This is a genomic window from Luteolibacter ambystomatis (assembly GCF_018137965.1).
GTDB lineage: Bacteria > Verrucomicrobiota > Verrucomicrobiia > Verrucomicrobiales > Akkermansiaceae > Luteolibacter > Luteolibacter ambystomatis.
Window position 1 is genome coordinate 4,720,482 of sequence record NZ_CP073100.1, and the last position, 57,671, is coordinate 4,778,152.

Consider the following 57,671-nt stretch of genomic DNA (forward strand, 5'->3'; position numbering starts at 1 on the left):
GATCCTCCAGGCCTATGCCTCGCCCGATGCCTCAGCCCCGGTAGGGGAGGACTGGGCCTGCAAGGCCTGCGGCGAACAGAATCCCGGAAATTTCGATCTGTGCTGGTCCTGTGAAACCCCGCGTGGCGGAATCCTGGAAGAACCTCCCCTCTAACCATGGCCTTCACCCTGCATCCCCGCCTCGCCGCCGGCTCCTTTGATCTCGGACGCCTCGGTATCTGCCGCCTGCTCCTCAAAAACAACGCGATCTTTCCCTGGTTCCTGCTGGTGCCGGAGGTCGAGGACGGCATTGAGGACCTGCACCAACTCTCTCCGGAGCAACATGCCGAGGTTACCGCGGCCATCCGCACGGTGTCCCAGTTCATGTCGGACCATTTCCAACCGAGGAAGCTCAACGTCGCCTGCATCGGCAACCAGGTCCACCAGATGCACATCCACCTCATCGCCCGCAATGAGGATGATCCGGCCTGGCCGGGGACGGTGTGGGACTATTTCGGCAAGCGCGAGTATGAGGATGCCGAGGTGGAGGAGATCCGGAAGGCCGTGGCGGCAGGGTTGGGATTGAGCTAGAGGGAGTCCACGGAGGGGAGTTGCAAGAATTGCGTGAGATTGAGGTCCGCGACTCCGTAGTTGGGTCTGATGAAAACCCTGACCGCTCTGTTGTTCGTTTCACCGATCGCAATCGCCGAACCCGTTTCCCTCTTCAATGGCAAGGATCTCACCGGCTGGCATGCCGACGTGCCAGCTGCGGACAAGGATCCGAAAATCGCCCCGAGCTTCATCGTCCGCGATGGCATGCTCGTTTCCCTGGGCAAGCCTGGTGGCCATCTCATCACGGACAAGGAGTACTCCAACTACAAGCTAGAAGTGCAATACCGCTTCGCCGCGAAGCCGGGGAACTGCGGCGTGCTCGTCCATGCTTCGAAGCCGCGCGTGCTCTACAACATGTTCCCGCAGTCCATCGAGGTGCAGATGATGTCCGGGGATGCCGGGGATTTCTGGTGCATCGGGGAAAACATCGAGGTGCCGGACATGGAGAAGCGCCGTCCGAAAAAAGACGGCCAGGCCTATGGCGGCGGAGCGAACGATGCCCGCCGCATCCTCAATCTCACCGATGGCTCGGAGAAGCCGGTGGGCGAGTGGAACACCATGGTCATCGAGTGCAAGGGAGACACCGTGAAGGTCTCGGTCAATGGCACGGTGGTGAACGACGGTTCGAAGTGCACCGCCACCAAGGGCCAGATCGCCTTGCAGGCGGAGGGTTCGGAGGTGGAATTCCGCAAGCTGGAGATCACCCAGCAATAGGAGCGTTCCGTGTCGTTTCAAACGCCGCGTCTCGCAACTGCGGCCTGCTAACACATGACAGTTGTGCATCCCATCCGGACGGCTATCTTCCTGCCGTCCGATGAATGCCCTCGCGCCCTCTCCGCTCTCCACGGGTGTCGTGTTCCAGGCGAAGAAATTGCGGAAGGTGTATCACACCGGCGAGCTGGATGTCGTCGCGCTGCATGGCGTGGACATGGAACTGAATGCGGGTGAACTGGTCTGCTTGCTCGGTGCGTCCGGCAGCGGCAAGTCGACCTTGCTGAACATCCTTGGCGGCTTGGATATTCCCACCTCCGGTGAATTGCTTTACAAGGGCTGGCCGTTGGATGGCTCGGATGAAAACACGTTGACCCTCTTCCGCCGGAACTGCGTGGGCTTCGTCTTCCAGTTCTACAACCTCATCCCCAGCCTCACTGCCCGCGAGAATGTGGCGCTCATCACCAGCATCTCGCGGAATCCGATGACGCCGGAGGAGGCGCTGGAAATGGTCGGTCTCGGCAAACGCATGGATCATTTCCCGTCCCAGCTTTCCGGCGGGGAGCAGCAGCGCGTCGCCATCGCCCGCGCCATCGCGAAGCGTCCGGAAGTTCTCCTGTGCGACGAACCCACCGGTGCGCTCGATGTGACCACCGGCATCACCGTGCTGGAGGCCGTGGAGCGCATCAACCGCGAGCTCGGCACGCTCACCGTGGTCATCACCCACAATGCGGCGATGGCGGACATGGCCGATCGAGTCCTGCATCTTTCCGATGGCAGGATTGTCGATTCCCATCGCAACGAAACCCGCATGCCCGCGGCGCAACTGAAATGGTGAACCCGCCGCTGCCCGCATGATTTCACCGCTCGACCGGAAACTGCTGCGCGATCTCGGCCGTATGAAAGGCCAGGTCATCGCCGTCAGTCTGGTGATGGCCTGCGGGCTGGCGATGATGATCATGACCCGCAGCCTGATCCTCACGCTGGAGTCCACGCGGGATGCCTACTACGAACAGTTCGCGCTGGCGGACGTGTTCGCCTCGTTGAAACGCGCGCCTCTTTCCGCCGCGGCGGAGTTGGAAAAACTGCCGGGCGTTTCCGTGGTCGAGCCGCGGGTGGCGGTGGACGTCACGCTTGATCTGCCCGGGCTCGCGGAGCCTGCCACCGGGCATGTCATCTCGCTGCCGGAGGATGGCGGCGCGCCGAAGTTGAACCGGATCTTTCTTCGCACCGGCCGTATGCCGGAGATCGATTCGCGGCGCGAGGTGGTGGTGGGCGAGGCCTTCGCCACCGAGAACGGATTGAAGCCAGGCGACTCGCTGGTGGCGGTGATCAACGGCCATCGTGAAACCCTCCAGATTTGCGGCATCGGGCTTTCACCGGAATTCGTGTTCGAGGCCCGCGCCGGGGAAACGCTGCCGGACCACAAGCGCTTCAGTGTGATTTGGATGAACTATCGCGCGCTGGCGGTGGCGTACAATCTCGATGGCGCGTTTAACGACGTTTGCATCGATCTTGCACCCGGTGCCGTGTCCGAGCCGGTGATGGAGGCGATGGATCGCATCCTGGCGCCCTATGGCGCGGGAGGTGCCTACACGCGGAAGGATCAGGCATCGGCCCAACGTCTCGGCGATGAACTGAAGGTGCTGCATGCCTTGTCCGTGGTCTATCCGCTGGTGTTCCTCAGTGTGGCCGCGTTCATGGTGAATTCCGTGTTATCCCGCATCGTGCGGCTCCAGCGCGAGCAGATCGCGCAGATGAAGGCGCTCGGCTATTCCTCGCGGCAGGTCGGTGTGCATTACCTGAAGTTCGTGGTGGTGATCGGCTTCCTCGGCACGGTCATCGGCGGTTTGGCGGGGCGGTGGATGGGCGGCGGGCTGGTGAACCTCTACACGATGTTTTTCCGCTTCCCGTCGCTGGAGTTCCGCATGGACTACGGAGCCTTGCTGACCGCGTTGCTGGTGAGCGCGGGCGCTTCCGCCGCCGGCGTGATCACGGTGGTGTGGCAGGCGGTGAAGCTGCCTCCGGCCGAGGCGATGCGGCCGGAGCCACCTGCGGATTTCAAGCCGTCGCTGTTCGAACGCATCGGCCTCACGCGGTTCTTCAGCCCGGTATTCCGCATGGCGCTGCGCAACATCGAGCGCCGTCCGTGGCAGGCGGTCTTCACGTCCGCAGGCATCGCGCTGGCCACCGGGTTGATGGTGCTGCCCGGGGCGATGGAGAACAGCATCGATTATCTGCTGACCTTCCAGTGGAACCGCCAGCAGCGCCAGGACGTGGCGGTATTCCTGGTGGAGCCATCGTCGGAGAAAGGCCTGCACGATCTGGAACATCTTCCCGGCGTGACGCTTGCGGAGCCGATCCGCAGCGTGCAGACGCGCCTGCGATACGGGCACCATCATCGGAAGCTCGCCATTACCGGCCTTCCGCCCGGTGCGAACCTCAACCGTCTGCTCGATGAACAAGGCGAGACGATCACCATGCCGGAAGAGGGTCTCATCATGTCGAAGAAGCTTGCGGAGGTGATCGGCGCGAACATTGGAGATGAAGTGCAGGTCGAGGTCATGGAAGGTCGCCGTCCGATCCTGAGCATTCCGATCCGTGGCTTGGTCACGGATTACGCGGGAGTCGCGGCCTACATGGACATCGCCGCGTTGCGTCGGCTCATGCACGAGGGTGATACGGTGAATGGCGCCTACCTCACGCTCGACCACAGCCGCTGGGACGACTTCATGCGCGAGGTGAAAGATACGCCGCGCGCGGCCATTGTGATGGTGAAGCGCGACCAACTCGCGTCGTTCCGCGAAACCACGGCGAAGAGCATCGGGCTGATGCGCACGCTTTACTTCGTGCTCGCGGTCATCGTCGCCTTCGGAGTCGTTTACAACAGCTCGCGCATCGCCCTGTCCGAACGCAGCCGCGAACTGGCGACGCTGCGCGTGGTGGGCTTCAACATGTCCGAGGTCCGTGGCGTGTTATTGGGCGAGCTGTCGCTGCTGGTGCTTTCCGCCATCCCTGTCGGGCTTGCGCTGGGAAAGGGACTGGTGCTGCTCATCATGTCCTCCTTCAGCACGGAAACCGTGCGCATGCCCATCGTGGTGGAGAGCTCCACCTATTCCATCGCCGTGTTGGTGGTGCTTTCCGCCGCAGCATTCTCCTTCACCCTGGTCAGCCGCATGCTCGGCAAACTCGATCTCGTCGGCGTCTTGAAGGCGCGCGATTGAACCTTCATCCTCACCCGCGATTCCCATGTCCGATTCACCCTCCGTCTCTCCCGCCCGCGACAAAGACGATCCCCCGTGGGATCCGAAGGAAGGCCGCACTGCGAAGAAACGTTTCCGGAAGCTGCTGCCATGGCTCGGCCTTGGCGCGCTGGTCGCGTTGATCGCCTTTGGCATGAAGGGCAAGCCGGTCGAGGTGGAGACGGGTGCCGTCACCCGCTCCGCGCTTACCGTGCGGGTGTCGGAGGAAGGCAAGACCCGCATCCGAAATCGCCACATCATCTCCGCACCCGCCGCCGGGAAAATGCGTCGCGTCGCGCTGAAGGCGGGGGATGAAGTGAAAGCCGGGGAAACCGTGATCACTGCCATCGAGCCGGTGGTGTCGCCCTTGCTGGACCCCCGTGCCAAAGCACAAGCGGAAGCCGTGGTAGCCACCCGCGAGGCCGCGATGAAGCAGGCGGAAGGATCGCTCGATGCCGCGAGAGCCTCATCCAATCTCGCCAATGCCGATCGCGACCGCGTGCGGGCGGTGCAGATCCCGGGATCGGTGTCCAAGAGCGACCGCGACCGCGTCGAGGGCGATGCCAACGTAAAGGCCGCGCAACTTCGCTCGGCTGAATTCACGCTCCAGGTCGCCGAGTTCGAACTCGCGCAGGCCCGCACCGCGCTGGAACGACCGAAGCCGGATAGCGCCGGCAACCTCGCTGAGGTGAAGTCACCCGTTTCCGGCCGCGTGCTGAAGGTGATGCAGGAGAGCGAGGCCATTGTTTCTCCCGGGACCCAGATTCTGGAAATTGGCGATCCCGCTGACATCGAGATCGAGGCCGAGATCCTGTCCCGCGATGCCGTCACCATTCACGAAGGCGATACGGTGGAGATCGAGCAATGGGGTGGGGAGCAGGTGCTGAAGGGCCGTGTCCGCCGTGTCGAACCCGCCGGGTTCACCAAGATTTCCGCGTTGGGCGTGGAAGAGCAGCGCGTGATCGTGCTGAGCGATCTGGTTGATCCACCGAAGGAGGCGGCCCGTCTCGGCGACCGTTTCCGGGTGGAGGTGCGCGTGGCGGTGTGGCACCGCGATGATGTGCCCGTGGTTCCCGCCGGGGCGCTGTTTCGCGAAGGCAATGCATGGAAAACCTTCGCATTCCGGAATGGCAAGGCGGCCAAGGTGACGCTTGAGGCCGGGCGCACCGACGGGAGGTTTACGGAAGTCGTTTCCGGGTTGTCCACCGGTGACGAAGTGCTGCTGCACCCGCCGGATACCGTGAAGGACGGCACCGAGGTGAAGAAGCGCGAGGAGGCAAAGTAAGGCTTTCTTCGTACGTAGTTCCTCCTTCAGGAGGGCGTCTGGAATGACATCTCTATTCCAGCTGCCAAACCGGTGCAGCTCGGAAAAGGAAACCCAAAGCAGGTCTGGCAGCTGTATAGAGAAAACGTCGCTGGAAACGCCCTCCTGAAGGAGGAACTACGTACGAAGAAGGCCTCCCACCCGCAGCTTGGCCCTTTTCCAGACAAAATCCCCGGTGGTGCGCGCTGACGGCTTGTCCTCCCGCGGGAGGGGCGCTCTGATTCCGTCTTCACGCCAATGCTCCGCCACGCCTTTTATCTGCTCCCCTGTGTCGCCGGTCTCGTTCCGGTGACCGCGACCGCCAAGACCGATCCCCAGATCGAGGCATCCGTTCAGTCCGTTTATCCGGCGCTGGTGCGCATCCATGTGGTGGCGGAAGAAGGTGGCGCGGGCCGCATGCAGAAAATGCGGGCCAGCGGCTCCGGTACCATCATCCACCCGGACGGCTACATCCTCACCAATCATCACGTGGCAGGCCGGGCGACCCGCATCGTCGTGCGCCTGTCCGACCGGCAGGAAGTGCGCGCCACCCTGGTGGGTACCGATCCACTCGCAGACCTTGCGATTCTCAAGATCGACAAGAAAGATCTCCGTGACCCGAACGCGCCGCTGCCGGTGGCGAAGTTCGGCGACAGCGCCACGCTGGAAGTCGGGGATGTGGTGCTGGCCATGGGCAGTCCCGCGGGTCTTTCCCAGTCCGTCACCCAGGGTATCGTGGCGAATACCGAGATGATCGCTCCCGGCGGTTCGATGCGTCTCGATGGCGAGGCCGTGGGCGAACTGGTGCGCTGGATCGGTCATGATGCGGTCATTTTCCCCGGCAATTCCGGTGGTCCGCTCGTCAACCTGAAGGGTGAGATCATCGGCGTGAACGAAGTCGGCATCGGCAGCCTCGGTGGCGCGATTCCGGCGAATCTCGCGCGCAAGGTGGCGGATGAACTCATCGCCACCGGCAAGGTCCGCCGCAGCTGGGCGGGTCTCATCGCCCAGCCGCTGCTCAAGACCAGCAAGGAAACCGCGGGCATCCTTGTCGGCGGCGTGATCGAAGGTTCTCCGGCGGAGAAAGCGGGCCTGAAGGCCGGTGACATCATCACCGTCTGCAATGGCGCGCCCGTGCCCGCCTCGCGCGCACCGGAAGACATTCCCGTTTTCAACCGCCAGCTTTTGGAATCACCGGTCGGATCCGAGGTAAAGCTGGGCGGCCTCCGTGATGGCAAGGCCATCGAATGGAAACTCATCACCACCGAGCGCGAGCCGGCCGAGCCACGCGAGAAAGAACTGCTTTCCTGGGGCATCACCGCGCGCGATCTCACCCAGCTCATGGCAAAGGGCCTGCTCCGTGCCGATAACAAGGCGGCGGTCGTGCAAAGCGTGCGCGCGGGCGGAGCCGCCGCCGATTCCAAACCGGCGATCGTTCCCGGCGATCTGATCCTCGGCATGGACGACAAGCCGGTCACCAATCTGGCCGACCTCGTGGATGTCAGCGCCGCGATCACCAAGGACAAGACCGAGCCGGTGCCGGTGCTCGTTTCCTATGAGCACGATGGCCGGAACTACCTCACCGTCGTGAAGATCGGCCCCGAGCCGGATCCGGACAAGCCGGGTCTCGTCCGCAAGGCGTGGATCGGCGTCGATACCCAGGTCATCTCCGCCGATCTTGCCAGCGCCCTCGGCATCCAGGGTTCGAAGGGCGTGCGCATCACGCAGATTCATCCCGGCTCGAATGCCGAGAAGGCCGGGCTCAAGACCGGTGATCTGCTGCTCAAGCTGGATGGCACCGTGATCCCGTCGTCGCGGCCGGAGGACTCCGATGTCTTCAATTCGCTGATCCGCCAGTACAAGATCGGATCGGAAATCTCGCTGAATGTCCGCCGAGGCAAGGAGGACATCGTCATCAAGGTGCCGCTCATCGCCAGCCCGGAAGGCACTTCCGAGCTCGCCTCCCATACCTCCGATCCGCTGGAGTTCACCGCGCGGGATCTCGGCCAGGCCGACCGAGTGCGCGAGAAACTGCCGGACGATCTCAAGGGCGTGCTCGTCACCGCCGTGACGCCGTCCGGGTGGGCGGGATTGGCGGGCCTTTCCAACGAGGACATCCTGCTTTCGCTCGATGGCAAGCCGGTGGAGTCCATTGCCACCCTCAAAACGATTCTCGACGATGTGGAGAAAAACAAGCGCACTCCCTTCGTTCTGTTCGTGCGCCGCGGTATCACCACCCGCTACATCGAACTCGAACCGACCTGGTGAACCGCCTTCAGCCCTTTTCAATCACGATCATCCAAACATGAAACTCGCTCCTATCGCCCTGGCCGCGCTGCTCGCGGCCCCATTCGCGTCCGCGGCCACCGGCCCTCTGAAGGACAAGGCCCTCGCGCTCCAGACCGCCAACAAGGACTCGGTGGTTTTCATCAGCGCGGTGGTGGAACTCGAAGTCACCGCGGGTGACAATCCGAGCCGAAAGGAAGAAAAGAAGGTGGAGATCGTCGGTACCGTGATCGGCAAGGACGGCCTGATTGTCGGACCGCTTTCCGCCATCGATGTCGCCTCGGCGGTGGACGGCCGCACCATCAATACCCCGAAAGGTCCGGTGCAGATTTCCGCGAAGTCCAACACCAAGGAAGTGAAGATCATTCTCGCGGATGGCTCGGAAGTGCCGGCCAAGGTCGCGTTCAAGGATACCGATCTCGACCTCGCCTTCATCCGCCCGGAGAAGCCGGAGGAAGCGAAGCTCACGCCGGTGAACATCACCGACTCCGCCAAGCTGTCCTTGCTCGATGACGTGATCGTGCTCGGCCGTATGGGCAAGGACTTCAATCGCGAGCCCGTGGCGATGACCAGCGAGGTCATCTCCATCCTCACCAAGCCGCGGACCTTCGGTCGCATTGGTGCGCCATCGCTGGGCATGCCGGTATTCAACGGCGAAGGAAAGTTCATCGGTATCGGCATCAACCGCTTTCCGCCGAAGGGGGATGAGAGCGGTTCCAGCCAGGCTACGAACGTGATCCTGCCCGCAGCCGATCTGTTGGAGTCCGCGTCGCAGGCGAAGTAAGTTCCGCGAGCTATTTCCAAAGCCGCCTCTCGAATCGAGGAGCGGCTTTTTCCGTTTATAGCTTTCATTGGACCGCGGACTTCAGTCCGCGGTCCCGGTTTGGTTCTCAGAGCTGCGCGCGGTAGCGTGCCACCCGTGCGAGGAAAGCCTGCCACGCCGGATCGGATTCGCCGCCTTTCACGAGGAAATGCGGGCAGGTCTTGTGGCCCAGGTCGCGATGGTCATCGTAGCGGATCATCAGCCAGTGCTGGTGCGGTACGATCCGGGAGAGCGGGATGCCGTATCGCTTCATCAGGAGTGCGGCGAGCTTCGCGGTACGGTCCAACGTGACCTCGCGGGAGTTGCCGCGGTTCTCGCACATTTCGATGCCGATGGACTCGCGGTTGCCCTGGCCCTCGTAGTCGGCGTGCTGGCCCTGCTCGTTGCATGGCTGGGTCTGGTAGATCGAGTGATCGTCCACCGTGTAGTGCCAGATGATGTAGCCGAGCGAATTGTGCTCACCCTTGAGGCTGCCGGTGCGGAGCATTTCCGCATGGGCGCGGGCGGTGCCTCCAGCCGAGAAATTCTCCGTCGCGTGAATGGTGATGTAGCGCGGCGTCATCGGCCGGATGCGATGGCGGCCGTATGTCCCCTTTTGCACCAGCGCGGAAGTCACCCGCATGTTGCCCCAGGACGACGGTGCCTGGAGATTGGCGTCACCGCCGGTGGTGGAGACTCCGCAGGAGGCCAGAAGGCCCGCGATCGGCAGCAGGAGAAGCGCGCGTTTCATCACTCCACGTTCTGCACCTGCTCGCGGATTTTTTCGAGTTCCGTTTTCGCTTCGACGATGGTTTGGGCAATGGAGGCGTCATTGGCCTTCGAGCCGATGGTATTGAACTCGCGGAATAATTCCTGGCAGAGGAAATCGAGCGCGCGGCCCGCGGGCTCCGCCGCGTCCAGATAGTCGCGGAACTTCCGGAAGTGCGAGTCGAGGCGCGTCAGTTCCTCGGTGATGTCACAGCGGTCGGCAAACACGGCCAGCTCCTTGAGCACGCGCTCGTCGTTCGGATCGAGATCGAGCCCCGCTTCGCGGAGGCGCTTGAGAAGCATCTCCTTCTGCCGCTGCGGACGACCCGGAGCCTCCGCGGCGAGACGGTCGGCGAAGCCTTCCAGGAGCGCGAGCCGCTCCAACAGGTCTGCCTTCAGATGGCCGCCCTCCGCGGCACGCATCGCGAGCAACTGGTACATCGCGGCCTCCAGAGCGCGTTCGACCGCCTGCCACGCAAGGTCGGAATCGAGGCCGCTGTCTTCGAATGAGATCACCCCGGGTTGGCGGATGAAGTCCGCGGCCACCGGCATCACGTCGCGGTCCAACAAACGGGAAAGCTCCTTGAATGCCTTCTCCATCGAAAGGGCGAGACCGGCATCGACCCGGGCGGGCTTCGCGCCGCTGGCAGTGGGATCGAGCTTGAGAGTGACCTGGAGTCGTCCCCGCGAGGTGGATTGAGTAACGGCGCGGCGGATGCGTGGCTCGAGATCTGCAAGATCGCGGGTGCCCTGGACCACCACTTCGGATTGCTTGCGGTTCACCGCCGTGATCTCCACGGTGGCGGTGAAATGTTCCGTCGTGGCCGAGCCGCGGCCGAATCCGGTCATCGAATGCATGCCGCGACTGTGCCGGAGTCCGCGGATTTCGCCAAGGGACAAACAGAGGTTCCGTCAACCCAACGCACGCCGCACCTCGTCGACCGCCGCGTCCGCCTTCTCGCCATCCACCCACAGGGCGATGCGTTCGGCTTTCTGTCCGACGATGAGCTCCACCTTCTTCATCGGCTTGCCATTCATCTGTCCGGTCTCGCTGGCGCGGATGTCACGCACCTGTGCGCGGTCGAAGAGCTTCTCTTCCAGCACCAGGCCCTTCTTCATTTTCCTCACGGCGATGTGGCGGGTGGTGCCTTCGATGCGGGTTTCGATGCCGAGCTTGCGCGCGGACATGACGGTGACGATGCAGCCGATCACAAAGAACACGCTGCTCATCGTGATCCAGATCCCACGGAATCCGGCGTCCACGGTTTCGAAGAAACCGGGTGAACTGCCGTGGGAGCCGGACATCATCAAGAGACCGATCCCAACGAATGTTCCGCCGATCAATGCGAACAGGACGCCGAAGATCAGACCTCCCGCAGCCGATCCTGGAAGGGCCACGCTGAATATTCCCTGTGGCTGTCCGGAAGCCTGGCGCGCTCCGGTATTCTGTAAACCGGCTTGGGATTGCGGCCACACCGCTGCCTTGAAGTCCGCCACCAGCCACGCCTTTTCCTCCGGCGTCAGGCCGCTGCCGAAGCGCAGCTTGCCGGAAGATCCCTTCAACTCCACGCCATGGACCGGCTGGTAGTTCCGCGAGTAGAACACGACCTGTGAGATCGATTGCAGGCCCGCCAGCGGCAGTGATTTTTCCTTCTTTCTGCCGCTCCAATCGCGAAGCAGGGTAACGGCGCCGTTGCCGATCGTCACGCGGTGCTTCGCATTCTTCATGCGGTAGCCGAAGTAAAGCATCGCCAATCCGACCGCCCAGAAAATGCTCAGGAACCCGAGCATGGCCAGCGTTCCGCCCGCACCTGAGGCGCCCTTCACCTGCACCTTGGCATCGGGTGTGATTTTGGTGAGCCAGAGCGGAGTGGTTGCGGCGAATGTGAAGATCGCGATGAAAATGGTCCATACCCAGCCGAAGCCCACCAGGCCGCCTCCATTGCCGGAGGGTGGAATGTGCCATGTGGTGAAGCTGCCGGCTTTCTCACGTACGATGCGTGTGCCTGCAGGAGGCTGGTCCGCGCGGCCCACGCGGTTGCCATCGGTATTGCCGCGAGCCCATTCGGAAGCCGAGCCGAAGTGTCCGCACGAGAGGCAGGTGACTATCGCGTCCATCTCAGCAGGGAGCTGATGCATGACCGTGCCACACGCGGGACACGACAGGCCGCCTTTCGCGGCGAGGGATTTCAAGTGGGCCTGCTCCAGCCCGGACACGATCTTTTTGAACATCGGCACGAGGGGGAACTAACAGGAGCCTGCCTGCTTGGCCAGCAAGTGGCGGTTGGAAAACCAAGGCGGATTCCCAACCAAAGTCATCGTGTGACCCTCAACCGCATGAAGCGGTGTGGTGCGGCTTGAATGCCGACCGTATCCCGGACTTCGACCATCCGTTTGTTGGCGAGAGGAGTTTCCGAAACAAAGCCCGGACCGTTGGCAACAGCGCCATACGCACTCCTTGCGATTTCGGACCATGGCCCAGCCGGGCTGTCAGCGCTCTCAACCAGATAGACGATGTCATCACACACGGGATCACGCGGGAAGCGATAGCGCAGGAACGCTCCTCCTTCATAGTGCCCGGTTTCAGCGGGAGGCAGCGTGGCCATGGTGGAGGATGGGGCGATACCGAGTGCGTATTTCAGCAGATTGGGGATTCCGTCGTGGCGCGGGGTCGCATCGTCCGCCGCATCTCCGTCATTGGCGGTGGTGCCGAAATGGATTTTCCGCCAGTTCTCGGCACGAGTGAGGGTGGTGAATCCGGCTGATAAGGAGTAACCGTTGGTGCTGGCGCTCCCCAGAGGAGCCAAATGAGTCTCGATCAACTGAAAGAAATAGGAGGTTCCGGGCTTCAGTCCGGTAAGGGCTGTCGTGGAGGTTACAGTGGAATTGGCGGGGACAATTCCAGGAGCCAATGCGGACGTGAATGTGCTGAATGGATCTTTCAGCTCCTTCACCGTCAGAGCAAGCGTGCTCATGGAAGGCGAGGTGACGGTTACGGAGACGTCGGCGGAGCTGTCTGTGATGTTGGCAGCTTGTGCTGCAGTATAGCTGAATCTCGGATAGTCGGTGATGAAGGTGAGATCCTCGCTGTAGATGGTTGTAAAGGCTTGGTCCTTGGCACTCAGACGATAGTGATAGACGGTGGCGGGTTCGAGAGGATCAAGGAGAAAGTAGCTCGAAGTCTGCGTGATCTTCGTTCCATAGGATGCGGTTTTTCCATATTCTAGGGTGTAGTTCAAGCTTCCCAAGCCCGGCGTGATGACATTTAAGTTCACGTTGGTGGCGTTGATCGAGTTGAAGGAGGCGTAGATCGTGATGGGGGTTAACGATGTGGCGCCTATTCTTGTCCCTCCGTAAGAGGTTCCCGCGACACTTGAAGCAACGACTCGGTAACTATAGTTGCCGTTCGTCAACCCTGTGAGCAGTGTGTTGAAAGTGACTTCCGAATTCGCAGGCACGGTTGCGGGAGTGGCCGCGACCACGGTGTCGAAAGGGCCGAAGCCGTATCGTCCGTATTCAATGAATACATCGGCGGGGAATCCCTGGGTTTTGACCGTGCCACGCACCATCAGACTTGTGGAGGACGCGCCATACGATGAATCCGTAATGGCCACCAGCGTGCCGGGGGCAAGTGTGGTGAAGGTTTGATCGGCTCCGTATGCCGTCCCGAATGGATTCGTTTGAACGGCCCGGTAGTGGTAGAGCGTGCCGGGCACAAGGGTTGTGGGTATTGCGGTCGCGGTGATGGTGCTGCTGGAGGAGGAGAGAGTCGAGGGCGAGGCGGAGATACTGCTGCCGTAGGAGATGTCTGTTCCATATTCGAAAGTGATCGCGCTGGAGGCCGCATTGAGCTTGAAGGTCCCTGCGAATGTGGCTTTCACTGGTGTGATTTCCTGGGCCGGTAGTGTGGTGGTGGTCAGGGAAACGGCCGCAGTTGTGAATTGCATGTCATCGCCATACGCGCTGCCTGTCTCATTCGTGAGCTTCGCCCGATAGTGGTAGGTGGTGTTCGGGAGTAGATTGGAAAGTGCAAAGGATCTTGAAGACGATGGTGTCCGAAACTGAATTTCGGAAGAAGTGAGGCCGTAGCTGGAGGTCAGACCATATTCAATGGAGATCGTGGATAGCACTCCGTTGGTTTGGATCAAGGTTGCTGCGGCATTGGCCGAATCCGCTCGGATGAATGAAGCGCTCCCGGTTGTCACTGAAAACGGGGAGATTGATGGGGCAGTGAATTCCCGGACTTCGCCTCTGTATTCGACACCGGCCTCGTCCTTGCCCGTGAGGCGATAGAAATAGTGGCACCCGGGTATGAGGATGGTGTCGTTTCCTGTGATGGCGGTGTTGGTGGTAGTGGAGAGGGATGAAGGAGTGGTGGTGATTGTAGAGGCAGAGGAAGTATCACCCATCCAATGATGGAACTGGAGCGAAAGCTTGCCTCCCCCGGCATTTGTGCTGCCTTGGAGCGTGGCGGACGTTCCGGTGAGATTTGCGACATCGCCCGTCGTCACGAGGGGGAGCTGCCACGTCGTGAAGATCTTGTCTGCTGTTACCGCCGATCCTGCTGGACTGGTGAAACGTGCCCGGCAGTGGTAGGTGGAGCCCTGCGTCAGCCCTGTAAGGGCGACTGTGGCGTTCTGGGTGGTTCCGGAGGAGAAAGGAGTCGGATAGACCACCTGTGAGCCGTAGGAAGTTGTAAGGCCATATTCAATCACCAGCGTTGCATCCGAGCTGCCGGCGACCAGCGAAGATTGCGTCACGCTGGCTCCGGTGGCGGTGATCTTGGCAAGCGTGGTGGCTCCCGAAATGGTTGGAGCGATCGCGGGTGCCGAGGTTGTGAATGTCTGGTCGGCTCCATAAAAGATGCCGTCCGCATTCGACAGCGCGGCCCGGTAATGGAAGGTCGTGGCTCCGGTCAGTGAGGATGCGCTCTGGTTCTGCATTGTGGCGCTGGAACTGGTGATCGACGCGCCGGAGGTTCTTTTTCCGTAGGAGGATGTGGGGCCGTAGTCGAACCAGAGGGTTGAGGCTACTCCTCGTGAATTCACGGTCGCATTCAAGGTGGCAGCCATATCCGTGACGGAGGTGGCGGCATTGGTCGTTACCGTCGGAAGGTCTGTCGTCGTGAGTACTTGGTCCGGGCCCTCATAGGTGCCATCGGCGCTCGATGCTTTCACCCGGTAGTGGAATGTGGTGGCCGGTGTCAGGTTCGCCAGCGGGAATCGGGCTGTCGAAGCGCTGGTGCTTGCGGCAACGCTGAAGGAAGCGGTGGATTTTCCGTATGCGGAGGTGGAGCCGTATTCAAACCAAACGAACGCCGCTGCGGTTCCCGCCTGCACCGTTGTAGCTTGGAGCACCGTAGTGGTGGCGGTGGTGCTTGCACTTGTCGAGGCGACGCTAGGAGACATGGTCGCGCGGGCGGACATGGAGCCCAGCAAGATGGCAAGCAGCACTGAAGCCGGAGCAAGGCAAGGCCTGCATCGCGGGGCACCGGAGAAGGGGGCGGGGATTCCCATGGCCGGAAACTACGAATTTGGTTCCCGCCCTTCAACCGGAATTGGAGTTAGGGAATGTGAAGGAGACATCTCCGGTTACTTCCTCCGGCAAACCAGCCCGCCGAGCACGAGGCACATCAGGCCGCCAAGCCAGTAGCTGCCGGTGCGTTTCTTTTTCAGGTCGAGATTCAGGGTCATGGTCTTGCCGCCGTCCACCTGCACGCTGCGGCCGAAGGTGAGGACGGTGCCGCGCTGGGGCAGGGTGACATCGAGCGCGACGGGGGCGGGCTCGGCGGCGAGTTGCTGGGTGACGATGCGGTTGGCGATGGCCTTGAGCGCGGAGTTTTCATCCGCGGTGTTGCCGGCCACGTATTGGTCGAACTGCTGCGGGTTGTAGTTGTAGTTGCCCTGCAGCACCGGGTTGTCACTGGCGGCTTGTTCGATCTGGGCGTTCTGGAGTTGGGAGACTTCCGCCTTGTTGTCGAGATAGAGCCGCTGGCGGCGGGTGTTGAGGCCTAGCACCGCCTGTTGTGTCTTGAGCTGGCGGAGTTGGACGCGGGCATCTTCGTTCGAGGCGGCGTCGAGCGTATTGGCCCGGGCGGCCTTGCTGAGTGCCTGGCCGGCCTTGTCCTGTTCACCGCGGGCGAGCCAGTCGTTCGCCTGATCGAGCAGGGCGACGGCGTCCTTGGCGTCGGACGCGCGCTTGCGGCGTACGAAGGATTGGTAGTCTTCGAGGCGGAAGACTCCGGCGGAGGCTTCATCCTTCAGGTCGAAATCGCCGTCGTGTCCCGCGAGTTTCCAACCATCCGGCACCAACACGCGCCAGGTGAGGTTTTCCAGCGGAACATCGCGCCACGTGGAGTTCTCGGTGGGCACTTCCAGAGCGGGGCCTTGCAGTTTCAAGTCCGTGCCGGAACCGGCGGAATAGACGAAGCGCACCGAAGCCGGACGACCGCCTTCCGGAGCGGGGAAGACGTAGAACAACCAGTGGTTGCCTTCGCGTACCAGCGGCGCGCCTTCGTCATTCACAAGCACGTTGAAGAGACTCGCCTTTTCCGGCAGGCGCAGGCGCAGCGTCCCCTTTTCTACGACCTCCATTTTCAGATCGACCGCGGTCAACGCGTCGCCTCGGGGGGAAAGCAAGGTGGTGAGTTGTCCGGAGGCGACGCGCAGCTTCAGCGAGCCTGCGAGGTCGTGACGTTCCACCACCACCGGCAGCGGACCTTCTGCTTCCGCCACTCGGTAGGACAATCCGGGTGCGGCGGCACCGGCGGCCTGGGGCAGGGCGTTGCGGACCACGGCCCAGTCCGTCCGCTCCCAACCGCGGGGAGCGGATGGGGCTTTCAATTCGAGACGTCCGCCCGCGCGGATGGCCACGAAATACGAGAGTTGGCGTACTTGTTCCAAGATCACCGGTGCGACCGATTCCGATCCGCCTCCCTTCGATTGGCTTTGGTATTCCAGTTCAATGGCCGCATCTCCTGCCACGCCTCGCTGGAAGCGGATTTCCCAGGTGCCCGGCGTTCCGGCCACGGGCACAAGATCGCCGACGCCGGGGCCGGTGGCGCGGACCGTGCCCACTGCTGCGGCATCGAGTCCGGGGATGGTGACGCGCAGGGATTTCACCGCGGCGTTCTCGATCTTATAGCGCAGCGAGAGGTGATGAAGCATCTGCCCTTCGCGCAAGGTGACCTCATGCAGGACCTGCGCGGTCACCCAGGGATCGAGGCGCTCGACGGCCATCGCGAGCTTCCAATCGGATTGCAGCAGACGGAAGGCGAGTGCTCCGGGGCGCATGGCATCACGTGCCTGCGGATTGTCGCCCAGTTCGCGCGGATCGAGTTGCGAGACCTTGTCGCGCACCACGGCACGGACCTGGAGTCCGCGCTCTGGAACCACGATCAAGGTGCCGGTTTCACGGGCTGCTTCGCGGGTGATCACGCGCGGGATATTCCACGATGCCTGGGCGCCGGGTGGCGGTGATGCGAGCGAAAGCGAGAAGTTCTGGCGGCCCAGCGTGCGGCCGTTGAGGTGCAGCGTGACGAGGCGCTTGCCGCCGTCCTTCGATTCCGTCCAGTGGCTCAGGGCATCGCCGGTGACAGCTTCGATTTCGAGACCTTCCGGAACCTCCAGCACCACACGGAACACGCCGGTGCGGGTGATGGTCACCGCGAGATCCACGGCGAGCACCATGCGGTCCTCACCGAGTGAAAGCACCTGCCGTGATTCCACACGCAGTTCGGGTGCGACCGGAGCCACCCGCACGGTGAGGCCTGCTTCTTCCGCCCCATAGCGGAACACGCGCTGCACCAACGCAAGTGGACGTCCTTTCGGATCGGCGGGCACGAGACGTTGATCGAAGTCCTCGAGATTCACCACCGAGAGACCCTTCGGAGTCACGGTTTCAGGCTGGGCATCATCGCCGAAGCCGAGTGCCAAGAGGCCGACCTCACCCGCGGAATCCGTCACGCGCAGCGGTGAGAGCGCGAGTTCCAATGGCAGGGCCTCGGTGCCGCGCTGGCTCTCCACGGTGAAGGCGAAGGCAGCTTGTTGGGCGGGCTCGATCGCCACACGCAGTTCGCGCGTGCGGGGATCGAAACGCCAGCCACCGACCGGACCATCCGTGACATCGCCGACGGTGAAGGCCTCCGGCACGCGCAGCACCAGCGAGGTCACGCGGCCCTGGGTCGGGCGGATCGTGACGCGATGGCGACCGTTCACCACACCGGGTCCGGGCAGGAAGAGATTGGAGACCTCGGAGAAGTAGCGCGTGGTTTCCGCGCCCACATCACGCTGGCGCGGGCGGGCCTGGATCACGGCATCGGCTTGTGGAGCGAGCACCAGTGTGGCGCCGCTTTCCTTTTCGCCGACGCCCGCGAGGGGCGTGGTGGAAGCCGCCGAGGCGGAGACGAATTCCCAGCCCGGCTCGGTCCAGCGGACGGTCACCCGCTGGGTGGCGGCGGTACCGGTGGGCAGTTGCCAACCGTCCTGGGGCTTCGCCAGGGGCATCTCGAAACTGGCGCGACCGGTGCCTTTGCCCGCGGCATCCATTACGACGAAGTAGGTGTCCTTGTTGTCGACCGGCGCCTTGATCACCCGCAGGCCGGTGCCTTGGAAGTTGGAGAGCACCGCAGGCGGGCGCAGCAGCAGGAAGCGGTCGCCCGCTTCACCGCGGACTGTCAGATCGATTTCACCCTGGAGGCGGCCGTCGGTGATCTTCCATTGTTGCACGATGGATTCGGCGGCTTGAGCCTCCGCCGCGCGGACGGGTGCCGGTGCGAACCACAACAGACCCGCGAGCAGTGCGGCAGCAGCCGGAGCGGCGCGTGGCATGCGCAGGCGCGGCAGCACGGGAATCACGCGCAGCACCAGTGCGACGATCGCCAGCAGGACGAAGAACCACGGTGCGCCACCGATCTGGGCGAGCAGCCCGAGGCCGATCAATGCCGCTCCACCGCCGATGGAGAGGCGGCTGTGCTTGACCGCGCCGTGGACCATCAGGCCCAGCCCGCCAAGCACGGCGATCACGCCGAGCCATGAGACATTCGCACGCCACGGTGCGATGTTGGCCACCTCGATGCTCACCTGCTGTCCCGGTGCCACCACCGGCGCGGCGTATTCCAAGGGAGGTGGATTGAAGGTGGTGTGACGCCACACCATCATCGCGGCTCCCACGCAGGCGGCGGAAAGGGCGAGTCCGGCGATCAGCGAAGTGAAGGCCCGCCAGCGGCTGCCGCTCTTCACTCCGATGATCAAGGACGCGATCGCCAGCACGCCGATGAATGCCGCGGGCTTGCGGGCGTAGATGGCTACGCGTTGGAAGCCATTCGGCTCGCGCACCGGGCGGACGAGTTCGGCATTGCCGCCGTCCGGCAGCAGGCGGCGGTTCGCATCGCCACCGACGAGCCATTCGCCGATCACCACCGGCGCATCCAGAACAGGTGCGGCAAGCGTGGGCGAGGAGGCGCGCTTCGCCTGGGCACCGTAGCGAAGTACGACTTCCACCGGATCATTGGGATCATTCTTGGCGGGCAGCGGCACGAGGGTATCGGCTCCATCCTCGCGGGCATTGGCGGCGGTGCCATCGACGCGGGTTTCCCACAGGCGCGAGCCTTCGGGGAGCTTCAGTCGCAGAGCCGCACGACCGCGGGATTTCACGAAGAAGCGCGCATCGGTCACGATCTGGCCATCACGTGAGATCTGGCTGGAGAGTTTGAGGAAATCCACGACCTGCTCCGCGGTTTCGCCGGTGGCGAACCACTTCACATCGAGATCGATGGTGAAATCGCGGGCGGTGTATTGCCACGCGCCGAGGGTCGGAGCGCTGGTGAGCAGGCGATACTCGGGCGGCAGTTCATTGGCCTCCAGCTTGAGCAGCGGACCTTCGCTCTTCGCCACGGTGTGGTTCACCTGCAGCGGGCTGACCACCTGCACGTAGCCGCGCTCGCTCTGCACGTTCAGCGGACGCACGGCACCGGGAGAGATCACGCCGCCGCGCGCGCTCATCGGTTGTTCGAAAGTGAGCAGCACCGTGCCGGCTCCGAGCACCGGGCGCGACAGTGGCACCACCACCACATCGCCCTCGCGACGCCAGTCCTTGCCGACGCTCTGGCCGGTGATGTCGATATTGCCGATGCCCGCAGGCACGGCGATGCGCCACTCGGTGGCTGGTGCGCCCACGACAAAGTAGTTCATGAGCACGCTGCCGTAGGCGGCACCAGCCTTGAGAGAATAGAGATGAAATACATCCGCCTGCACGTTCTGGCCGAGCGCTTCGATTTTCATCGAGGCGGACCATGCCGCGTCACGCAGACGGAATGCCTGTTGCAATCCCTGTGCCTGCTTCGGAAAAAATGTCAGCGGCACTTCGGCGAGGGCCGTGGACTTCGCCGGAGTGACGCGGAAACCCGGTGCGGAAATCACGCCGACAAAACCACGGCGCGACTTTGCTCCCGGGAAATCCAGCACCGGCAGATCCCAGGTGCCGGCCTTTGCGGCCTCGTTTTTTTCAAGGCGCAGGCTCACAAGCTGGCGGCCATCCACCGGCTGGTTGAAGAGCACCTTCACGATGCGCTTTCCGCCGGTAGCCGCGCCCGCGACATTGAAGTCCGCCACCGCCGCGCCGGTCACGCCTGCCACCGCAAAGTCCTCGGGTACGGCGAGCTCCCACTCGCGCAATGGAGCCTCGCGGATATCGAGTTCCAGATCGGCGAGGATACGGCGGTCGGTCTCGGCGATTTCGTAGAGCGTGACTTCATTCACACCGACCTCCGGCAGGACCTGGTCGGCGGAGATGTCGAAGGAGCGGTCCGCGGAAGGGAAGCGATAGACCGAAGCCTGCCGCAAATTCTCGCCGCCCCCGATGGGAAATTGTCCCGGTGCGAGTTGCATCATGCCGCTGGTGTTCTGAACCTCCAGACGCACGGCGCCCTGGCTGGCCACACGCACCCAGCCGCTGTGACGCAAAGTGCCCTGTGGCGTGAATCGCAGTGGCGTGGTCTTCACCGGGAAACTGCCCAATGCGGCTTGTGCCTCGATGCGCAGTTCGCCCTCGCCTTCGATGGGGCGGTTCAGGGTGACCTCCAGACGCCGTGCGCCGCCTTCCTCGCGCACGGTCCAGCCAAGCACCTGCTCGCCTTGGACGGAGAGGATTTCGCCGGGACCATCGAGTTTTAAGGTGATCGCGTTGAGCTTTCCTTGCAGCACGCGGAAACGCAGCGACGAGAGTTCCCGTAGCAAGCCGCTGCCCACGCGGATCTCGGTGACTTCCGTGCTGGAGAAAAACAGCGCGCCCTCCGCTTCCTCGCGCGAGCCTTTCCATGCGAGATTCACGCGGCCGTTCGCAGGCAGGAAGCCGCGCCAGTTCGTGCCATCGCGTTCCGGCGCCACGGGCAACGTGCGGTCGAATGACACTTTGTCGCCGAGTCCTTCCAAACGCAGCGGCACCACGACGCCGGAGGGCAGGGTGAAGTCCGCGACGCGCCAATCGCCCTTGCGCTTCAGCGGCGCTTGAAAAGCGATGCTTGCCGGGAAGCTGCCCGCGCGATCCGCGACGAGTTCGTGGACGTAATTGTCACCCTCGCGCTTGAGCCGCACATGCCAGCCATCACCGGAGGCATCGCCCGCCAACGCCGCATTGCCGAGAAGCAGGATGCAGGTCGCACCTGCTTTGGTCGAGCGGGCTTCCGCGGTCAGGGTGAACGAAACATGGTCGCCTTGCGCGGTTCCAGTTCCGGCGAGGGTGGCATTCACCAGTTCCAGTTCGCGCGGAGCGGTGCCGCCGCGGCTGATGGCGAGTGTGAGCAGGGGCAGCGCGCTGCCTTGGAACTTGCGGTTGTTGCCACCTTCCACCGGCACGAGCCCCTCGGCTTTGAGAACCCGCAGATCCACATCGGCGGCGGGCTCCAGCGTGGCGGCGAGCGAGAAGCCGGAGGCCTTGCCGAGACCGGGAAGCAGGATCGCCGCCTCGTTGCGGCTGCCGCGCAGATCCGACCTGGTGGTGACCTGCACGGTCCAGGTGTCCGTCACTTTCCCGGTATCCGGATGAAGATCAAGGAAGCGGCTGCCATCGGCCTCGGTACGGACGGACCAGTCCTTGAGATTGTCACCGGTGACACCCGTGACTTCTCCCTTGCCATGGAGCGAGAGGGAAAGGGTTTCGGGCTTGCCTTGAAGGATCTTGAAGGCGAGGTCGAAGCGGCCTTCCGCGGCATCCAGTCCCACCTTGGTGGTGGTGCCGGCGGTGGCGGAGAAGAACAGCGGCACGGGCGCGCGCACCTTTTCGACCGGCACCAGCGCCACGCCGTTGCCGACATCGACACGGGCTTGTTCCTGGGCGGCGGCGATGGCCAGCAGGGTGATGAGGATCAGAACGATGGCTTTCATTGGGGAAAGAGGGGTGGGTGCGCCGGGCGCGGGCGGATGGACACGGACGAGGGAAAAGTCATGAGCGGGGGAGTTTCCTGATTTCTTCCGTGTCCATCCGGCCGGGTCCGGCGGAGATGGGTTGGGTTCGGGTGGTGAGTCGCGGGCGTGGTTCTCCCACCGGGATATCACGGTCCCGCGGCGCGTTGTGTAAATGGAGCGTCAATTCAACGGAGCTTCCCGGTCATGCCGGTGAGCTCGCCGACGCGGCTACTGGTGCTGTAGTAGTTCTTCACCCGGGCGATCACCGGGCTGAGGGTGGTGAAATCGGTGGCATCCGCCAGCGGGCCGCCGCGGAGTTTCTCGGCGGCAAGCATGGAGATCGTCGCGAGCTGGATGGAAGGCCGCGCCTGATCGAAGGCGGGTGTCTTCTCATCGTGCGGAATCGTCCAGGTGTTCTCGACCATCTTGTCGGAGGCGGTGTCGCGGAAGCGCACGCTCACCTCGCCGATCTCGCCGCTGCCATCCGGACGGGTCTCGACCTGATAGAGCGCCACGCCCGCTTCGTCCGCGGCCAGTTCGGCGGCGTCCACGGCATCGTTGTGGAAGTCCTCGGTATTGAGGCGGTGTTTCTCGAAGCCGATCAACTTGTAGCGGGATACGCGGTCCGGGTTGAAATGAACCTGCACCTTCACGTTCTCCGCGGCGGGTCGGAAGGCTCCGGCGAGCTGCCTGGCGAAGTTGGCATCCGCGTCCTTCGGATCGTTGACGATGTAGTAGCGACCGTTGCCGTGGCGGGTGAGTGCTTCCAACATGCGGTCGTTGAGGCCGCCCGCACCGATGCCCGCGGCATCGAAGGCAATGCCCTGCTGACGCAGCGCGGCGACCTTCTGCGCGAGATCATCTGGCTGGGCGTTGCCGAGATTGGCCGCGCCGTCCGTGAGCAGCACGATGCGGTTCTGGGCGGTGGGGTTCCTGCGCTGGATGGCGAGTTCGCCCGCGAGCTTCAGGGCTTCTTCGAGGTTGGTGCCGCCTTCGCTGGGCAGCTTGTCCACCAGTTCGACCAGCTTCTTGGCTTCGGCACCGGACAAGCGGTCCGCGAGCAGATGCGGCGTCCGCGAGAACCCCGCGAGCGTGACGGTATCGCCAGGCTGCAGCAGCGAGGCCAGCTGGGCGATGGCGGCCTTCAGCCCTTCATGGCGGTCTTCGCGTTCCATCGAGCCGGAGTTGTCCAGCAGCAGCGTGAGATTGAGAGGCTGGCCCTGGCCGCGACCGGCGGAGCCGACACGCATCGCGACACGCACGATGTTCCTCTGGGGCAGCACCGGATGCGCGGCCTGCTCGATGGCACAAGCAACCGGTTCGCCGGATGCGGGTGCGGGATCGCCGTAGTCGAAGGCGTTGTAGAACTCTTCGGTGCGGATCTGGTCCGCGGACAAACGCTCGCCGCGATCCAACGCCGCCTTCGCCAGCTTGAACGAGGCATCGCTGACATGAAGCGAGAAGGTTGAGAACGGCTCCGTGGCAGCGATGGTTTCGTCGGCGGGAACGGGTGCCGGTTTGGGAGGTGCGGGTGTGAGGCCCTCCGTGGCGTCGAGTTGTTTCTTCAATTCAAGAAGTTCTCCCGTTTGGCTTTTGAGGGAATTCTGAATGTGATCTTTGCTTGCAAGGTCTCCAAGGCTGGACCGAGAGAATTTCTCTTTCAATTTCGAGATCGCCTCGGGACTGGCGTTGTTTTCGGCAATCTGCTTTTCAGTTTTTTCGTATTCGTCGTAGAGGGCGAGTGAGGCTTTGTATCTCTGAATCACCGCCTCTTTTTCGGTGATCATTTGCTTCAAGCTTCCGACGGAAACGGATCTCTCGGCCGGCATGGATTCATCGAGCAATGACAACTCCCGGGAGCGGTCCACCTGTGCCTGCTGGTAGTCGCCATTGGCATAGGCGTTGCGTCCATCCATGAAAAGCTTGTCACCTTCCGTGACGGCATCCTCACGACGGATGGTCTCGCGTTGGGCTAGCTGACCACCATAGCCCGCTCCCGTCTTCGCGCCGTCGCTTTGGGCGGCGGATGCGGGTGCTGGGGCCAATGGATCAGCTGGCACCGCCGCTGCACGTGCCTGGGGGTTGCGCGGCGTGGAGTCCGCGGGAGGCTCGAACTCTGTAGAATAGTTGAACTCGCGAATGACCTCCGACTTGTTCGCGGACAGAGCTCCGGCTCCGGTGCGACGCATGTCCTGTTTTATGGATTCGTCGGGCGTTGACCAAACCAAGTCGGCTGGGGATCCGCCATCGGCAATTTGTCCTTTCGGGGCGGCCTTGCGCGCGGCGGCCAAACCTTCGGAAGTGAACTTCTTGGATCGTTCCTCATCCCTCGCAGTGGATTCCCCCGCCAGGCCAAGTTTGCCCGATTCACTCCGGGCGTTCTCTTCTTTCGCTGCCAGAGCCGGACCCGATGAAGGCGGGGCGGGTGTGTCAAAAGCAAGATCGGCGGCGCTCTGGTTTTTCGCGATCTCTTCGGAGAGCTTTTCCCCCTTTGCCTGGGCGACGCGGTTCGGGTTGTTCAACACCGAGTCAATGTTGTTGCGGGTGATCGTGCCATCACCCGAGCGGAGGCCACCGGTGACGACGTTGCGGGCGTCCGCGTCATTGGCTGGCACTCCGGCGATAGTCTGGCCGTCCACCGGACGGATGAAATCGGTGTTCGCCCTCGTTTCGGAAGAGGAGGCGATTTCGGTTTTGACTTCGGGCCTGGTCGGGGCTGCCGTGATGGCCGGGGCAGGCGGTGCTGCTGCCGCAAACGACATCTCGGAAGGGCCACGGGCCGAGTAACGCTGGGCAGGCGCCCCCGCCGGTGGAGTAGCAGGTTTGGCGGGTGCTGCCTTGGCGCGGCTGCGGATGGCGGACCCGCGCTCGCTATTGTCCGCGAGATCCTTTCCGCCCGCGGACCTCCAGGTCTTGTCACCGATTTCCAAGCCCTCTCCCATCGGACGGTTCGGGACGAGTTCGGTACGCCCGAGGATCTCCCCATCGGCATCCGCGATTTCAGGGAGAACCGGCTGGCTGGACGCATAGCCCTCGGCCATCGGCAGGTCGCGGCCTGCCCAGAGGGCTTCCGAAGGTTTGCGGGCGCTCATGACGCCGACACTTTCATTCACGGCCAGAGTGGCCTGCGTGTTTTTCGCCGGGGCGAAGACGTAACGGAACCCTGCGGCGAGCACCAGGCAGGCGGCGGTGGCCATCAGGGCCTGCCGGATCCACGGTTGGCTGGAGCGTTTCTGCGGCTTCAGTAGGGTGGCGGCAGCCGGGGCGCTGGGAGCGTTGAACAGCGCCTCGACCTTCGAGCGCCGGTCCGGCGACAGTTTCCATTGGTCATCGGGCGCGGTGTCTCCGGCCTCCCCCAGCAGGCCGTGCAGTGCCAGCATGCGGCGGCGGAACGCCTCGAGCTCGGGGTTCGCGGCGCACAGGCGTTCCAATTCCGCGGCTTCGAAGGCCGAGGCATCGCCGAGCACCCACGCGACGATGCGCGCTTCGATCGGTTCATCACCGACGGGCTCGAGCGGGTTGGAATCTTCCTCTTTCATGAATGGATCGTTTCGAAAATGATGGGTGGTTTTCTCTCAGCCTTCCGCGCTTTCGACGCCCATCCGGCGGAGCGAATCGGCCAGTCCTTTGAGAAGATGATGGAGTTTGTAGCCCACGTTGCCGGCGGTGAGGCCGGTGCGGGCGGCGATCTGGTCGTATTTGAGTTCCTCGCGGTATTTCAGTTCGAGGAGCTGGCGGTCGTCGTCATCCAGTTCGGAGACGATCATCCGGAGGGTGCCGACGGCTTCCATGCGGCTCAGGTCGCGGTCGGCGGTAGGAGTGGGGCCTTCCCACTCGTGGCTGTCGTCGAGCGGGGTTTCCCGGTTGCGCTGGCGGAGGTGGTTGATGGCGAGATTGCGGAGGCAGCGGTAGAGCCAGGGGCGGGGCTGCTGGACATCCGCCCAGTGCTGGTGGAGCCGCAGGAAGGCCTCCTGGACGAGGTCCTCGGCGGTTTCCCGGACGCCGGTCAGGCCGTGGGCGAAGCGCAGCAGCGGAGTTTCCTCCGCCTCGAAAACCTGGCGGAAGCTGGCTTTGTCCCCGGATGCGAGGCGTGGAGGCGCGTCCGCCTCATCGGCGGCTTCAACCGGCATCAGGGTGGTGGAGATGCGGATTTCCATGGATGACGGCATGCGCGCTCATGCTTCGTTATCTCATCAGACACGGCAGGGGGAGGTTTCTTGGAACTTTTTTCGGAAATTCCCGGAGCACGGGGTTTCGTAGATGAGGGCGCGGAGCGGTGGCGTTTTTTGGAACGGTCGTCATCCGTCTTGCGGGCGGACGGGTCCGCATCTTGAATGCCGCTGCCAATCCACCATGTTCATCCTCAAAAAACTGTTCCAACTCCGGGACCACGCGACCGTCGATTCGGAGAAGCCTTTCCTGGAACATTTGGAGGATCTGCGGAAGACGATCACCAGGATGGTGCTTACGCTGGTGATCGCGATGATCGCCTGCTTTTCACTGCAGGGCCGCCTGATGCAGATCCTGCGGTCGCCGGTCGATAAGATTTGGCAGATTCATCAGGAAGAGTTGATACCGGAAAAGGAGAAGGTTTCGGAAACACTCACGGTGGAAAAATGGGAGCAGGCGAAAAAGCTGGAACAAGCAGCCGCACCACTCGCCCCTGTTGAGCGCGAGGCACTCTACTCGGCGGCGGGGGATGACAAGCTGGTCTTTCATGCGAAGTCGGTGGCATTGCTGCGCGGAGCGCTGGCTTTGCCGGATGAGAAGCGCGAGGCATTCCTGAAATCGATTCCGGGCAGCGGCGGCGGCCAGCAGCCCGAGGCTCTCCAGCGGGGAGGCTATTCGGCGGAGGCGATGCAGAAGCAGATCCGTGCGTTGATCGAGTCCAAAGCCAGCCCGGTGATCGATACCAAGGGCAGCACGATGTCCACCTTGAAGCCTACGGAGTCCTTCATGCTTTCGATGAAGCTGGCGTTCTTCGCCGGTATCGTCGTGAGCTTTCCGCTGCTGCTTTATTTCCTCCTCCAGTTCATCCTGCCGGGCCTGCACGGGCATGAGAAGAAGGTGCTGTGGCCCGCGCTTGGGATTGGCTTCGGTCTGTTTGTCGGCGGGGTATTGTTCGCATACTTCCTGGTGTTGCCACGGACGCTGCTGTTCTTCGCCGATTGGGGCAAGGACATGGGCATTTCCAATGACTGGCGGATCGGGGAATATATTTCCTTTGCCACCCAGTTCACCCTGCTCTTTGGCGCGGCCTTCGAACTGCCGGTGGTGGTGATGGTCTGTGTGAAGCTCGGCCTGTTGGGCTACGAGACAATGAGGAAGACCCGCCGCTACGCCATCGTGGCCATCTTCGTCATCGCCGCCGTCCTCACGCCGACACCGGACATGCTGACCCAGTGCCTCATGGCCGCGCCGATGGTCATCCTCTACGAGGCCTGTATCTGGATGGCCTGGTGGGATGAGAAGAAGAAGGCGAAGATGGAGCAGGCCGAGGCCCGGGAGCGTATGGAGCGCCTGCTGCTGGATGCCGAGACGCAGCCGGATCCGTACGCGACGGAGGAAGGCGAGGATGGAAGCCTGCCGGAGGTCCGTGCCGCCTCCCATCACAGCGAAATCGCCGGGGATCATGATGAACCGCCCGTGGAGCATGATCCGGATCTGCTGCCGCCGCCGACCACCCAGGAAGAGCCGCGGAAGGAGTAAGCCGGGCGTTACAAACGCCGCGCCGGATTTGCGCGTCCCCGCTTGTCTTTCAGCCAGGGGAGCGGAATCCTCGCGGTGTTCCGTATGAAGCCGTTCCGTCCGTTCTGGTTCGTCGCGCTGGCGTTCGCTCTCTCTCCCCTGTCGCTGCACGCCGCTCCTGCGGAAGCTCCGGCTGCCGTTTCATCCTCTGAATCCGCCATCACCGACAGCCGCGCGGTGATTGCCAATGACAAGCTTTCCCTCACGGTGGTCCTCGACGAGGGACGGGTGACTGGCGTGCGCCTTGCTGACAAGGTCAACGGCCGCCTGTACGATCTCGGCACGAAGCTCTTCGAATTCTCAGGTGAGGAAACCGACGACGAATACGGCAAGCCGCAGGAGTTTACCCGCAGTTCCTCCTGTTGGATCGCTTCCAAGCCGGTGGCCGGAAAGATCGAGGCCAAGGCCGATGCGCGCCGTCTCGCCGATCGCGTGGCCGGGCAGACGTTGGAAATCCGTTTCGCCTGGGATGCGTCCGGCAATGAGGTGGTGTGGCGCGCGGAGCTCCGCGATGGTGCTCCTTATCTGCGCCAGACCGTCACCTTCACCCCGCACATGGGCAATGGTGACATCAAGCAGATCAAGCTGCTCGATTTCTCCGCGGACAATGCCCGGACCCAGGGCACGGTGCAAGGCGTGCCGGTCACCATCAATGACTCGCTGTTCTGCGGCGTGGAGCATCCGATGGCCGAGAACAGCGTGAAGGACGGCCGCGTCACCGGCCTTCTCGCCCGCAAGACCAAGGTTGCCAATCACAAGAACCTCGTCGTTTCCTCCATCGTCGGCGTGGCTGCTCCCGGCCAGCTCCGCCGCACTTTTCAGCTCGGCTACGTGAATATCGAGCGCGTGCGTCCCTACGAGCCGTTCCTCAATTACAACACGTGGTACGACATCGGTTACTTCAGCCGCTACGATGAGAAGGCCGCGCTTGATGTCGTCCGCGCCTATGGCGAGGAGCTGGTGAAGAAGCGCGGCGTGAAGGTGGACAGCTTCCTCTTCGATGACGGTTGGGATGATCCCGCCACGCTCTGGCAGTTCAACAAGGGCATGCCGAACGAGTTCAAGGAAGTCCGCAAGCTGGCCGAGAGCTACGGCGCGAGCCCGGGCGTGTGGTTCTCGCCGTGGGGCGGCTACGGTCCGCCGAAGGACGCCCGTATCGCCGCCGCCAACACCGGCCTCGAGAAGGGCAAGGAGTACGAAACCAACGAGACCGGTTTCGCCCTGTCCGGGAAGAACTACTACAAGCTCTTCCGCGACATGTGTCTGCGCATGATCCGCGACAACGGCATCAACCACTTCAAGTTCGATGGCACCGGTGATGCCGGCAAGGTGCAGCCGGGCTCCGACTTCGGCAGCGACTTCGAGGCGGTGATCGCGCTCATCGCCGATCTCCGCAAGGAACGCCCGGACCTTTACATCAACCTTACCACGGGCACGTGGGCCTCGCCGTTCTGGTTCGGCACCGCGGACTCGATCTGGCGTGGCAACTACGACCACGAATTCATCGGCACAGGCACCCACCGCCAGCAGTGGATCACCTTCCGTGACGCGAACATCTACAAGAACAATGTCGCTGTTTCACCGTTGTTCCCGATCAACTCCCTGATGGTTCATGGAGTGATCTATGCGAAGCACGCGCGATGGCTGAACGAGGATCCCGGCAACAATCTGCCGGAGGAAATCTGGTCCGGATTCGCCTATGGCACGCAGATGGAGGAGCTTTACGTCACGCCTTCGCTGCTTTCGCAGGAGAACTGGGACACCATCGCTGCCGCGGCGAAGTGGGCGCGTGGCAACTCCGCGACGCTGGTGGACACCCACTGGATCGGCGGCGATCCGGCGAAGCTCGAAACCTACGGTTGGGCTTCCTGGTCGAAGGAAAAGGGCATCCTCTGCCTGCGTAATCCCTCCGACCGCGAACAGCATTTTTCCGCCACCCCGGCCTCGTTGTTCGAACTGCCCGCCGGCGCCGCAGGCAGCTACAAACTGGTTTCGCCGAAGGGTGACACCGCCCCGGGAGATGGTACGATTGCGGCGGACAAGCCTCTGGCGATCACGCTGAAGCCTTTCCAGGTGCTCGTCTTCGAGGCGCTTCCGCAAAAGTAAGGCTTCGAAGAAATCTCATGAAGATTCTCTAACGACGGAGCCGGTTCCACTGTTAGAGAATCTTGTGTCATATGAATTCCATTTTGACGGATGGGAAAGATGGGGGATGCTGTACATCCCCCCTCCAGTTTCCCATGACCGACAAGGAAATCCTCTCCCACCTGCTCAACCTCGCGGAATCACTGCAGAGCCACGAGGAGATCGAGCTCATGCAAGTCAAGGCGCTGCATGGCCGCGTCGACAACGTTCAGAACCTGCTGGGAGCGACCTTGAAGCTGATCCGCATGGGCGACGTGCCGGGCCAACCGGACGCATTGAAGAAAGTCGAGAAGCTCCTCAAGGAAAACAAAATCCAGGAGGGCTTCTCGAAGTTGATCGCGCGCATGGAGTCCGAGCACGAGCACAAGTCCCACCGCCTTGGAGCGATGCGCGCGATGATCAACAAACTGCCGGACAACCGGAGCTGAACGCGGATTACTTCCGCTTTGCGATTTCCGCTTTCACGTTCTCCGGATTCGGGGCACCCGGGTTGGTGCGGGCGGCGAGGGCGCGATCGAGCGAGAACACCGACTTCGCGTCCTCCGTGTAGGCGGGGTCGATGGCGGTGAGGTCGAGCTGGTCGAGCGGTACTCCACTGGCGATGGACTCGGCCACGGCCTTGCCCACCAGTTCATGCGCGTGGCGGAAGGGCACGCCCTGCTTCACCAGCCAGTCGGCCAGATCGGTGGCGAGCAGCATCGGATCGCTGGCGGCGGCGCGGCAGCGTTCAGTGCGGACTTCCATCGCGGCGATCATCTCGGCGTTCACGGCGAGGATCAGCTTGAGCGTGTCGATGGAGTCGAAGAGCGGCGGCTTGTCCTCCTGGAGGTCACGGTTGTAGGTGAGGGGCAGGCCCTTCACGGCGACGAGGAGGTTCATGAGATTGCCGACGAGGCGGCCGGTCTTGCCGCGGGTTAGTTCGCAGACGTCCGGATTCTTTTTCTGCGGCATCAGCGAGGAGCCGGTGGTGTGTGCGTCCGATAGCGTCACGAAGCCGAACTCCGCCGAGCACCACAGGATGAGGTCTTCGCTGAGGCGGGAGAGGTGCACGCCGCAGAGGGAGATCACGAATAGTAGTTCGGCGATGTAGTCGCGGTCGGCGATGGCATCCATCGAGTTGACCGTCACGCCATCGAAGCCGAGTTCCGCGGCGATGGCGCGGCGGTCGAGATTGATGGTGGAACCGGCCAGAGCGCCGGAGCCGAGCGGGGAAATGTTGAGGCGCTTCCGGCAATCGACGAGGCGCGAGCTGTCGCGGTCGAGCATCTCGACATAGGCGAGCAGATGGTGGCCGACGGTCACCGGTTGGCCGCGCTGGAGATGGGTGTAGCCCGGCACCACCGTGGCGGCGTGCTTTTCCGCTTGGGAAAGGAGGGCGTTCTTCAGCGTGGCGATGCCTTCGAGCAGCTCGCCGATCTCGTGGCGGGAATAGAGGCGCGTGTCCGTGGCGACCTGGTCGTTGCGCGAGCGGGCGGTGTGGAGCTTTGCGCCGGCGGCACCGATGCGCCTGGTCAGCTCCGCCTCGATGTTCATGTGGATGTCCTCCAGCGAGGTCTTGAACTCGAAGCGTCCGGCCTCGATATCCGCGAGGATCTCCTTCAGCCCGGTTGCGATCTGCGAGAACTCGTCCGCCGTGAGCAGACCGGCATTCATCTGTGCCCGGGCATGGGCGATGGAGCCTGCGATGTCGTGCGGGAACAAGCGCCAGTCATACGAGATCGACTCGCCGAACTGTTGGACGAGCGAGGAGGTGTCTTGGGCGAAGCGGCCTTTCCACATGGCGGTAGTGAGGGATGTGCGGGCGGCGTGCCCGCGCGCTCCCTGTAGCTGCGAACGCTCCCGAGGAAACGCGAAAAATCAAACCGTGGCGAACGGGCGCAGCGAGGCCAGTGTTTGCGAGGCTGCCGCATCCGCATCCGGTTGTGGGAAAATTTCCGCGGAGATATGGCCCGCGTAGCCGATCTGCCGGAGGGCGGCGATGATCGGGGCTGGATCGGTGTGACCGGTGCCCATCGCCCGGCGCTGGGAATCCGCCCAATGAATATGGCCGATCCACGGCCCGGCTGTCACCAGCGCGGCAGCGATGTCGTCCTCCTCGATGTTCATGTGGAAGAGGTCCGCCAGCAGTTTGACGTTGGTAATTTCCCGCTCCGCCAGCCAAGCAGCCGCAATCGCCTGGCGATTGAACAAGTTCGTTTCGTAGCGGTTGAGCGGCTCGTAGAGGAAAGGCACATGGTATTCCGCCGCCGTGGCTCCCGCTTCATGGAGGGCTTCCGCGAGCCAATCGAGCGCCTGTTCCCGGCTGACCGCACCACCGGATTTCCCCTGCATCGAGCCGAGGATCACTGGCGCGCCGATTTTCCCGGCGAAATGGATCATCTCCCGCAGGAAGGTTCGCGCTTTCTCCCGTTGCCCGGCATCGGGATCGGTCAGGGAAAGCCCATGCTTCACCATGCCTGCTCCCGAGCCCACCGCCGCGATGGCCAACTGATGCTGATCGGAGAGAGCCACGATTTCCTCCACCGGCACGGCATCCGGCCCCGCGAGGAATAGCTCCACGGCACCGAAGCCATGGGCCACGGCTTTGGCGAAGCCGACTTCGAGCGTTCCATGGAAAACGAATGGCCCCGAGGCGGCCTCCGGAAAGGTGCAGAGAGTAACGGCCGTGCGGAAAGGAGAGGGTGCCCGGCTCATCTCAGACCGATTCGAGGATGATGTTGCCGTAGGGGGTGGCGTCGCCGGTGCGGATCAAGCCGATGGCTCCGGGCACCAGTTTCTTGAAATCGACGTGCGGCAGCTTGGTGACGGCGGCTCCCTCGATGGCGGCAAAGGCCGAGTCAAAGCGGGCGATGGTGGCGGCGTCGTTCACTTTCGAGAACTCCTCGGCCTGCCAGATCTTCCCGATCTGGAAGTTCGGAGCCAGCACGTTGAGCACGTCCAGTACGGTCGGAATGCCGTGGGTCAGAGAAATATCCACCGTCTCGATCTCGGGCCAGAAAGGGAAAGCCCAGTCGGAAATGACGAGGGTATTGGTGTGGCGGACACGGGCCACCAGATCGAGCACGTGTGGATTGAAAATGCCGGATTTCAACATGACGCGCCGCAGCATGAATGCCGCAGGCGGTTTGTCACCCGTTAAAATCTGTGATCTGCTGGGTTTTCATTTGGTCAAGAATCGTCATGAAAAGTGGCGCAAGGCTCCCGCCTTGCGTGTTGGGGAGACATGGAAGCCCCGCGTGCCGGGGACCACAGGCATGCGCGAATCCAGCGGCAGCGAAGCGACGCCGGGCGGGAGTCCGGCGCTACTACTCCTTCAGCTTGATGCGGATCTGCCCGTCCTCGACCTGCATGTCCTCCACGCCGGCGAGTCCGCCGCCGCGGCGACCTTGGCCGAGGGTGTCACCGAGCAGGTCGTGTCCCTTCAGCCCGCCCAGCCAGTCATTCGGAAGCGAGACGCCCCAGACAGTCAGATCGTCCAGCACCAGATGGGGCTGGCCCTGGTCGTTGTTGATGAAGAAACGGGCGCGGGCCTTGAGGCGCTTGCCGCCGACCACCGGGAGATCCTTGTCGAGGTCGGTCTCGTAGCGGGCATGGACCGCTCCCTTTACCAGTTCGAACTTCAGCGAGTTGCCGAGCTGGGTGTTTTCGTTGAGCAGGCCGTTCAGTTCGCGTTCGGTGAGAATGATCTCCTTTGCGCCCTTTTCATAGGTCGGGCGGGAAGGCGATGGGGCCTGTACGGCCTCCAGTTTCGCCTCTACGGCGGCTTTTTCTTCGGCGCTGAGCTGGACCGGCTTGATCGGCCGGTTGATCCAGAGCCAGGCCCCGATCACCACCAGCAGCACCACGATGATGGTGAGCAGCGCGGGAACGAGGCAGCCGCGTTTTTTCGCAGGAGCCGCAGTGGCGGGAGGAGCGGGCGGGGGAGGTGGGACGTCGGACATGACGGGTCAGCGTTTTTTTCTCAGGCGTTTGCCGGACAGGCGGGCGGCGATCAGGTTCGGGCAGCGGCCTTTCAGGCGGAGTTGCTCGCAGCCAGCCTCGATCTTGAGGGATTGACGGACCGGCCGGTAGCCGAGACGGCGGGTGACGCAGTCGTTGATCAGCTCGATGTGGGAGTCCTCGAACTCCACCACCCGTCCGCAATCGATGCACACCAGATGGTTGTGCGCCGGTTTGTCCACGAAGTTCGGGTCGTAGGTTTTGTGGTTGTCCCCCAGCTCGATTTCCCGCAGCAGTCCGGCCTCCACCAGCAGCGAGAGCGTGCGGTAGACGGTGGCGCGGGAGGCGGTCGAGTCGGTCCGGCTGACCCGTTCGAAGAGTTCGTCGGCGGTGAAATGGTCGTCGCTGGCGAAGGCGGCGCGCACGATCACATCGCGCTGGCCGGTACGGCGCAGGCCTTTTTTGCGGATGAAGGTGTCGAGTCGGTCGAGGACGGCTTGGTCCATGGGGGCCAGTCTAGGCGCGTTCCTTCACGATAGCCAAGAACCGATGGAACTTCGGTGTTGGAAAAGAGCCGGTGGCTGCTTGAATGCCCGCCGATGAGACGATTGATCCTCGTGGCCGTGACCGCGCTACTCGCTTCCTGCGCCAGCCGGCAGCCGCTGGTGGTGAAGCAATCCACGCTTCGTGACACCGTGGTCGACTTCAGCCAGGACCCGATGATCCGCGGCGAAAAGCTGCGCCGTCTCCATGGTGCCATCGGGGTGAACGAGCAGGCCCAGCGCCTCGGCCAGTACTACACCGTGATCTGGAACGACGAGGCCGTGGGAACGCCCGCCGAGATCGTTTTCGAGTATCAGCAGGGAGCCACCGGCAGCCGGGTGAAAAAGCAGACCCGCACCTTCGATCCCTCCGCCACCACCGGCCAAACCGAGTTTTCCATCATCGGCGACAATTATACAAAAGGCGGCAAAGTGCTCGCCTGGCGGATCTCCCTCCACCGTGGTGGCAGGGAAATCGCCTCCCAGCGGTCCTATTTGTGGCAATGATTTGACACAAATCGGACGGATGGGCTGTTGACCCGAACCCGAGATGGAAGTTTAATAGCCTGCACCTCCCGCTTATGCGGGTCGCTTCCCGTGACTGCCGAAAATGCCATTCTCGTCGGAACCTTCGACGGGTTCACTTGGATTCGCTGTGAAGGAAAGGGTTCGTTCCTGACGAGCCCGGCCCTGAAGGAATACGCCGAATCCCGGATCGCCTCCGGTGAACGTTGTCTTGTTGTCGATCTTGGAGGGTGTACGGGCATGGATTCCACCTTCATGGGGACGCTGGCCGGGCTCTCTGCCCGGCTTTCCGCGCCGGGGGGCAAGGTTCAGGTCGCCGATGCCGGGGATCGGAACCGCCGTTCGCTGGAGGACCTCGGCCTGGATTTCCTGTTGGAAATCGATCCGCCGGTGGCTCCGTGGCGTGGCCGGGTGGATGAGATCCGTGCCGCCCTTTCCCCGCTCCAAGCTCCAGGCCTGCCGGGACAAACGGATCGGGCGAAGCACGTGCTGGAAGCCCACAAGGTTCTGTCCGCGACCAGTGGTGAGAATGCCAAGAAGTTCGCCGGTGTGGTGAGTCTCCTTGAGGCGGAGGTTGCCTCGAAACGTAGCCAGGAAGGCTGACCCCGCTGGTTACGGGAGGTCGCTGAAACAGGAAACCGGATGTACGCCACCATCGCTTTCATCCTCCTCGGCCTCGTCGTGTTGGTCGGCGGCCTGATCCTGCGCGAGTGGGCGTGGCGATTGCGGCGGATGAAGGGCCGCCTGCGCGATCTGGAAGGTGAGGAACACCGCATGTTCGCCTTCCTCCATGATCTCGGCAGCGCGATCGAAAGCGACACGACGGTGAAGGCGCTTTCCCGGATGATTGTCGATGGCATCGACAAGGTGGTCACCGCGCGCGGCGGAGCCATTTACTACCTCAGCGATGACGGCCAGCACCTCGTGCCGATGTACGTTTCCGAGAACTGCCCGCCGCTCATCGGCGTGCCGGTGGAGATTTTGAAACGCGCCGAGCGGGATGCCCGCGTGTTGGAAAGCCATGTGCGGCTCGCAAAGGTGGGCGTGGGCGATGGCATCCTCGGCCACAGCCTCACGGTGGGGGAGGCGATCCGGGTGCCGGACGTAAAGAATCATGATTCCTTCCGCGATGCCTTCATCAACTACAGCGGCGATGTTTCCGCCCTGGTGGCTCCGCTCCGCCATGCGGGCAAGGATCTGGGCGTTCTGGCAGTCGCCCGTTTGCATGAGGATGGACCTTTTTCCGGCAATGACTTCGCCGTGTTCAGATCCGTGGCCGAGCAGTCGTCGTTCGCCATCGGCAATGCGAACATCCATCGAGAAGCCCACGAAAAGCGAGCCTTCGAGAGCGAGTTGAAGACCGCCCGCGATGTCCAGCACGTGCTGCTGCCGCAGGGCGATCCGGTCATCGCCGGGTACCGCGTGAGCGGCACGAATCTTCCGGCGCGGATCATCAGCGGTGACTACTACGACTACGTGACCGTCGGAGAGGAGCGCCATGGCATCGCCATTGCGGACGTGTCCGGCAAGGGTGTGGCGGCGGGCCTCTTGATGGCGATGTGCCGCAGCGTGTTGCGCTCCGCGGCCTACGGCGAGGACTCGCCCGCCAAGGTGCTTTCCACGGTCAACCGCCAGCTTTTCCCGGACATCCGCGAGGATATGTTCATCAGCATGTCCTACTCGGTGCTGCATCCCAATGGCGGCCGCGTGGTGATGGCCCGGGCTGGTCATGATCCGGCGCTGTTGTACCGCCGCCGTGCGGGAACGGTGGAGTTTTTGAAGCCGCCGGGATTGGCCGTGGGGATTGATGCCGGGGATGTCTTTGAGCGCGTCACCCGGGACTTTGAGATCACTCTCCAGAGCGGGGATTGCCTGCTGCTCTACACCGATGGGGTGAAGGAAGCGGTGGATGCGAAGGAGGAGGAGTTCGGAGCCAAGCGTCTCTCCGATGTATTCCTCGCCGCCGCACCGATGGGAGCGGAAGAAATCCTCGCCTCCGTGCAGCGTGAGCTGAAGGCCTTCACCGGTGAGTCGCGGCAGATGGACGACATCACTTTGGTCGCGATCGAGAAGCGGTAGATCCGCCTGTTTCACACGGACAGATGTGAAACCGGCTCTTTGCCCGAGCCGGGCTTTGGAAAACCCTTCGGGATAGAGCAAGCGGCCTCTCGGATACAAAAAAGGGCGGATGGTCGCCCATCCGCCCTTTGGGAAATTCAGGGATCGATCCGATCAACCGCCGACCGCCTTGAGGGAGGCGAGGTATTCGATCAGGGCGGTGAATTCCTCCATTGTGAGGCCGGCGGCGAGGCCGGGAGGCATCATGGAGTCCTTCATGTGCTGCTCGTCCTTCACGTCGTCACGCTTGATCTTGGCGATCTGCCCGGCGATGTCGCGCATCTCGATGACACCGTCCGCTTCAGCGGTGACGAAACCCACTTTCGCGGTGCCGTCCTTCATCTGGAACATCGTCGTCTGGAAGCCCTGGGCCACCACCTTGCTTGGCTCCAGCACGGAGTCGATCAGATAGTCGCGGGTGAACTTCGCGCCGGCGGCACCGAGGTACGGACCCTTCTGCTCGGCATTCGGATCGGTGCTGTGGCAGGCGATGCAACCTTGCGAGGTGAAGAGACGCTTGCCGGTGGCGACATCGCCCTTGCCGGTCATCGCGGCTTTCACGACATCGTCGTGCTTCAACTCGGCGATCTTCTTGCCACCACCTTGTGCGGCAGAGGAGGCACCCGCCTCCTTGGCCGCCTTGGCGGCGGCGATGGTCAGCTCGTTGTCACTGTGGATGCCTGCATCGATCTGCTTGTCGAAGCCGGAGAGTTTCAGGTCCTTGATCGCGAGGAAGAAGCCCACTTCGCGCGGATTCTCATTGATGAACTTTTTCACCTGCTCCTTCGCATTGGCCTTGGCCAGCGGGCTGTTCAGCACCGTCAGCAGGGCCTTCCAGGCGATCCGGCTGGCGGCATCGCTTTGCTTGGCACCCAGTTCGCGGAGTTTCGGCACTTCCATGCCACGCTGCGATTCATTGACGAAGTCCGCTTCCAACTGCGAGGCGGCAGCCGGAGCCGGGTTCTCGGTAGCCCAGGTGGACAGCACGGCGAGTCGTAGTGTGCTGGCTTGGTCGCCCGCGCGCATCAACGACTGGTAGGCGGAGGAGCGTTGCTCCCACGGGCGCTTCGCGTCCTTGGCGGCAGCGAGCAGGATCTGGATCTGGGAGGCATCCGGGTTGGTGGAACCCAGCGCGACGACGAGCGGATCGAGGTCACCGAGTTTCAGGTCGCTGACCTGGATGCGGTTTACTGCCAGCAGCTGGATGTAGGCCTGCGTGCCGGTCGGCGGGATCTTGGTGAAATTGCGTTCGATCGCCTGCTTGATCTTCGGCGTGGCGCTCCAGGTGACGGGTTCGAAGTACGGTCCGCGGTCGTCCGGGCGGGTGTTCCACCAGTCCTTCAGGTTCCACGGTTTCTCGTCGTTGTAGAGGCGGGCGAGGGCACCAAGGGCGCCGGTGACGATGGCCGGGTCCTTCGAACCATCGGCGATCCTGATCAGGCCATCCACCACCTCGTCGGTGTGCATTTCCTGCAGCGCGCGGAGGGCGATCGGGCGGGAGGCCGGAGCGGCGATGGCGGCGAGGCAGGCCTTGGCATTGCCGATCTGCGCCAGCGACTTCACGGCGGTGTGGGGCAGGCGGTAGTGGGCACCTTCCTCCAGCTTCGACTCATCGGTCGGCCAGGTGCCGGCTGCGGCGAGGATCGCCGGGGCGGCGTCCTTCGCGCCGAGACGGGCGAGGCCGATCAGGGCCTGCAGGCGGGTGCGGGCATTGGGGTCCTTGAGGGCCTCCACATACGGCTGCACCGGCACGCCATCCAGTTCGCTGAGGCGGTCGGTCATCGCGCGCAGCACGAATTCCTTCACGGAGGCATCCGCCACCAGTTCGGAAAGCGGCTTGGTGGCACCCTTGCCGTAAAGCTGCTTGAAGGTGAAGATCGCGGCGACACGTGCGTAGAGCTCCTGCTTCGGATCCTTCGCGATGCCGAACACGCCGTTGGCGAAGACCGGCTTCTGGCCGCGCTTGATGATCTCGCGCTGGGCTTCGAGGCGCTGGACGGCGCTGCGCGAGGCGACGAGCGCCGGCAGTTCCTCGTCCTTGGCCTTGGTCACATCGACATACTTGGCCGGCTTTTCACCCGGGGCGATCGCCTGGTGGATCATGCCGACTTCCTTGCCATTGAAATCGAAGCCACCGTTGCGCCAGTCCACCATGTAGAGGCGGGAGAAGCCGTCCACATCAATGTCGATGGCGTGCGGATACTTTTCGAAAACCTCCTGCTTGGCGACGAAGGAGGCTTCGAACGGCTTCATCGGGTGGCGGAAGATCGCGCCGACGGTCCAGTCGCAGGTGAACACGGAGTCACCGAAATCCTTCGGGAAGCCCGGCTCATGAAGGTAAAGGGCACCGGTGCCGGAGCCTCCGCCGTAGTCGGCCAACGGCTTGATGGCTTCATCGGCGAAGTGCTGGTAGAGGCGCGGATAACCGTGGTTGCCGAGCTCGGTGAAGTGGTGGAAGCGGGTGTTCCAGCCCTTGCCGTCGTTGGTGTTGTCGCGGGAGAACAGGTCCAGATACGGGGAAATGGCCACGTCACAGATATTGCGGGTCATCACCGCGTAGGGTTCCATTTCGGAACCGTCCGGGCGGATGCGGACCACGCCGCCACCATGAAGCGTCAGGTGCTTGCCATCTGCGGCCACCGCATCCGGCATGCCGAAGTCGCCGACGGCCACGTAGAGCCAGCCATCGATGCCCATCCGGACGCCGTTGGTGGTGTGGTCGGCACCGCGCGGATGCTCGATGCCCCAGCCGAAGCCCTTCACGAGCTCCTTCTCCTCGTCGGCCACGCCGTCGCCATTGGTGTCGCGGTAGCTGGTGAGGTAGGGAGGGTGGATCAAATATAGAGTGCCATTGACGAAGTGGCCGCCGCGGGGGCTGTTCACATCCGGCACGAAGTCTTGGAACTTGTCGGCCTTGCCGTCGCCGTCGGTATCGGTGGCGCGGACGATCTTGCCGAAGTTCGGCTTGTGGCCGAGCGAGCCGTTTTTGTCCGAGGAGATGTAAACATCACCATTGGCAGCGGCGGTTGCGGCGGTGGGGTACTCGACCTGGGGCGGTCCGGCGAAATCCCGGACGGTAAATCCATCCGGTACGGCCATGGCCGCAGGGGCGGAGAGGGTCAACAATAGAGCAGATGCGGGCCTCATGAGGAATGCCGATACGCGATAAAATCGGGGATTTCTCAAACAAAAACCGCCCGGGACTTGCGGGTTGTCGTTCGTATCGGCAAACCCCGCGTGTGCATCAGGCCTTCATCCTCGGCGCCGGACTCGGCACCCGGCTGCGTCCGCTCACCACGCGGCTGCCCAAGCCGTTGATTCCACTGTTTCACAAATCGCTGGCGGAGAGGGCATTGGATACGTGCGAGGCGGTCGGCGTGCGCCGCTTTGCGATCAATACGCACCATTTGCCCGAGCTTTGGCGGGATCAGACGTTCGGCATTCCGAATGGGGCTTGGGACCGCCCCGGTTTGGCCGGAGGCAACGGCCTGCCTGCGGAGTTCGGCCACTGGCACGACCGGCCGGTCCATCTCTTCCAGGAGCCGGATTTGCTCGAAACCGGCGGTGGCCTGAAGAATCTGCTCCATTGGATCGAGGATGGCCCGCTGTTGATCCACAACGGCGATATTTTCACGACCATGCCGCTGCAACGGCTGGTGGACGCCCATCGTGCTTCCGGGCTGCCGGTCACGCTGGCCCTGCGCTCGCAAGGCGAGGCCCTGCACATTGCAGTGGATGAAGCGGGCACCCGGGTGATGGACATCCGGAACAAGCTCGGGCGCTCCGAAGGCAGCCATTTGTTCAGCGGGATCTATTGTGTGAACCGCGAATTCCTCGACTACCTGCCTGCGGGTGAAAAGGTCTCGGTGATTCCCGCTTTCCTGAAACTGGCTGAAGAGGGACGCTTGGGCGCGGTGGTGCTGGACGAGGGCCACTGGATGGATCTGGGGGATCGCGTGAGCTATCTTCTTGCCCATCGCACGCTCGATCTGGGTCCGCTCATTCATCCGGAGGCGAAGGTGGATCCATTGGCGATCGTGGAGCGCAGCGCGGTCGGACCCGGCGCGATCATCGAGGCGGGAGCCGTGGTGCGGGATTCGGTGGTGTGGCCGGGTGCGGTCGTCCGCGGGGACGCCGCCATCGATGGCTGCATCGTCTATTCGGACCGGCCGGTGAGTGGTCCGCACGCGGACGCGGATTTGTAAAACCTCCGGTTTTCCGGCCCGGAATGTGCGGTATGTTAGACCCGCATGGTTGAATCTCTGTTGCTCGCCGTCACCCGGGTCACCACGGCCACGTCATTGGGGCCGCTGACGAATGCCACGGGCTTCTTCTACGAAGTCCGGGGGCGCTTGTTTCTGGTCACCAACCGTCATGTGGTGGTCGATGAGACGTCCGGTCACAGCCCGGAGCATCTGGAAATCGAACTTCACATTGATCCCGCGAATGTGGCCGCAGTCACCGGCTATATCATTCCCCTCTATCTCGAAGGCGTGCCCCAGTGGCGCGAGACCGTGGATACGGTGGGGATCGTGGATGTGGTGGCCATCGAACTGGAGCGGGACAAGCTGCCCAAGCAACTGCTCTATCAAGCCTTCACGCCGGCTTCGCTGGTGAAGAATCTCGATCAGATCGAAATCGGCACCGCCGCGATGGTCGCGGGCTTCCCGCTCGGTTTCCACGATACTTTCCATCATCTGCCGATCGCGCGCCGGGCGATGATCGCTTCTTCCTTCGGCATCCGGTTCCAAGGCAATGGCTACTTCCTCACCGATGCCCGGATGCACCGCGGCACCAGTGGTGCGCCGGTGGTGCTGCGCAAGCCGGGACGAGTCTCCGGGCGCAAGAGCCTGCCGTGGTGGCTGTTGGGCATCCACGCCTCGCGTTTGGATGTGATCAACCGCGATCTCAATGAGGACGAGCGTCTCAACCTCAACTGCGCGTGGTACGCGGATGTGCTGCCGGTGCTCACTGCGGAACCTCCGGTGGAATCGCCTCCGGTGGCAGCGACGGAACCTGCACCGAATCCCTAGGGTCGGAGGGAGGGGCAGGATGCAACAGGCTGTTTAGGCATCGGGCTTATTGCATCCGGATGGACGGTGGAAATGGTCGTTTTCCAACGGCTTACGCCATGGCATGGCCGCTGCGAAATCAGATCCGGCGGGCTGCCCGTGCATTCCACCGATCCAACCAACCACTACGATCATGAAAATCCTGCGCCCTGCTCTGACCATCCTTCTGGCCGGTCCCTCCATCGCTTTCGTCTCCTGCAAATCGGAGGAAGAAAAGCGTCAGGACAAGGCCCTCGAACGCCACGCCGATGCTCTTGAGGACCAGGCCAAGGCCACCCGCCAGGCGGGCGAACGCCAGGCGGAGGCCATCAAGGACGAGGAGGCCCTCGCCAAAGAGGCGGCCGACCGCAAGGCGAAGGAGCTGGAGGAAGCCGCCAAGCAGACCCGCGAGGCGAAATAACCCGCACCGGGTGCGGACAACCGGCCTGCGCTGGACTCCCGGCGCAAGGGGCACTAAACCGCCCGCATGTCGTCCGTCCGCACCCGCTTCGCTCCGTCCCCGACCGGCTACCTCCATGTCGGTGGCGCGCGCACCGCGTTGTTCAATTTCCTGTTCGCCCGCCACCACGGCGGCACCTTCGTTCTCCGGGTGGAGGACACGGACGAGGCCCGCAACACCGAGGCCGCCCGCGATGCGATCTTCACCGGCATGCGCTGGCTTGGCCTCGATTGGGATGAAGGCCCGCAGGCCGGTGGTTCCTACGGCCCGTATTTCCAGAGCGAGCGCCTGGCCATCTATGACAAGTGGTTTGATGTGCTCCGTGCCAAGGGCCGCGTCTATGAGGACGGCGGTGCATGGCGTTTCCGCTTCGAGCGGAAGAAGATCACCATGAACGACCTCGTCTGCGGCGAGGTGACGATCAATTACGAGGACGAGAGCAACACGCCGGACATGGTGGTGAAGCGTTCGGATGGTTCCTACGTGTTCCATTTCGTCAACGTGGTGGACGATCTCGAAATGAAGATCACTCACGTGATCCGCGGCGAGGACCACCTGATGAACACGCCGAAGCATCTCCAGCTTTTCGAAGCTTTCGGTGCTCCGGCTCCGTTGTACGCGCACATTCCGCTCATCCTGAATGGCGATGGCTCGAAGATGTCGAAGCGCGACGAAGGCGCTGCGGTGGGTGACTATCCGCGCCAGGGCTTCCTGTCTGAAGGGGTGGTCAATTTCCTGGCCCTGCTCGGCTGGTCTTCGAAAACCGATGAGGAAATCTTCACGCTGTTCCAGCTTGTGGAGCGCTTTTCGCTGGAGAACGTCAATCGTGCGCCCGCCCGCTTCGATCCCGAGAAGTGCGCGTGGGTGAACCAGCAGCACCTTCTCAAACTGACACCCGAAGCTTTTGCGGCCGCCGCCCGTCCGTTTGTGGAAGGGGCGGGCTTGCCGGTCGATGGCGCGTATGCCACCGCTGCCGCGACGGTGAAGGACAAGGTGCGCTTGTTGCAGGAAGTGCCCGAGGCCATCGGGTTCCTGCTTCAGGACGATTTCGCCTACGAAACCGAAGCCTTGGAGAAGGTGAAGGGCAATGCCCAGGCACCCGCTCTGCTGGCTGCTTTGGCAGCCGCGTTTTCCGCTACGACCGACTGGTCGGCGGAGACCGCGAAGCACGCCATCGGTGAAACCGCGAAAGCGGCCGGGGCCAAGCCGGGCCAGCTCATGTTCCCGGTCCGCGTGGCTCTCAGCGGCAAGTCCGGCGGCCCGGATCTGGGTGACATCCTCGGCTTGCTGGGACGCGAACGCAGCGCGGCACGTGTGACGCGGCTCGTGGAGGTCCTGGCGATTTGATCCGCCTTCACGGTTGCCAAACTCCGATTGCGCGCCTTCTTGTCCGCAGACCGCGATCTGCTATGAAGGCACGCGCATTTCCCGACCCATGAGCCAACCTTACACCCTCGACGACCTTCTCTCCCGCGACCGCCTTGATGCCGGTCATGCCAAACCAGCTCGCCTGGCGGTGATCGGCCATCCGGTGGCGCACTCGTCGTCTCCGCGGATGCATCAGCCCGCGCTGGATGCGGCGGGAATCGATGCGCGCTACATCAAGGTCGATGTGCCGGTGGGACAGGTGGCGGAGGCGTTTGCACGGATGCGGGCACTGGGCTTCATCGGTTGCAATATCACGGTGCCGCACAAGTTCGATGCGCTGGCCGCCTGCTCGGTGGTGCATCCGGACGCGCGGGCCTTGGGCGCGGTGAACACCGTGCGCTTCGATGCGGATGGAATCCACGGCTTCAATACCGATGGCCCCGGCTTCGTGCGGGCCATCGTGGATGATTTCGAGTTTCCGCTTTCCACCTTCAGCGTCGTGATCGCGGGAGCGGGAGGCGGTGCCGGTCAGGCGATCGCGACGCAATGCGCGATGCAGGGCGTGCCGACGCTGGTGCTGGTGAACCGCACGCTCGAAAAACTTGGTCCTCTGGTCGAGCGCCTCCGCGCGCTGGGGCCGACCACCGAGGTGGTGGCGCTGTCCTTCGATGATCCGGAATTGGAAAATCTCTGCCAGCGTTGTGATCTGATCGTCAATACGACCTCCGTAGGCCTGAAGGCGGGCGATGGCTCGCCACTGCCTCCCGATTACCTGCGACCGGGCCTGTGCGTGTATGACACGATTTACCAGCCTGCCATCACCCCCTTGCTGGCTGCGGCGGAAGCCGCGGGCTGCCGCACGGCGAATGGCATTTCCCTGCTGCTGCACCAGGGTGTGCTGGCCTTCCAACACTGGTTCCCGCAGACGGACCCGCTTCCATTCATGCGCGAGGCGCTGCTGCACTCGGCAGGGTCGGGTGCGTAACGATTCAATGGGAACGGTTCGCTTCCTCTTCGGTGAGAGGCGTGACGCCGGGTTCGTCCGATGAGATCCAGTGGCAGGCGATCACCTTTTCCACTTCGAAGTGGAAATTGCCGTGCTCGTTGCGGGTGCGGTGGATCCTGACCCGCACCCGGATCATGCCTTCGGGGTCCTCATTGGCCATCTGGCCATCGAAGGGGCGCGCGCCCTTCTTCGCGTTTTGGAATGCGGCTGCCAGCAAGCGGCCATCTTCGCTGGTGCGGGTGACTTCGATTTCGGGCGAACCGGGGCCCGGCTCGGAAGGAAAGCCGAAACGGGGGGAATACAAAGTGAGGCTCAGCGGGCCGACATCACCATTGAGGGTGGAAGCGCGCTGGCGGGCTAGCAGGCGGAATTCGCCGGAGTCTCCGCCCGAGCCGGAAATGAAAAGCGGCCAAGGGTAGTCGCTGTAGCGGACGAACTGGTCCCAGTCCAAACGCCACTCTCCATCTTCCTGGAGGAAAACGGCATCGAGGGTTTTTCCGTCGGCCACGGACCATACCGTGGAAATCGCATGGCCTCCCGCTAGTTTGATGACTCTGTCGCTCTTCAGTTTCAGGGACGATCCATCCACCGTGATGATCGGATTCATGGCGTAGAAGCGCGCCATTTTTCCAGCGGTGGCGATGGGTTGGTGGACGAATTGGTTTCGTTCCTCGGGAGTTCCCGCGGTCACGAAACCGGCCAATGTCCTCCCGCAATCGGGAATGGCCTTCTGAAGGAGGGCGGTATCCTCTTCCGCGAAAGCTCCCGGTTGGGATATCAGGCTCTGTCCACGGGCCTGGTCATCATCCTGACCCGCAAAACGGCGGGCCGCGAAAACGACAAGAGCCATGAGCACCGCCCAAGCGACCAGGATCTTGGCGATCATGAGGTTCCGGCGATGCTTGCGTCCGGAGCGCTTGCGCGCCGGTTGCTCATCCTTCGCATGAGAACGGCGGGCGGGGAGGGCGGCCGGGGTTTGATGAAGCTTCACCAGAGCCTCGCCGAAAATCGACGGTTCACGACCGCAGAGAGGACACGACCGGGTGCTCCCGCCGATGACGGATTGAAACATCCGCCCGCACCGGCCGCAGTGGAACCATCCCAGGTTTTCGTCGCTCACGCCGGTTGTTCTAGGGCGAGACCCATCCCTTGTGAAGCACGTCGAGCACCAGCCATTGGTTTGCGAGGCCTCCCTGTTCGCTTCTGACCAATCTCAGGCGCACAGGCTGGGGGGAGCCATCCGTTCCGCCGAGGATGACTCCCTGCGGGAAGAGTTTCCCCAAGGTATCTCCCGCGATGCCGCTCCTTTCGGCATAGACCCACGCGATTTCGTCGGAATCGGGCCGTGTGGCGCGATAAGAAAGATAGGAGGACTCGGGGTAGTTGGAGGTGTAGAAAGAGGTTGGTGAAATCATGACACGGACGACGGCCTCACGAGTTTCCGCGTGGGTCAACCCGCTCATGTCCGTGGTGCCCTCTCCGCTGGTGGCTTCCCAATCCACCAGCATGCGGTCGCCGTTTCGCACGAAATACGCGGCGTAGGGGCTGAAATCCGGGAGAGTGCCGGACATCGTGCCATACGGGAGTTTTCCGACCGAAGCGAATCCTTGGGGGGCCTCCCGGTCCGGTTTCCAGTCCGCAGGGACGTTCCACGGCCGCCACCGTTTTTTGAGTTCCTCACGGAGATGCTCGCCATTCCGGACCAGTGGCAGCACTTCGTCTATCGTCCGGGCGCGACCATAGGCCGTCAGTGCGGTGGTCATCTGCTGGCCCGCTTCGTCGGCATGGTCGGTGAAATAAACGGTTGGATCCTCCGCGTTGGAGATATCGTCCACCACCTGCATCTTGTCATAATAACTGGTGCGGGGTGTTTCGTCCTTCCTGACAAGGAGGGGTTGGAGGGCGAGCGCGGTCATCACGGAGACGGCTACTCCTGCTCCACCCCAGATCATCCAGCGGTGGGAATGGCCGCGCGATTGACCCCAGGAACCTGCCTCGGCGGTCTTATCGGCCGACCGGGCTGGCCGGGGCTGCATGACAGGAAGCTGGTCCTGCCGGGGAGGGCCGGCGATGGCCGTTTCGTTGCCAAGCCGGACGATTCCCTTGCCCAGCTCTGAAATTTCCAGCGTGGACGGGGACGATGTTTCAACCGCCTCTCCGGGCGGCGCGTGAAAGCGTGACTCGATGCGCAAGCCGACTTCCGCGCGCGCGGGGGGCTCCGCCGCCACGCTTCGACGTACCGGCAGCACGATTCGCGGAGCCGATAAACTCTCCGCCACGAGCACCGGAATATCTCCGGCCTCGCCACCCGAAGCGTCCCCGGGGCGGGTTTGTGAATCGTCGGATGAGCCGCTCATGCGTTTTTCCACCGGATAGATGCACCGTCCGCCGGATAGATGCACCGACCGTCACGCCGGAGCGGCGGATTGGCAAGTCATGAAGTCTAACCGTCCGCCAGGCGGCGCTCGAGGGCTTCTTCCATGGCTTTCTCCACCAATCGCGCCGCCAGCGCCTCGGTGGCCAGATCGAGCTTCTGTACCGCCTGTTTCAACGGAGTGGCTGCTCCGGAGGACAATGCATCCCGCACCGCTGTGGAGGCGGCCTCGATTTCAGAGCGCTCGACATCCGTTGCGAGGCCCTGGGCCAGTACCATTTCGACGGCGGGCAGCAGTTCTTCCGCTTTCAGCTTCGCCTCGGTGAAGACGCGCTCCGCCATGTCTTCGAAAGCATGTTCCACCGACTCGCTGACCATTTTTCCGACTGCAATGTCATCGACATCCACGGCTGCGCTCCGGATCTGGACGATGGTGTCCTTGCCAGTGACGACATCGCGGGCCAGCACTTCGAGAATGCCGTTTTCATCAATGCGGAATTGCACGCCGACACGGGCCTGCCCTTTCGGCAGGGACTCAAAGGTAACTTCGAAGGCACCCAGTTCCCAATTATCCCGAGACATCTCCCGTTCGCCCTGGAGCACCCGGATGCGCATCGATGTCTGGCCGGCGGCGGCGTTGGTGAACATCTCGCCCGCCTTGCACGGGATGGTGGTGTTGCGAGGGATCAACACGTTCATCAGCCCGCCGAAGGTCTCGATGCCGAGGCTCAACGGGGTCACGTCGAGCAGCACCATCTTGCGCAGTGCGCCGCTGATCACTCCGGCCTGGATGGTGGCTCCCAATGCCACCGCTTCGTCCGGGTGCTGGGAGACGTCCGGCTCCCGGTTGAAACATTCCGCCACTGCCGCGCGCACCGCTGGAATCCGGGTGCTGCCGCCGACCAGCACCACCGCATCCAGATCGGTTGGAGAGAGAGCAGCATCGGCCAGCGCCTGACGGCAGTGCCGCAATGTGCGCGCGATCCACGGTGCCGCGACAGCTTCGAAGTCCGCTCGTACGACCGCCGTCTCCAGACTGTTCGCACCATCATAGAACGGCACACGGAAGGCTGCCTCCTCGCTCGAGGAAAGCGCGCATTTCACCCGCTCCGCTTCTTCAACCAGCTTCACGCGGGCCGCGGCATCCAGCGAATCGAACTCCACGTTTCCCAAGGTGGCGGCCCGCCGGGCCAGAGCCAGATCGAGATCATCGCCTCCGAGGCGCGTATCGCCATGGGTCGCCAGCACTTGGAAGACGCCGTCCTGCATCTCCAGGATCGAAAGATCGAAGGTGCCGCCGCCGAAATCGTACACCGCCACCCGGGACTTCTCGGAGAGCTTGTCGAGACCGTAGGCCAGCGCCGCGGCGGTGGGCTCATTGAGAATGCGCACCACCTCCAGACCCGCGAGTTCACCGGCGCGCTTGGTCGCGGCGCGCTGGGCGTCGTTGAAATAGGCAGGCACCGTGATGACCGCCTTGTGGATCGCCGTTTCCAAGCGCCACTCCGCGATCCGCTTCAGCTCGCCAAGGATCTGCGCGCTGACCTGCTCCGGCGTGTGGTCGAGCACCGTCACACCGCCATCGGCCGTGCGTGCCATCGCCACCGGAAACTCGGTTTCCTCCCCGAACCGACGCCCCATCAGGCGTTTCACGCTGGTCACCACCCGGCCCGGTTCGAGCGCTCGTCGGCGTAATGCCTTGCGACCGATCTCCGAGCCTCCATCCTTTCCGAACCACACCGCGCTCGGCGTGATCCGGCGGCCATCCTCGTCCGCCAGCAGGATCGGGAAGCCGGAATCCACCACGCCCACCGCGGAATTGGTGGTGCCGAGATCGATGCCCAGGATGATGTCGCTCATGCGCGGCAGGGTTCTCGTTCCGGCGGCAAGCGCAAGCCAAAGGAGTCGGGCCTTTGGGTGGGGCGGGTCTTCCGGGAGGCGGAGGCCTGAAAGTTTGAGGGTTGGCAGTGTTCAGTTTTCAGGAAGAGAAGATGGACTTCGCCAATCTCTTCCATTTGCGATTTTTGCGCCTCTTTGCGGCTGAAATCTCTCCCTCCTCGCCTAAAGGCTCAACTTCTTCCTCAGAGCAAGCGGGCGAAGCGCTCCTGGAGGTTGGCGCGCCATTTTTCCAGAAACGCGAGATTGCGGGCATGCCGGGTGGCCTGAGTCGCGGAGACCTCTCCGGATTCGATGGCGGGAAAGACCGCCGTTTCCGCGGCAAGCGCGGCATCCACCTGGGAAATCGCCGCCTCCACCGCTTCGCGGCAGGATTGCGTCTCGCCTTCCAGCATCGCCAGCACCAGCGCCGAGCGGGCTTCGTCGCGCTTGCGGACGATGGCATCCGCCCGCTGGATCACGGTGCCGACCTGGCCGAAAAGGTCCATCAGCTCCGGCGCGATCGAGCCGCGGTCATCGCCCGCTTCTCCCCGCAGGGTCAGCCAGTGCTTCAGCCGCTTCGACGGGCCGGTCAGTGTGGCGAACGCCTGTTGAAGCCGTGCGAAATCCGCCTCGTCACCGCCCGCATCCGGGTGAACCTGTTTGCCTGCTTCACGGAATGCGGCCCGTAGCATTTCCTCGGAAATCACCAGCGTCCTTGGAATCCCGAGAATCTCGAATGCATCCATTTTCTTCCGGAGAATTGAACACTGCAATCCGGCAAACCCTTATGCCGCAAAACTCTCCCCGCACGAGCAGGTGACGATCGCATTCGGGTTGCTGACCTTGAAGCCGCCCTGCTGGAGATCGTCCGAGAAATCCAGTTCGCTGCCGCTGACAAACAGCGCGCTCTTCGGATCAATCACCACGTTCACTCCGTTGCTGGGCACGAGGATGTCCCGGTCACGCGGGCCATCCACGAGGTCCATTTTGTATTGCAGGCCGGAACAGCCGCCGCCGACCACGGCGATGCGGAGCGCACCATCCGGGCGGCCTTGTTTCGTCAAAAGTCCGCGCAGGTGGCTGGACGCGCCATCGAGGACGCGGATCAGCTTTTCATTGCCGACCTTGAAGTTGACCGTGGGAGCGCTCACGGCGGGAACCTGCCTTGGCGCGGACCTGCCGTCAACCGCGCCCGCCATCTGCCCAGATCCCGGACGCAGTCGGATGGAAAGTCCGGAATTGAACCCAACAACGGATTCTGAAGAAATTGCCGGGACATGTTCCGTTTGCCGCTTTCCTGTTTGTTGATTCTGGCCGGGTCCGCCACCGCAGAACTCCCCCTCATCCCCCGACCGGCGAAGGTCGTGGAAAAGAAGGGGACTTTTTCCATGACCGATCCCGGCAGGGTGCGGATCGCGCCCTTCAATGGCAGCGCCATGGCTCTGCAAGGACTTTCCGCTGCCGCGGGGCGGGCGCTGTCCGAAGCCGCGCAGGGGCAGACACCCCAGATTGTCGTGATGCGGGACAAGGCGGCTCCGAAGGGAGAGGGCTACCGGCTGGAGGTCGATGAGCGCGGGGCGTTGGTCAGCGCGGCCGATGATGCGGGGTTGTTCTACGGCAGCCAATCGCTTGCGCAACTGATCGCCGCCTCGGGTGGCGAGGGAGTGCCTTTCGTGTCCATCGAAGACACGCCGCGCTACGGCTGGCGTGGCTACATGCTCGATGAGGCCCGTCATTTTTCCGGTGAAGCCGCCGTGAAGCGCCTGCTGGATGCCATGGCGCGCTACAAGCTCAACCGCTTCCACTGGCACCTCACCGATTCCGCCGGCTGGCGCATCGAGATCAAAAAGTATCCGAAACTGACCACCATCGGCGCCCGCGGCAATGAGACCGATCGCAGCGAGAGCGCGCCGGTGCAATTCTACACCCAGGAGGAGATCAAGCGCATCGTCGCCTATGCGAAGGAGCGCCAGATCACCATCATCCCGGAGATAGACATGCCGGGGCATGCGGATGCCGCGGTTTTGGCCTACCCGGAGCTCGATGGCGGCGGCATGGTCCAGAACGGCAACCCGCAGAAGTGGCCGCACTTCACCTTCAATCCCGCCAAGAAAGAGGTCCTCACGTTTCTGGATGACGTCCTCAAGGAAGTCGGCGGCCTGTTCTCGGATGCCGGGATGATCCACTATGGTGGGGATGAGGTGAACTTCGGCTGGAAGAAATGGCCGGAACTGCCCGAGGTGAAGGAGCTGATGGCGAGGGAGAACCTCAAGGACAACGCCGCGGTGGAGGGCTGGTTCAACCGCCGCATGGCCAAGTCGGTGAACGACCTCGGCTTCAAGACCGCTGGATGGGACGAGATCGCCGTCCAAGGCCTGCCGAAGGACAAGACGGTCGTTTTCTGGTGGCGTCACGACAAGCCGGCGGTGCTGCGCCAGGCGCTGGAGGCCGGCTATCCGGTGGTGATGTGCCCGCGCCGCCCCTGCTACTTCGATTTCATCCAGGATGGCAGCCACAAGGATGGCCGCGTATGGGGTGGCTTCAATCCCATCTCGGACGTCTACCAGTTCCCGGCCTCGCTCAAGCTCTCCGAGAAGGACGAGAAGCAGGTGCTGGGCATCCAAGCCTGCCTGTGGACGGAAACGATGAAGACCCAGGCCCGTCGGGACACCATGACCTGGCCGCGCCTCATCGCTCTTGGCGAGGCCGGTTGGACTCCGGCCGACCGCAAGGACTTCGCCTCCTTCGAGACCCGTCTGCCGGCCGAACTGAAGTGGCTCAGGGCTCACGGCATCCAGACCTGGGACCCCTTCGCCAAGACCCCGGAAGTGTCTGACAAAGGGGCGAAAGTCGAGTATCCGGACAAGCCCGAGTGATTCCCTGACCTGAATTTTCAAACATTTCCACCCCGATGCGGGCGAACTTTTGGGATTTTCGGGTTGCCAAGCAGCCCGACCCTTCCTAGGTTCCGCGCCCCGCGTTCCAATCCCGAACTTTTTCCTGTCATGTCCAAGCACAACAGCCTCAAGGCCAGCGGCACCGTTGGTGGCAAGCGTTCCGTCCTCAAGCGTTTCGAGCGCGTGAAGCTCCTCAAGGAGCGCGGCGAATGGAAAGCCGGTCGCACTCCGATCGGTCTGCCGAAGACCAAGCACGAAGGTTGATCGCCTTCCGGTTTTCTACCGCAAATCGCGCGGATCCCTCGCGGGGCCGCGCTTTTTTGCGTAATCCTCCCAGCCATCCATGAGCGAAGAAGGCATCCGCCTCAACAAGTTCCTAGCCTCCTGCGGCATCGGTTCCCGCCGTGGCTGCGACGAGTTCATCCAGACCGGCCGGGTGGAGGTCAACGGCCACTCGTGCACGAATCCGGGCATGCGCATCGGCCCGGAGGATCACGTGAAGGTGGATGGCCGCCGGGTGGTCGCGAAAACCCCGGTGGTGGTCATCTTCCACAAGCCGCGCGGCTTCGTCTGCACCAAGGAGGACGAGCTGGGACGCGAGACGATCTACCAGTTTTTGCCGCCCGCGCTGCATCACCTGCATCACGTCGGTCGCCTCGACCGCGATTCGGAAGGCCTGCTCATCCTCACCAACGACGGCGACCTGACGCAGAAGCTCATGCATCCGTCGAAGTCGATGGAGAAGGAGTATCACGTCACCTCGAACCAGCCGTTTGAGAACCCGCATCTAGACCAGTTCCTCGTCGGCATCTACACGCCGGAGGGCAAGCTGAAGGCGAAGTCGATCGAGCGCCAGTCCGCCCGCCGCATCAAGATCGTGCTCGAGCACGGCGCGAAGCGGCAGATCCGTGTGATGTTCGAGGCCATGGGCTATCAGGTCACCAAGCTGCTGCGCGTGCGCATTGGCTCGCTGTGGCTCGGCGATCTCGAGCCCGGCGATTTCCAGCAGCTCAATGCCACCGAAATCGGCCTGCTGCTGAAGAATCCGAAGGCCGCTGGCAGTGCCAAGGTCTTCACCAAGGACGTCATCGACGAGCGCAAGGCCGTGGAGAAGGCCCAGAAAGCCCGTGCCGCCGCCTCGGAAGCCGCTGGCAAGCCGCCCGCCAAAAAGACGGCGAAGCCCGCCGCCCGTGGTGCCGCCCAAGGCTTCAAGCCCCGCGCCAAGTCCGACTTGGAGAAAAAGCCGAAGCCCGCCAAGCGCGGCCGCCCGCAGGCCACCTCCCGCTCCGAGCGCACCCCGAAGCGCCCGGGCAGCAAGCGGCACCGGTGATGCAAGCGTGGGGTTAGTTTGGTGAGTTTGAGCCGCGTGCTACAGCTTCGCCGTTAGAGGGCGCCAAGCTCTTGAAAGCTGCCACCGTTTTCGCTCACGGACTCCTTTGCGATCTGATGTATGACCTCCGCAAAGGCCTTCATGTCCTCCTCCATCTTGGCGGAACATTGGAAGCGGAAAACATATGGAGGACCGTTGGTATCGATTCCTCCGGTTACCCATGAATCTCTGAGAGCATCGAGGTTCTTTCCGTGCCAATCGGGCCAGCCACATTGGAGCGCAATAGAGTCATAGAACTGATTTTGGGAATCGAACGATGCCCACGCGATTTCGATTCGAGCGGCATTCGCCCACGTTTCGCGGCGATTCCAGGGTTCCAACCTTGATGCCCTCCAAGCCATCCATCCAGGAGGGAGATCCGCAATCTCCAGAACAGTGGGGTCTAGATTCACAATATGCTCAAGACAGACCAATAGCGGCTTTTCGTCTGCCTCGGTCTCCTTGAGGTGAAATTGCCAGCCGTGATCGTCTTCATCATGGTACACCCGAATGATCGGTTCACCGTGGTGGATCACTCCAGCGGTGGTGAAAGTCGCACAATTGCGCGGCTGATCGAATGGCCAAGGATCGGTCATATTTGATGCTCCGATGATCTCAGGGATTCTGTATTTCAGCGATGGGAAACTGTTTTGCGACGTGAGTCCTGTCGGAGTTGACTCAAATGGAGGACGAAAAAATCTCATCGGGCGCTTGTCGTCCCGAGAGCGGCTTTCATAGGTTGCGAGCCAACCTAGAGCCCGCTCGGGTATCACTTTCCATTTGTAAGCTGCATTCCATCGAACATGAGCAAGTCATCCAAAAAGGACGCGAAGCCCAAGGGCGCGAAGAAAGAGAAAGCCTCGTCGAAGGCCCCGGCCACCAGCCACGCGGCCGATCCGGTTTTCACCCCTTCGAAGGAGTTCTCCTCGAAGGCCCGCATTTCCTCCCTCAAGCAGTACAAGGCCCTCCACAAGGAATCGATCGAGAAGCCCTCGACCTTCTGGGGCCGTGAGGCGAAGGAACTGGTCTGGCGCAAGCCGTGGAAGAAGGTGCTCGATTGGAAGGCGCCGTTCGCGGAGTGGTTCCAGGGCGGCAAGCTGAACGTGGCCGAGAACTGCGTGGACCGTCACGCGGAAGGTCCGCGCAAGAACAAGGCCGCCATCATCTGGGAAGGCGAGCCGGGCGACAAGCGGGTGATCACCTTCGGCCAGCTTGCCAAGGATGTGGCCCGTTTCGCCAACGTGCTCGAGGCGAATGGAGTGAAGGCCAAGGACCGCGTGCTCATCTACATGCCGATGGTTCCCGAGGCCGCTGTGGCGATGCTCGCCTGCGCCCGCATCGGCGCGGTGCATTCCGTGGTGTTTGGTGGTTTCGCCTCCGAGGCGATCGTAGACCGCCTTGAAGACTCCGGCGCGACCGCCATCGTCACCGCGGATGGCGGCTGGCGTCGAGGCAAGATCGTTCCGCTCAAGCCCGCGGTCGACGAAGCCCTCGCAAAGTATGACAAGGTCAAGACCGTCATCGTCCTGAAGCGCACCGGCAACGAAACCGCCATGACCGAAGGCCGCGACGTGTGGTGGCACGACGAATCGGCGAAGGTTTCCTCGAAGCACGTCGCCAAGGCCTTCGATTCGGAGCACCCGCTGTTCATCCTCTACACCTCCGGTTCCACCGGAAAGCCGAAGGGCATCCTCCACACCTCCGGCGGCTACCTCGTCGGCACCTATGCCACCTGCAAGTACGTCTTCGACATGCGTGACGAGGACGTTTACTGGTGCACCGCCGATGTTGGCTGGATCACCGGCCACTCCTACATTGTTTACGGTCCGCTGGCCAATGGCGTCACCCAGGTGATGTACGAAGGCGCGCCGAACCACCCGGACTTCGGCCGCTTCTGGCAGATGATCGAGGAATACGGTGTGACGATCTTCTACACTGCGCCGACCGCCATCCGCGCCTTCATCAAGGCTGGCGACCATTTCCCGGAAAAGCACGACCTGTCCTCCCTGCGCTTGCTGGGCTCGGTGGGCGAGCCGATCAATCCGGAAGCTTGGATGTGGTATTACAAGAAGATCGGCGGCTCCCGCTGCCCGATCGTGGACACCTGGTGGCAGACCGAAACGGGTGCCATCATGATCACCCCGCTGCCGGGCGCGACCCCGTGCAAGCCGGGCACCGCCACCCTGCCGTTCTTCGGCGTGGACGCGGCGATCCTCGATGAGTCCGGCAAGGAGTGCAAAGCCAACGAGGATGGCCGGCTGGTCATCCGCAAGCCATGGCCGTCCATGACCCGCACGATTTACAACGACAAGGCCCGCTACAAGAAGACCTACTGGTCCGACTATCCGGGCTTCTACACCGCGGGCGACGGAGCCCGCCGCGACAAGGACGGCAATTTCTGGATCATCGGCCGCTTGGATGATGTGCTCAACGTTTCCGGTCACCGCCTCGGCACCGCCGAGATCGAGAGTGCCCTGGTTGCGCACGCCGCCGTGGCGGAATCCGCTGTGATCGGCCGTCCGGACGATCTCAAGGGCCAGGCCGTGGTGGCCTTCGTGACCCTGAAAGAGGGCTTCGAAAGCACGGAAGAGCTTCGCGGCAAGCTGCGGAACCACGTCGGAACCGTCATTGGCGCGATTGCCAAGCCGGACGACATCCACTTCACCCCGGCGCTGCCGAAAACCCGGTCCGGGAAGATCATGCGCCGCCTGTTGAAGGAGCTTGTCACCACGGGTGACGTTTCCGGCAACACAACAACGCTTGAAGATCACAACGTGATCGCCAATCTTCGGGCTTCGCTCGCCCGTTGATGAGGCTTTCACGATGACTCCCGCCAAATTTTTCGTCGCCCGCGTCGCCCAGGCGTTCGGCATCCACCGCAAGACCAAGCGGATGTCGGACGCTGCCAGCGAGATGCACCTGCTGCGGGACGCGGAGACTTTTTTGGGAAATTCGGTGTGGGAGAATGTCGCGGAAATCGACGAGCTGTCCGTCGAATACTGGAACCTGCGGAAGCTGGTGAAGGAGCGGGACAGTATTCGGGAGCGCCTGCAGGCCTGCGAGGAGCAGCTTGCAGTCGCACACGCGGAGCGTTCCACCTTGCTCAACAGCCATTCGGAGACCCAGCCGGGCACTCTGGATGAGCGCGGCGCGGTCATGGCGCGGCTGGAAAGCCTCGCCCGCAAGCGCGACGAGATCGTTGCCCGCGCCCGTGAAGTCCGGCGCAGTTACGACGGTCTCAAGATGAAGCTGGAGGTCCTTTCCAAGGAATTCGGCTCCGATACTCCGGACGCGGTTGCCGCGCGGGAAAAACTCGAGGGTTTGAAATCCAAATTCGCCGAGCTGAAACAACAGCGGGCGGAAGTGGCGGAGGCCATCGAGGCGGGTGATGCCGAGCTGGACGCTTGCGAGGCGCAGCTTTCCGAACAGCGGCAGAGCCGCCGCGAGCAGGCGTCACAGGCCTTCCAGATCATTGGCGATGCGAACCGCGAGATCTCGGCCCACCGGGCGGAGCTCGGCTTGATCGATACCCAGATGCGCCAGCTTCAGGCGGAGATCGGCCGCTATGTCAGCCGCAATCCCCGCAACCAGGCTTGCTCGGATGCGGCCCGCGAGCATCGCGGATTGGTCGAGGTGATGCGTGCCCTGCGGGCATCGATCGCCATGAACCACCGCTTGGCGGGGCAGGCTTGAGAGCCTTGGGTCCGCACCCGCGGATGCCAGGTATGGTTACAGGCGCGGATCGGTCGTTCGGGAGGCGTTGACCAGTTCCGATTTCCGGCGGAAGCCCTCGAGCGTGCGGTATTCCTTGGGCGTGATGGGATACGGCCCGGCGAACTCCACCTCGTGGCGGTTGGCGATGTTGGTGCGGCAGGCGTAGGCGTGCCGGTTTTGGAGATAGTAGAGGATCAGGTAGTGCCGGTCCTTGTTGGACATCTCCGCGATGAAGTCCGGCAGACCCTTTTTCGACACGAAGAGCGCCACGTCCGGAAACAGGCGTGCGTGGCCCTCAAGCCGTTCCAGACCAAAGCTCGGAGGTTCCTGCCGTACCAGCATGATGCGGTCGTTCGCCTCGCTGGCCGTCCATCCTGCGGCCCATGCGCTCGCCACCGGCGCACAGCCGGGCAGGATGGAGAGAGCGAGGATG

At 62.9% G+C, this 57,671-nt stretch carries 44 protein-coding genes (2 of these 44 cut by a window edge); 24 read left to right on the forward strand and 20 right to left on the reverse strand.

What is annotated here, in order from left to right:
- From KBB96_RS18360 to KBB96_RS18395, 8 genes are all read left to right on the forward strand, one after another.
- On the forward strand, positions 1–154 hold the 3' portion of the coding sequence (locus KBB96_RS18360; RefSeq protein ID WP_211630948.1) for a putative signal transducing protein. 263 nt of this gene lie to the left of the window's left edge; only the last 154 of its 417 coding nucleotides appear in the window; its start codon lies beyond the left edge, outside the window; its stop codon occupies positions 152–154.
- Between the two features lie 2 nt (positions 155–156).
- A complete protein-coding gene (locus KBB96_RS18365) occupies positions 157–570 on the forward strand; it encodes an HIT family protein (RefSeq protein WP_211630949.1) in 414 nt (137 codons plus the stop codon).
- 69 nt (positions 571–639) lie between these two features.
- Positions 640–1,305, forward strand: coding sequence for a 3-keto-disaccharide hydrolase (locus KBB96_RS18370; protein WP_211630950.1), 666 nt, complete (start codon positions 640–642; stop codon positions 1,303–1,305).
- A gap of 100 nt (positions 1,306–1,405) precedes the next feature.
- Positions 1,406–2,140, forward strand: a complete 735-nt coding sequence (locus KBB96_RS18375) for an ABC transporter ATP-binding protein (protein WP_211630951.1) — start codon at positions 1,406–1,408, stop codon at positions 2,138–2,140.
- Positions 2,141–2,156: 16 nt separating this feature from the next.
- Entirely contained in the window at positions 2,157–4,526 is a 2,370-nt protein-coding gene (locus tag KBB96_RS18380; RefSeq protein WP_211630952.1) for an ABC transporter permease, read from the forward strand.
- 25 nt (positions 4,527–4,551) lie between these two features.
- The gene (locus KBB96_RS18385) at positions 4,552–5,829 is read left to right on the forward strand and encodes an efflux RND transporter periplasmic adaptor subunit (protein ID WP_211630953.1); all 1,278 of its coding nucleotides are present in this window, start codon (positions 4,552–4,554) and stop codon (positions 5,827–5,829) included.
- Positions 5,830–6,105: 276 nt separating this feature from the next.
- Positions 6,106–8,115 (forward strand): PDZ domain-containing protein, encoded by a 2,010-nt coding sequence (locus KBB96_RS18390; RefSeq protein ID WP_211630954.1) that lies wholly within the window; start codon positions 6,106–6,108, stop codon positions 8,113–8,115.
- A 37-nt stretch (positions 8,116–8,152) separates the two neighbouring features.
- Positions 8,153–8,917 (forward strand): S1 family peptidase, encoded by a 765-nt coding sequence (locus KBB96_RS18395; RefSeq protein ID WP_211630955.1) that lies wholly within the window; start codon positions 8,153–8,155, stop codon positions 8,915–8,917.
- Between the two features lie 106 nt (positions 8,918–9,023).
- Here KBB96_RS18395 and KBB96_RS18400 read toward each other — a convergent pair whose 3' ends face one another.
- The 7 genes from KBB96_RS18400 to KBB96_RS18430 all read right to left on the reverse strand — a co-directional run bounded on the left by KBB96_RS18400 (position 9,024) and on the right by KBB96_RS18430 (position 26,261).
- Entirely contained in the window at positions 9,024–9,686 is a 663-nt protein-coding gene (locus tag KBB96_RS18400; RefSeq protein ID WP_211630956.1) for a peptidoglycan recognition protein family protein, read from the reverse strand.
- Positions 9,686–10,552: a YicC/YloC family endoribonuclease gene (locus KBB96_RS18405; RefSeq protein ID WP_211630957.1), complete on the reverse strand. Its 867-nt coding sequence runs from the start codon at positions 10,550–10,552 to the stop codon at positions 9,686–9,688. The genes KBB96_RS18400 and KBB96_RS18405 overlap by 1 nt, the downstream gene beginning before the upstream one ends.
- A 63-nt stretch (positions 10,553–10,615) precedes the next feature.
- A complete protein-coding gene (locus KBB96_RS18410; RefSeq protein WP_211630958.1) occupies positions 10,616–11,935 on the reverse strand; it encodes a hypothetical protein in 1,320 nt (439 codons plus the stop codon).
- 83 nt (positions 11,936–12,018) lie between these two features.
- Complete coding sequence (locus KBB96_RS18415; protein WP_211630959.1) at positions 12,019–15,111, reverse strand: hypothetical protein; 3,093 nt, start codon at positions 15,109–15,111, stop codon at positions 12,019–12,021.
- A 183-nt stretch (positions 15,112–15,294) separates the two neighbouring features.
- On the reverse strand, positions 15,295–22,083 hold the full coding sequence (locus tag KBB96_RS18420; RefSeq protein WP_211630960.1) for a hypothetical protein: 6,789 nt from the start codon (positions 22,081–22,083) through the stop codon (positions 15,295–15,297).
- A 206-nt stretch (positions 22,084–22,289) separates the two neighbouring features.
- On the reverse strand, positions 22,290–25,643 hold the full coding sequence (locus KBB96_RS18425; RefSeq protein ID WP_211630961.1) for a YfbK domain-containing protein: 3,354 nt from the start codon (positions 25,641–25,643) through the stop codon (positions 22,290–22,292).
- A gap of 36 nt (positions 25,644–25,679) precedes the next feature.
- A complete protein-coding gene (locus KBB96_RS18430; RefSeq protein WP_211630962.1) occupies positions 25,680–26,261 on the reverse strand; it encodes an RNA polymerase sigma factor in 582 nt (193 codons plus the stop codon).
- A gap of 196 nt (positions 26,262–26,457) precedes the next feature.
- Between KBB96_RS18430 and tatC the strand changes: the two genes are divergently transcribed.
- The 3 genes from tatC (at position 26,458) to KBB96_RS18445 (ending at position 30,425) form a co-directional block, all read left to right on the forward strand.
- On the forward strand, positions 26,458–27,813 hold the full coding sequence (gene tatC, locus KBB96_RS18435; protein ID WP_211630963.1) for a twin-arginine translocase subunit TatC: 1,356 nt from the start codon (positions 26,458–26,460) through the stop codon (positions 27,811–27,813).
- A gap of 84 nt (positions 27,814–27,897) precedes the next feature.
- Entirely contained in the window at positions 27,898–29,958 is a 2,061-nt protein-coding gene (locus tag KBB96_RS18440; RefSeq protein WP_211630964.1) for an alpha-amylase family protein, read from the forward strand.
- Positions 29,959–30,092: 134 nt separating this feature from the next.
- Positions 30,093–30,425, forward strand: coding sequence for a hypothetical protein (locus tag KBB96_RS18445; RefSeq protein WP_211630965.1), 333 nt, complete (start codon positions 30,093–30,095; stop codon positions 30,423–30,425).
- 7 nt (positions 30,426–30,432) lie between these two features.
- Here the strand turns inward: KBB96_RS18445 and argH are convergent, their stop codons facing one another.
- The 5 genes from argH to KBB96_RS18470 form a co-directional block, all read right to left on the reverse strand.
- Complete coding sequence (gene argH, locus KBB96_RS18450; RefSeq protein WP_211630966.1) at positions 30,433–31,776, reverse strand: argininosuccinate lyase; 1,344 nt, start codon at positions 31,774–31,776, stop codon at positions 30,433–30,435.
- A gap of 78 nt (positions 31,777–31,854) precedes the next feature.
- Positions 31,855–32,691 carry a sugar phosphate isomerase/epimerase family protein gene (locus tag KBB96_RS18455; protein ID WP_211630967.1) on the reverse strand — a complete coding sequence of 279 codons (837 nt, stop codon included), beginning with the start codon at positions 32,689–32,691 and terminating at the stop codon, positions 31,855–31,857.
- Between the two features lies 1 nt (position 32,692).
- Positions 32,693–33,106 carry an RbsD/FucU family protein gene (locus KBB96_RS18460; RefSeq protein ID WP_211630968.1) on the reverse strand — a complete coding sequence of 138 codons (414 nt, stop codon included), beginning with the start codon at positions 33,104–33,106 and terminating at the stop codon, positions 32,693–32,695.
- Positions 33,107–33,302: 196 nt separating this feature from the next.
- Entirely contained in the window at positions 33,303–33,938 is a 636-nt protein-coding gene (locus tag KBB96_RS18465; protein ID WP_211630969.1) for a hypothetical protein, read from the reverse strand.
- Positions 33,939–33,944: 6 nt separating this feature from the next.
- Positions 33,945–34,442 carry a Fur family transcriptional regulator gene (locus KBB96_RS18470; protein ID WP_211630970.1) on the reverse strand — a complete coding sequence of 166 codons (498 nt, stop codon included), beginning with the start codon at positions 34,440–34,442 and terminating at the stop codon, positions 33,945–33,947.
- Between the two features lie 93 nt (positions 34,443–34,535).
- On the opposite strand from KBB96_RS18470, the gene KBB96_RS18475 reads away from it, so the two are divergent.
- The 3 genes from KBB96_RS18475 (at position 34,536) to KBB96_RS18485 (ending at position 37,082) form a co-directional block, all read left to right on the forward strand.
- Positions 34,536–34,985 carry a hypothetical protein gene (locus tag KBB96_RS18475; RefSeq protein WP_211630971.1) on the forward strand — a complete coding sequence of 150 codons (450 nt, stop codon included), beginning with the start codon at positions 34,536–34,538 and terminating at the stop codon, positions 34,983–34,985.
- Between the two features lie 90 nt (positions 34,986–35,075).
- Positions 35,076–35,606 (forward strand): STAS domain-containing protein, encoded by a 531-nt coding sequence (locus tag KBB96_RS18480; protein ID WP_211630972.1) that lies wholly within the window; start codon positions 35,076–35,078, stop codon positions 35,604–35,606.
- A 39-nt stretch (positions 35,607–35,645) separates the two neighbouring features.
- On the forward strand, positions 35,646–37,082 hold the full coding sequence (locus tag KBB96_RS18485) for a PP2C family protein-serine/threonine phosphatase (protein ID WP_211630973.1): 1,437 nt from the start codon (positions 35,646–35,648) through the stop codon (positions 37,080–37,082).
- Between the two features lie 153 nt (positions 37,083–37,235).
- Here KBB96_RS18485 and KBB96_RS18490 read toward each other — a convergent pair whose 3' ends face one another.
- Complete coding sequence (locus KBB96_RS18490) at positions 37,236–40,268, reverse strand: DUF7133 domain-containing protein (RefSeq protein ID WP_211630974.1); 3,033 nt, start codon at positions 40,266–40,268, stop codon at positions 37,236–37,238.
- 92 nt (positions 40,269–40,360) lie between these two features.
- Here KBB96_RS18490 and KBB96_RS18495 point away from each other — a divergent pair, with 92 nt between their 5' ends.
- The 5 genes from KBB96_RS18495 (at position 40,361) to aroE (ending at position 44,985) form a co-directional block, all read left to right on the forward strand.
- The gene (locus KBB96_RS18495) at positions 40,361–41,326 is read left to right on the forward strand and encodes a sugar phosphate nucleotidyltransferase (RefSeq protein ID WP_211630975.1); all 966 of its coding nucleotides are present in this window, start codon (positions 40,361–40,363) and stop codon (positions 41,324–41,326) included.
- A 45-nt stretch (positions 41,327–41,371) separates the two neighbouring features.
- Positions 41,372–42,154 (forward strand): trypsin-like peptidase domain-containing protein, encoded by a 783-nt coding sequence (locus KBB96_RS18500; protein ID WP_211630976.1) that lies wholly within the window; start codon positions 41,372–41,374, stop codon positions 42,152–42,154.
- Positions 42,155–42,326: 172 nt separating this feature from the next.
- Complete coding sequence (locus KBB96_RS18505) at positions 42,327–42,593, forward strand: hypothetical protein (RefSeq protein WP_211630977.1); 267 nt, start codon at positions 42,327–42,329, stop codon at positions 42,591–42,593.
- A gap of 66 nt (positions 42,594–42,659) precedes the next feature.
- Positions 42,660–43,979 (forward strand): glutamate--tRNA ligase, encoded by a 1,320-nt coding sequence (locus KBB96_RS18510; RefSeq protein ID WP_211630978.1) that lies wholly within the window; start codon positions 42,660–42,662, stop codon positions 43,977–43,979.
- An 88-nt stretch (positions 43,980–44,067) separates the two neighbouring features.
- Entirely contained in the window at positions 44,068–44,985 is a 918-nt protein-coding gene (gene aroE / locus KBB96_RS18515; RefSeq protein WP_211630979.1) for a shikimate dehydrogenase, read from the forward strand.
- Between the two features lie 4 nt (positions 44,986–44,989).
- On the opposite strand, the gene KBB96_RS18520 is transcribed toward aroE, so the two are convergent.
- From KBB96_RS18520 to KBB96_RS18540, 5 genes are all read right to left on the reverse strand, one after another.
- A complete protein-coding gene (locus KBB96_RS18520) occupies positions 44,990–45,892 on the reverse strand; it encodes a hypothetical protein (RefSeq protein ID WP_211630980.1) in 903 nt (300 codons plus the stop codon).
- 244 nt (positions 45,893–46,136) lie between these two features.
- Positions 46,137–47,363 carry a hypothetical protein gene (locus KBB96_RS18525; protein ID WP_211630981.1) on the reverse strand — a complete coding sequence of 409 codons (1,227 nt, stop codon included), beginning with the start codon at positions 47,361–47,363 and terminating at the stop codon, positions 46,137–46,139.
- Between the two features lie 86 nt (positions 47,364–47,449).
- Positions 47,450–49,240: an Hsp70 family protein gene (locus tag KBB96_RS18530; RefSeq protein ID WP_211630982.1), complete on the reverse strand. Its 1,791-nt coding sequence runs from the start codon at positions 49,238–49,240 to the stop codon at positions 47,450–47,452.
- A gap of 221 nt (positions 49,241–49,461) precedes the next feature.
- Positions 49,462–50,004: a DnaJ domain-containing protein gene (locus KBB96_RS18535; RefSeq protein WP_211630983.1), complete on the reverse strand. Its 543-nt coding sequence runs from the start codon at positions 50,002–50,004 to the stop codon at positions 49,462–49,464.
- A 39-nt stretch (positions 50,005–50,043) separates the two neighbouring features.
- A complete protein-coding gene (locus KBB96_RS18540) occupies positions 50,044–50,409 on the reverse strand; it encodes a HesB/IscA family protein (RefSeq protein ID WP_226373584.1) in 366 nt (121 codons plus the stop codon).
- A gap of 126 nt (positions 50,410–50,535) precedes the next feature.
- Between KBB96_RS18540 and KBB96_RS18545 the strand changes: the two genes are divergently transcribed.
- The 3 genes from KBB96_RS18545 (at position 50,536) to KBB96_RS18555 (ending at position 53,485) form a co-directional block, all read left to right on the forward strand.
- Positions 50,536–52,134 carry a beta-N-acetylhexosaminidase gene (locus KBB96_RS18545; protein ID WP_211630985.1) on the forward strand — a complete coding sequence of 533 codons (1,599 nt, stop codon included), beginning with the start codon at positions 50,536–50,538 and terminating at the stop codon, positions 52,132–52,134.
- Between the two features lie 129 nt (positions 52,135–52,263).
- Positions 52,264–52,419, forward strand: a complete 156-nt coding sequence (locus KBB96_RS18550) for a small basic protein (RefSeq protein ID WP_211630986.1) — start codon at positions 52,264–52,266, stop codon at positions 52,417–52,419.
- A gap of 79 nt (positions 52,420–52,498) precedes the next feature.
- Positions 52,499–53,485 (forward strand): pseudouridine synthase, encoded by a 987-nt coding sequence (locus KBB96_RS18555; RefSeq protein WP_211630987.1) that lies wholly within the window; start codon positions 52,499–52,501, stop codon positions 53,483–53,485.
- Positions 53,486–53,538: 53 nt separating this feature from the next.
- Here KBB96_RS18555 and KBB96_RS18560 read toward each other — a convergent pair whose 3' ends face one another.
- On the reverse strand, positions 53,539–54,120 hold the full coding sequence (locus KBB96_RS18560) for a barstar family protein (RefSeq protein WP_211630988.1): 582 nt from the start codon (positions 54,118–54,120) through the stop codon (positions 53,539–53,541).
- Between the two features lie 207 nt (positions 54,121–54,327).
- On the opposite strand from KBB96_RS18560, the gene acs reads away from it, so the two are divergent.
- Together acs and KBB96_RS18570 are read left to right on the forward strand one after the other, a co-directional pair.
- The gene (gene acs / locus KBB96_RS18565) at positions 54,328–56,334 is read left to right on the forward strand and encodes an acetate--CoA ligase (RefSeq protein WP_211630989.1); all 2,007 of its coding nucleotides are present in this window, start codon (positions 54,328–54,330) and stop codon (positions 56,332–56,334) included.
- Positions 56,335–56,347: 13 nt separating this feature from the next.
- Entirely contained in the window at positions 56,348–57,217 is an 870-nt protein-coding gene (locus KBB96_RS18570) for a hypothetical protein (protein WP_211630990.1), read from the forward strand.
- Positions 57,218–57,253: 36 nt separating this feature from the next.
- Here the strand turns inward: KBB96_RS18570 and KBB96_RS18575 are convergent, their stop codons facing one another.
- A protein-coding gene (locus KBB96_RS18575) for a hypothetical protein (RefSeq protein WP_211630991.1) crosses the window boundary here: on the reverse strand, positions 57,254–57,671 show its 3' portion. The gene runs 23 nt beyond the window's last position; 418 of the gene's 441 nt are visible here — the last part of the coding sequence; its start codon lies off the right edge, out of view; the stop codon is at positions 57,254–57,256.

Bases quoted from the DNA above. Each gene is read 5' to 3' on its own strand.
- KBB96_RS18385 (WP_211630953.1), top strand. From the start codon at position 4,552: ATGTCCGATTCACCCTCCGTCTCTCCCGCCCGCGACAAAGACGATCCC.
- KBB96_RS18420 (WP_211630960.1), bottom strand. From the start codon at position 22,083: ATGAAAGCCATCGTTCTGATCCTCATCACCCTGCTGGCCATCGCCGCC.
- KBB96_RS18400 (WP_211630956.1), bottom strand. From the start codon at position 9,686: ATGAAACGCGCGCTTCTCCTGCTGCCGATCGCGGGCCTTCTGGCCTCC.
- KBB96_RS18485 (WP_211630973.1), top strand. From the start codon at position 35,646: ATGTACGCCACCATCGCTTTCATCCTCCTCGGCCTCGTCGTGTTGGTC.
- KBB96_RS18500 (WP_211630976.1), top strand. From the start codon at position 41,372: ATGGTTGAATCTCTGTTGCTCGCCGTCACCCGGGTCACCACGGCCACG.
- argH (WP_211630966.1), bottom strand. From the start codon at position 31,776: ATGTGGAAAGGCCGCTTCGCCCAAGACACCTCCTCGCTCGTCCAACAG.
- KBB96_RS18410 (WP_211630958.1), bottom strand. From the start codon at position 11,935: ATGTTCAAAAAGATCGTGTCCGGGCTGGAGCAGGCCCACTTGAAATCC.
- aroE (WP_211630979.1), top strand. From the start codon at position 44,068: ATGAGCCAACCTTACACCCTCGACGACCTTCTCTCCCGCGACCGCCTT.
- KBB96_RS18430 (WP_211630962.1), bottom strand. From the start codon at position 26,261: ATGGAAATCCGCATCTCCACCACCCTGATGCCGGTTGAAGCCGCCGAT.
- KBB96_RS18395 (WP_211630955.1), top strand. From the start codon at position 8,153: ATGAAACTCGCTCCTATCGCCCTGGCCGCGCTGCTCGCGGCCCCATTC.
- KBB96_RS18475 (WP_211630971.1), top strand. From the start codon at position 34,536: ATGAGACGATTGATCCTCGTGGCCGTGACCGCGCTACTCGCTTCCTGC.
- KBB96_RS18455 (WP_211630967.1), bottom strand. From the start codon at position 32,691: ATGAGCCGGGCACCCTCTCCTTTCCGCACGGCCGTTACTCTCTGCACC.
- KBB96_RS18405 (WP_211630957.1), bottom strand. From the start codon at position 10,552: ATGACCGGATTCGGCCGCGGCTCGGCCACGACGGAACATTTCACCGCC.
- KBB96_RS18390 (WP_211630954.1), top strand. From the start codon at position 6,106: ATGCTCCGCCACGCCTTTTATCTGCTCCCCTGTGTCGCCGGTCTCGTT.
- KBB96_RS18505 (WP_211630977.1), top strand. From the start codon at position 42,327: ATGAAAATCCTGCGCCCTGCTCTGACCATCCTTCTGGCCGGTCCCTCC.
- KBB96_RS18440 (WP_211630964.1), top strand. From the start codon at position 27,898: ATGAAGCCGTTCCGTCCGTTCTGGTTCGTCGCGCTGGCGTTCGCTCTC.
- KBB96_RS18365 (WP_211630949.1), top strand. From the start codon at position 157: ATGGCCTTCACCCTGCATCCCCGCCTCGCCGCCGGCTCCTTTGATCTC.
- KBB96_RS18530 (WP_211630982.1), bottom strand. From the start codon at position 49,240: ATGAGCGACATCATCCTGGGCATCGATCTCGGCACCACCAATTCCGCG.
- KBB96_RS18520 (WP_211630980.1), bottom strand. From the start codon at position 45,892: ATGATCGCCAAGATCCTGGTCGCTTGGGCGGTGCTCATGGCTCTTGTC.
- KBB96_RS18425 (WP_211630961.1), bottom strand. From the start codon at position 25,643: ATGAAAGAGGAAGATTCCAACCCGCTCGAGCCCGTCGGTGATGAACCG.
- KBB96_RS18370 (WP_211630950.1), top strand. From the start codon at position 640: ATGAAAACCCTGACCGCTCTGTTGTTCGTTTCACCGATCGCAATCGCC.
- KBB96_RS18560 (WP_211630988.1), bottom strand. From the start codon at position 54,120: ATGACCGATCCTTGGCCATTCGATCAGCCGCGCAATTGTGCGACTTTC.
- KBB96_RS18510 (WP_211630978.1), top strand. From the start codon at position 42,660: ATGTCGTCCGTCCGCACCCGCTTCGCTCCGTCCCCGACCGGCTACCTC.
- KBB96_RS18555 (WP_211630987.1), top strand. From the start codon at position 52,499: ATGAGCGAAGAAGGCATCCGCCTCAACAAGTTCCTAGCCTCCTGCGGC.
- KBB96_RS18375 (WP_211630951.1), top strand. From the start codon at position 1,406: ATGAATGCCCTCGCGCCCTCTCCGCTCTCCACGGGTGTCGTGTTCCAG.
- KBB96_RS18415 (WP_211630959.1), bottom strand. From the start codon at position 15,111: ATGTCTCCTAGCGTCGCCTCGACAAGTGCAAGCACCACCGCCACCACT.
- KBB96_RS18550 (WP_211630986.1), top strand. From the start codon at position 52,264: ATGTCCAAGCACAACAGCCTCAAGGCCAGCGGCACCGTTGGTGGCAAG.
- acs (WP_211630989.1), top strand. From the start codon at position 54,328: ATGAGCAAGTCATCCAAAAAGGACGCGAAGCCCAAGGGCGCGAAGAAA.
- KBB96_RS18470 (WP_211630970.1), bottom strand. From the start codon at position 34,442: ATGGACCAAGCCGTCCTCGACCGACTCGACACCTTCATCCGCAAAAAA.
- KBB96_RS18535 (WP_211630983.1), bottom strand. From the start codon at position 50,004: ATGGATGCATTCGAGATTCTCGGGATTCCAAGGACGCTGGTGATTTCC.
- KBB96_RS18525 (WP_211630981.1), bottom strand. From the start codon at position 47,363: ATGAGCGGCTCATCCGACGATTCACAAACCCGCCCCGGGGACGCTTCG.
- KBB96_RS18465 (WP_211630969.1), bottom strand. From the start codon at position 33,938: ATGTCCGACGTCCCACCTCCCCCGCCCGCTCCTCCCGCCACTGCGGCT.
- KBB96_RS18380 (WP_211630952.1), top strand. From the start codon at position 2,157: ATGATTTCACCGCTCGACCGGAAACTGCTGCGCGATCTCGGCCGTATG.
- KBB96_RS18490 (WP_211630974.1), bottom strand. From the start codon at position 40,268: ATGAGGCCCGCATCTGCTCTATTGTTGACCCTCTCCGCCCCTGCGGCC.
- tatC (WP_211630963.1), top strand. From the start codon at position 26,458: ATGTTCATCCTCAAAAAACTGTTCCAACTCCGGGACCACGCGACCGTC.
- KBB96_RS18570 (WP_211630990.1), top strand. From the start codon at position 56,348: ATGACTCCCGCCAAATTTTTCGTCGCCCGCGTCGCCCAGGCGTTCGGC.
- KBB96_RS18545 (WP_211630985.1), top strand. From the start codon at position 50,536: ATGTTCCGTTTGCCGCTTTCCTGTTTGTTGATTCTGGCCGGGTCCGCC.
- KBB96_RS18445 (WP_211630965.1), top strand. From the start codon at position 30,093: ATGACCGACAAGGAAATCCTCTCCCACCTGCTCAACCTCGCGGAATCA.
- KBB96_RS18460 (WP_211630968.1), bottom strand. From the start codon at position 33,106: ATGCTGCGGCGCGTCATGTTGAAATCCGGCATTTTCAATCCACACGTG.